At 72.5% G+C, this 55,883-nt stretch carries 50 protein-coding genes and 1 pseudogene (1 of these 51 running past the window's edge); 14 read left to right on the forward strand and 37 right to left on the reverse strand.

Annotated features, from left to right (window positions below; genetic code table 11):
- Positions 1 to 102 (forward strand): annotated as a pseudogene (locus ACZ51S_RS24470) (ATP-binding protein); the annotation flags it as partial.
- Between the two features lie 181 nt (positions 103 to 283).
- Here ACZ51S_RS24470 and ACZ51S_RS24475 read toward each other — a convergent pair.
- Both ACZ51S_RS24475 and ACZ51S_RS24480 read right to left on the reverse strand, forming a co-directional pair.
- The gene (locus ACZ51S_RS24475) at positions 284 to 484 is read right to left on the reverse strand and encodes an acyl-CoA carboxylase subunit epsilon (RefSeq protein ID WP_388939996.1); all 201 of its coding nucleotides are present in this window, start codon (positions 482 to 484) and stop codon (positions 284 to 286) included.
- Between the two features lie 23 nt (positions 485 to 507).
- Complete coding sequence (locus ACZ51S_RS24480; protein WP_468475891.1) at positions 508 to 2,091, reverse strand: acyl-CoA carboxylase subunit beta; 1,584 nt, start codon at positions 2,089 to 2,091, stop codon at positions 508 to 510.
- A 247-nt stretch (positions 2,092 to 2,338) separates the two neighbouring features.
- Between ACZ51S_RS24480 and ACZ51S_RS24485 the strand changes: the two genes are divergently transcribed.
- Entirely contained in the window at positions 2,339 to 2,959 is a 621-nt protein-coding gene (locus ACZ51S_RS24485; protein ID WP_468475890.1) for a YceI family protein, read from the forward strand.
- Between the two features lie 28 nt (positions 2,960 to 2,987).
- On the opposite strand, the gene ACZ51S_RS24490 is transcribed toward ACZ51S_RS24485, so the two are convergent.
- The 6 genes from ACZ51S_RS24490 to ureA form a co-directional block, all read right to left on the reverse strand.
- A complete protein-coding gene (locus ACZ51S_RS24490; RefSeq protein WP_468961983.1) occupies positions 2,988 to 4,370 on the reverse strand; it encodes a hypothetical protein in 1,383 nt (460 codons plus the stop codon).
- A 110-nt stretch (positions 4,371 to 4,480) separates the two neighbouring features.
- Positions 4,481 to 6,103, reverse strand: a complete 1,623-nt coding sequence (gene cimA / locus ACZ51S_RS24495; RefSeq protein ID WP_468475888.1) for a citramalate synthase — start codon at positions 6,101 to 6,103, stop codon at positions 4,481 to 4,483.
- 334 nt (positions 6,104 to 6,437) lie between these two features.
- On the reverse strand, positions 6,438 to 7,052 hold the full coding sequence (locus ACZ51S_RS24500) for a TetR/AcrR family transcriptional regulator (protein WP_388939987.1): 615 nt from the start codon (positions 7,050 to 7,052) through the stop codon (positions 6,438 to 6,440).
- Between the two features lie 30 nt (positions 7,053 to 7,082).
- On the reverse strand, positions 7,083 to 8,129 hold the full coding sequence (locus tag ACZ51S_RS24505; RefSeq protein WP_388939985.1) for an agmatine deiminase family protein: 1,047 nt from the start codon (positions 8,127 to 8,129) through the stop codon (positions 7,083 to 7,085).
- A gap of 51 nt (positions 8,130 to 8,180) precedes the next feature.
- A complete protein-coding gene (locus tag ACZ51S_RS24510; protein ID WP_468962066.1) occupies positions 8,181 to 9,863 on the reverse strand; it encodes an urease subunit alpha in 1,683 nt (560 codons plus the stop codon).
- Positions 9,864 to 9,919: 56 nt separating this feature from the next.
- Positions 9,920 to 10,636, reverse strand: coding sequence for an urease subunit gamma (ureA, locus tag ACZ51S_RS24515; RefSeq protein ID WP_468887762.1), 717 nt, complete (start codon positions 10,634 to 10,636; stop codon positions 9,920 to 9,922).
- A 156-nt stretch (positions 10,637 to 10,792) separates the two neighbouring features.
- On the opposite strand from ureA, the gene ACZ51S_RS24520 reads away from it, so the two are divergent.
- Both ACZ51S_RS24520 and ACZ51S_RS24525 read left to right on the forward strand, forming a co-directional pair.
- Positions 10,793 to 12,223 (forward strand): cytosine permease, encoded by a 1,431-nt coding sequence (locus ACZ51S_RS24520; protein ID WP_468800552.1) that lies wholly within the window; start codon positions 10,793 to 10,795, stop codon positions 12,221 to 12,223.
- 34 nt (positions 12,224 to 12,257) lie between these two features.
- Positions 12,258 to 12,413: a hypothetical protein gene (locus tag ACZ51S_RS24525; RefSeq protein ID WP_468475885.1), complete on the forward strand. Its 156-nt coding sequence runs from the start codon at positions 12,258 to 12,260 to the stop codon at positions 12,411 to 12,413.
- 80 nt (positions 12,414 to 12,493) lie between these two features.
- On the opposite strand, the gene ACZ51S_RS24530 is transcribed toward ACZ51S_RS24525, so the two are convergent.
- From ACZ51S_RS24530 to ACZ51S_RS24545, 4 genes are all read right to left on the reverse strand, one after another.
- Positions 12,494 to 13,579: a branched-chain amino acid aminotransferase gene (locus tag ACZ51S_RS24530; RefSeq protein ID WP_468475884.1), complete on the reverse strand. Its 1,086-nt coding sequence runs from the start codon at positions 13,577 to 13,579 to the stop codon at positions 12,494 to 12,496.
- 222 nt (positions 13,580 to 13,801) lie between these two features.
- Positions 13,802 to 14,842, reverse strand: coding sequence for a 3-isopropylmalate dehydrogenase (locus ACZ51S_RS24535; protein ID WP_468475883.1), 1,041 nt, complete (start codon positions 14,840 to 14,842; stop codon positions 13,802 to 13,804).
- A 148-nt stretch (positions 14,843 to 14,990) separates the two neighbouring features.
- Positions 14,991 to 15,122 carry a hypothetical protein gene (locus ACZ51S_RS24540; protein ID WP_388939975.1) on the reverse strand — a complete coding sequence of 44 codons (132 nt, stop codon included), beginning with the start codon at positions 15,120 to 15,122 and terminating at the stop codon, positions 14,991 to 14,993.
- A 263-nt stretch (positions 15,123 to 15,385) separates the two neighbouring features.
- A complete protein-coding gene (locus ACZ51S_RS24545; protein ID WP_468961986.1) occupies positions 15,386 to 16,270 on the reverse strand; it encodes a LysR family transcriptional regulator in 885 nt (294 codons plus the stop codon).
- 99 nt (positions 16,271 to 16,369) lie between these two features.
- On the opposite strand from ACZ51S_RS24545, the gene ACZ51S_RS24550 reads away from it, so the two are divergent.
- A complete protein-coding gene (locus ACZ51S_RS24550) occupies positions 16,370 to 17,383 on the forward strand; it encodes an NADP-dependent oxidoreductase (protein WP_468961988.1) in 1,014 nt (337 codons plus the stop codon).
- A 12-nt stretch (positions 17,384 to 17,395) separates the two neighbouring features.
- Here the strand turns inward: ACZ51S_RS24550 and ACZ51S_RS24555 are convergent, their stop codons facing one another.
- Both ACZ51S_RS24555 and ACZ51S_RS24560 read right to left on the reverse strand, forming a co-directional pair.
- Complete coding sequence (locus tag ACZ51S_RS24555) at positions 17,396 to 17,944, reverse strand: GNAT family N-acetyltransferase (RefSeq protein WP_468475880.1); 549 nt, start codon at positions 17,942 to 17,944, stop codon at positions 17,396 to 17,398.
- On the reverse strand, positions 17,941 to 18,654 hold the full coding sequence (locus ACZ51S_RS24560; RefSeq protein ID WP_468961990.1) for a tyrosine-protein phosphatase: 714 nt from the start codon (positions 18,652 to 18,654) through the stop codon (positions 17,941 to 17,943). Before ACZ51S_RS24560 ends, ACZ51S_RS24555 begins: the two co-directional genes overlap by 4 nt.
- A gap of 81 nt (positions 18,655 to 18,735) precedes the next feature.
- Here ACZ51S_RS24560 and ACZ51S_RS24565 point away from each other — a divergent pair, with 81 nt between their 5' ends.
- Positions 18,736 to 19,437, forward strand: a complete 702-nt coding sequence (locus ACZ51S_RS24565) for a nitroreductase family protein (protein WP_467887991.1) — start codon at positions 18,736 to 18,738, stop codon at positions 19,435 to 19,437.
- An 88-nt stretch (positions 19,438 to 19,525) separates the two neighbouring features.
- On the opposite strand, the gene pruA is transcribed toward ACZ51S_RS24565, so the two are convergent.
- Positions 19,526 to 21,157: an L-glutamate gamma-semialdehyde dehydrogenase gene (pruA, locus tag ACZ51S_RS24570; RefSeq protein WP_468475877.1), complete on the reverse strand. Its 1,632-nt coding sequence runs from the start codon at positions 21,155 to 21,157 to the stop codon at positions 19,526 to 19,528.
- A 20-nt stretch (positions 21,158 to 21,177) separates the two neighbouring features.
- Complete coding sequence (locus ACZ51S_RS24575; RefSeq protein ID WP_468475876.1) at positions 21,178 to 22,104, reverse strand: proline dehydrogenase family protein; 927 nt, start codon at positions 22,102 to 22,104, stop codon at positions 21,178 to 21,180.
- Positions 22,105 to 22,304: 200 nt separating this feature from the next.
- Here ACZ51S_RS24575 and ACZ51S_RS24580 point away from each other — a divergent pair, with 200 nt between their 5' ends.
- Positions 22,305 to 23,519, forward strand: coding sequence for a PucR family transcriptional regulator (locus tag ACZ51S_RS24580; RefSeq protein ID WP_468961992.1), 1,215 nt, complete (start codon positions 22,305 to 22,307; stop codon positions 23,517 to 23,519).
- A gap of 7 nt (positions 23,520 to 23,526) precedes the next feature.
- Here the strand turns inward: ACZ51S_RS24580 and ACZ51S_RS24585 are convergent, their stop codons facing one another.
- The 8 genes from ACZ51S_RS24585 to ACZ51S_RS24620 form a co-directional block, all read right to left on the reverse strand.
- Positions 23,527 to 24,057: an RDD family protein gene (locus ACZ51S_RS24585; protein ID WP_468475874.1), complete on the reverse strand. Its 531-nt coding sequence runs from the start codon at positions 24,055 to 24,057 to the stop codon at positions 23,527 to 23,529.
- Entirely contained in the window at positions 24,054 to 24,668 is a 615-nt protein-coding gene (locus ACZ51S_RS24590; RefSeq protein ID WP_468475873.1) for a TetR/AcrR family transcriptional regulator, read from the reverse strand. Before ACZ51S_RS24590 ends, ACZ51S_RS24585 begins: the two co-directional genes overlap by 4 nt.
- Before the next feature lie 164 nt (positions 24,669 to 24,832).
- Positions 24,833 to 26,422 (reverse strand): phosphoglycerate dehydrogenase, encoded by a 1,590-nt coding sequence (gene serA, locus ACZ51S_RS24595; RefSeq protein WP_388939954.1) that lies wholly within the window; start codon positions 26,420 to 26,422, stop codon positions 24,833 to 24,835.
- 290 nt (positions 26,423 to 26,712) lie between these two features.
- Positions 26,713 to 27,714: a ketol-acid reductoisomerase gene (ilvC, locus tag ACZ51S_RS24600; protein WP_468800570.1), complete on the reverse strand. Its 1,002-nt coding sequence runs from the start codon at positions 27,712 to 27,714 to the stop codon at positions 26,713 to 26,715.
- Positions 27,715 to 27,838: 124 nt separating this feature from the next.
- The gene (gene ilvN / locus ACZ51S_RS24605; protein WP_388939950.1) at positions 27,839 to 28,363 is read right to left on the reverse strand and encodes an acetolactate synthase small subunit; all 525 of its coding nucleotides are present in this window, start codon (positions 28,361 to 28,363) and stop codon (positions 27,839 to 27,841) included.
- 32 nt (positions 28,364 to 28,395) lie between these two features.
- Positions 28,396 to 30,282, reverse strand: a complete 1,887-nt coding sequence (locus ACZ51S_RS24610) for an acetolactate synthase large subunit (RefSeq protein WP_468475871.1) — start codon at positions 30,280 to 30,282, stop codon at positions 28,396 to 28,398.
- A 227-nt stretch (positions 30,283 to 30,509) separates the two neighbouring features.
- On the reverse strand, positions 30,510 to 33,383 hold the full coding sequence (locus tag ACZ51S_RS24615; RefSeq protein WP_468475870.1) for a putative bifunctional diguanylate cyclase/phosphodiesterase: 2,874 nt from the start codon (positions 33,381 to 33,383) through the stop codon (positions 30,510 to 30,512).
- 318 nt (positions 33,384 to 33,701) lie between these two features.
- Positions 33,702 to 34,649: a 2-hydroxyacid dehydrogenase gene (locus ACZ51S_RS24620; protein WP_468800575.1), complete on the reverse strand. Its 948-nt coding sequence runs from the start codon at positions 34,647 to 34,649 to the stop codon at positions 33,702 to 33,704.
- A gap of 84 nt (positions 34,650 to 34,733) precedes the next feature.
- Here ACZ51S_RS24620 and ACZ51S_RS24625 point away from each other — a divergent pair, with 84 nt between their 5' ends.
- The 3 genes from ACZ51S_RS24625 (at position 34,734) to ACZ51S_RS24635 (ending at position 37,413) form a co-directional block, all read left to right on the forward strand.
- Complete coding sequence (locus ACZ51S_RS24625) at positions 34,734 to 35,741, forward strand: aldo/keto reductase (protein WP_468961995.1); 1,008 nt, start codon at positions 34,734 to 34,736, stop codon at positions 35,739 to 35,741.
- Positions 35,742 to 35,903: 162 nt separating this feature from the next.
- A complete protein-coding gene (locus ACZ51S_RS24630; protein ID WP_468961997.1) occupies positions 35,904 to 37,151 on the forward strand; it encodes a PQQ-dependent sugar dehydrogenase in 1,248 nt (415 codons plus the stop codon).
- A 49-nt stretch (positions 37,152 to 37,200) separates the two neighbouring features.
- Positions 37,201 to 37,413, forward strand: a complete 213-nt coding sequence (locus ACZ51S_RS24635; RefSeq protein ID WP_468801111.1) for a DUF6191 domain-containing protein — start codon at positions 37,201 to 37,203, stop codon at positions 37,411 to 37,413.
- Here ACZ51S_RS24635 and ACZ51S_RS24640 read toward each other — a convergent pair.
- The 6 genes from ACZ51S_RS24640 to ACZ51S_RS24665 form a co-directional block, all read right to left on the reverse strand.
- Positions 37,410 to 40,466, reverse strand: a complete 3,057-nt coding sequence (locus ACZ51S_RS24640) for a helix-turn-helix transcriptional regulator (RefSeq protein WP_468962068.1) — start codon at positions 40,464 to 40,466, stop codon at positions 37,410 to 37,412. The two genes, ACZ51S_RS24635 and ACZ51S_RS24640, sit on opposite strands and share 4 nt — an antisense overlap.
- Before the next feature lie 81 nt (positions 40,467 to 40,547).
- Complete coding sequence (locus ACZ51S_RS24645; protein WP_388939938.1) at positions 40,548 to 40,745, reverse strand: hypothetical protein; 198 nt, start codon at positions 40,743 to 40,745, stop codon at positions 40,548 to 40,550.
- Between the two features lie 157 nt (positions 40,746 to 40,902).
- The gene (locus ACZ51S_RS24650) at positions 40,903 to 41,502 is read right to left on the reverse strand and encodes a hypothetical protein (protein WP_468475866.1); all 600 of its coding nucleotides are present in this window, start codon (positions 41,500 to 41,502) and stop codon (positions 40,903 to 40,905) included.
- An 88-nt stretch (positions 41,503 to 41,590) separates the two neighbouring features.
- Entirely contained in the window at positions 41,591 to 42,145 is a 555-nt protein-coding gene (locus tag ACZ51S_RS24655) for a GNAT family N-acetyltransferase (protein ID WP_468475865.1), read from the reverse strand.
- Between the two features lie 27 nt (positions 42,146 to 42,172).
- Positions 42,173 to 44,407 (reverse strand): MMPL family transporter, encoded by a 2,235-nt coding sequence (locus ACZ51S_RS24660; RefSeq protein ID WP_468961999.1) that lies wholly within the window; start codon positions 44,405 to 44,407, stop codon positions 42,173 to 42,175.
- A gap of 209 nt (positions 44,408 to 44,616) precedes the next feature.
- Positions 44,617 to 45,009 carry a cupin domain-containing protein gene (locus tag ACZ51S_RS24665; protein WP_388939932.1) on the reverse strand — a complete coding sequence of 131 codons (393 nt, stop codon included), beginning with the start codon at positions 45,007 to 45,009 and terminating at the stop codon, positions 44,617 to 44,619.
- Positions 45,010 to 45,068: 59 nt separating this feature from the next.
- On the opposite strand from ACZ51S_RS24665, the gene ACZ51S_RS24670 reads away from it, so the two are divergent.
- On the forward strand, positions 45,069 to 45,881 hold the full coding sequence (locus ACZ51S_RS24670; protein ID WP_468962070.1) for a GNAT family N-acetyltransferase: 813 nt from the start codon (positions 45,069 to 45,071) through the stop codon (positions 45,879 to 45,881).
- Between the two features lie 103 nt (positions 45,882 to 45,984).
- The gene (locus ACZ51S_RS24675; RefSeq protein ID WP_468475863.1) at positions 45,985 to 46,494 is read left to right on the forward strand and encodes a DinB family protein; all 510 of its coding nucleotides are present in this window, start codon (positions 45,985 to 45,987) and stop codon (positions 46,492 to 46,494) included.
- Positions 46,495 to 46,528: 34 nt separating this feature from the next.
- Here ACZ51S_RS24675 and ACZ51S_RS24680 read toward each other — a convergent pair whose 3' ends face one another.
- Positions 46,529 to 47,263 carry a siderophore-interacting protein gene (locus ACZ51S_RS24680; RefSeq protein WP_468962001.1) on the reverse strand — a complete coding sequence of 245 codons (735 nt, stop codon included), beginning with the start codon at positions 47,261 to 47,263 and terminating at the stop codon, positions 46,529 to 46,531.
- Positions 47,264 to 47,336: 73 nt separating this feature from the next.
- On the opposite strand from ACZ51S_RS24680, the gene ACZ51S_RS24685 reads away from it, so the two are divergent.
- Entirely contained in the window at positions 47,337 to 49,406 is a 2,070-nt protein-coding gene (locus ACZ51S_RS24685; protein WP_468962002.1) for a penicillin acylase family protein, read from the forward strand.
- The gene (locus ACZ51S_RS24690) at positions 49,403 to 50,011 is read left to right on the forward strand and encodes a GNAT family N-acetyltransferase (RefSeq protein ID WP_468475860.1); all 609 of its coding nucleotides are present in this window, start codon (positions 49,403 to 49,405) and stop codon (positions 50,009 to 50,011) included. The genes ACZ51S_RS24685 and ACZ51S_RS24690 overlap by 4 nt, the downstream gene beginning before the upstream one ends.
- Here ACZ51S_RS24690 and ACZ51S_RS24695 read toward each other — a convergent pair.
- The 6 genes from ACZ51S_RS24695 to gatA form a co-directional block, all read right to left on the reverse strand.
- The gene (locus tag ACZ51S_RS24695; RefSeq protein ID WP_468800594.1) at positions 49,989 to 50,807 is read right to left on the reverse strand and encodes an alpha/beta fold hydrolase; all 819 of its coding nucleotides are present in this window, start codon (positions 50,805 to 50,807) and stop codon (positions 49,989 to 49,991) included. The two genes, ACZ51S_RS24690 and ACZ51S_RS24695, sit on opposite strands and share 23 nt — an antisense overlap.
- Before the next feature lie 69 nt (positions 50,808 to 50,876).
- On the reverse strand, positions 50,877 to 51,509 hold the full coding sequence (locus ACZ51S_RS24700) for a cysteine hydrolase family protein (protein WP_468475858.1): 633 nt from the start codon (positions 51,507 to 51,509) through the stop codon (positions 50,877 to 50,879).
- A gap of 121 nt (positions 51,510 to 51,630) precedes the next feature.
- Entirely contained in the window at positions 51,631 to 52,623 is a 993-nt protein-coding gene (locus ACZ51S_RS24705) for a GlxA family transcriptional regulator (RefSeq protein ID WP_468475857.1), read from the reverse strand.
- A 170-nt stretch (positions 52,624 to 52,793) separates the two neighbouring features.
- Complete coding sequence (gene gatB / locus ACZ51S_RS24710; RefSeq protein WP_388939918.1) at positions 52,794 to 54,305, reverse strand: Asp-tRNA(Asn)/Glu-tRNA(Gln) amidotransferase subunit GatB; 1,512 nt, start codon at positions 54,303 to 54,305, stop codon at positions 52,794 to 52,796.
- A gap of 16 nt (positions 54,306 to 54,321) precedes the next feature.
- The gene (locus ACZ51S_RS24715; protein WP_030295076.1) at positions 54,322 to 54,567 is read right to left on the reverse strand and encodes a hypothetical protein; all 246 of its coding nucleotides are present in this window, start codon (positions 54,565 to 54,567) and stop codon (positions 54,322 to 54,324) included.
- Positions 54,564 to 55,883, reverse strand: partial view of an Asp-tRNA(Asn)/Glu-tRNA(Gln) amidotransferase subunit GatA gene (gene gatA / locus ACZ51S_RS24720; RefSeq protein WP_468475856.1) — the 3' portion only. It continues 180 nt past the right edge of the window; the window shows 1,320 of its 1,500 coding nt (coding positions 181-1,500); its start codon lies beyond the right edge, outside the window; the stop codon is at positions 54,564 to 54,566. Before gatA ends, ACZ51S_RS24715 begins: the two co-directional genes overlap by 4 nt.

Here is a 55,883-nt window from a genome sequence, read left to right on the forward strand (position 1 = left end):
CCCGACGCCCCCATCATCACCACCGACGCCCGCCACCGCGCGGACGCCAAGAGCGCACTCATCACGCTCGTCGAGCACGCCCTCATGGCACGGCTGCGGTAGGAGAGTCCGGGCAGGCGCGCGCAGGCGCCGCAAGGACGTAGGAAGGCCCCCGTGTCCCGGACACGGGGGCCTTCTCCTTGCCCGCTCCTTCCCCTTCGCGTCGCCCGCTCCCCCCGGGCAAGCCGAAGGCCCCGCACCCCTTCAGGGGGTGCGGGGCCTTCCGGCGTTGGTGCGCCGCTGCTCAGCCGCGCCAGCTGTGGGGGGCCTGGAAGCCCCGGCTGCGCTCCAGGCGGCGCCAGCCCGCGGTGGAACGGCGGGTGACGGCGGCCTCTTCCGGGGTGGCGGCGGCGCGGGCGAGGAGGATCGCGGTGATCGCGGCCAGTTCCTCGGGCTCGGCGTTGCCCTTCTCGACCTTCAGCAGGGTGTCGGTGGCGGTGCTCATCGTTGGCAGGTCTCCTTCGCTCGTTACTGCGGCGGGTTGCCGTGCTTGCGGGACGGCAGGTCGGCGTGCTTGGTGCGGAGCATCGCCAGGGCGCTGACGAGCACCCCCCGGGTCTCGGCCGGGTCGATGACGTCGTCCACTAGGCCGCGCTCGGCCGCGTAGTACGGGTGCATCAGTTCGGCCTTGTATTCCTTGACCATCCGGGCCCGCATCGCCTCGGGGTCCTCGGCGTCCGCGATCTGCTTGCGGAAGATCACGTTTGCGGCGCCTTCGGCGCCCATGACGGCGATCTCGTTGGTGGGCCAGGCGTAGGTGAGGTCGGCGCCGATGGACTGGGAGTCCATGACGATGTACGCACCGCCGTAGGCCTTGCGCAGGATGAGCGAGATCCGCGGCACGGTCGCGTTGCAGTAGGCGTACAGCAGCTTGGCGCCGTGGCGGATGATGCCGCCGTGCTCCTGGTCGACGCCCGGCAGGAAGCCGGGGACGTCCAGCAGCGTGACGATCGGGATGTTGAAGGCGTCGCACATCTGGACGAAGCGCGCGGCCTTCTCGGACGCGTGGATGTCCAGGACGCCGGCGAGGTGGCCGGGCTGGTTGGCGACGATGCCGACGACCTGGCCGTCCAGGCGGGCGAGGGCGCAGATGATGTTGCGCGCCCAGCGCTCGTGGATCTCCAGGACGTCCCCGTCGTCGACGAGCTCCTCGATGACCTTGAGCATGTCGTACGGGCGGTTGCCGTCGGCGGGGACCAGGTCCAGCAGGACGTCCGAGCGCCGGTCGGCGGGGTCGGAGCACTCGTGGACCGGGGGGTTCTCGCGGTTGTTGGAGGGCAGCATCGTGATGAGGTACCGGACCTCGGCGATGCAGGTCTCCTCGTCGTCGTACGCGAAGTGCGCGACGCCCGAGGTCTCGGCGTGCACGTCCGCGCCGCCGAGGCCGTTCTGGGTGATCTCCTCGCCGGTCACCGCGCGGACCACGTCCGGGCCGGTGATGAACATTTGCGAGGTCTCGCGGACCATGAAGACGAAGTCCGTGAGGGCCGGGGAGTACGCGGCTCCGCCGGCGCAGGGGCCGAGCATCACCGAGATCTGCGGGATGACCCCGGAGGCCTTGGTGTTGCGCTGGAAGATGCCGCCGTAGCCGGCGAGGGCGGAGACGCCCTCCTGGATACGGGCGCCGGCGCCGTCGTTGAGGGAGACCAGCGGGGCACCGGCCGCGATGGCCATGTCCATGATCTTGTGGATCTTCGTGGCGTGGGCCTCGCCCAGGGCGCCGCCGAAGATGCGGAAGTCGTGCGCGTAGACGAAGACCGTGCGGCCCTCGACCGTGCCCCAGCCGGTGATCACACCGTCCGTGTAGGGCTTCTTCGCCTCCAGGCCGAAACCGGTCGCCCGGTGCCGGCGCAGCTGCTCGACCTCCCTGAAGGAACCTTCGTCGAGCAGGAGCGCGATGCGCTCGCGCGCGGTCAGCTTGCCCTTGGCGTGCTGGGCTTCGGTCGCGCGGTCGCTGGGGCCGCGCCGGGCCTCCTCACGGAGGGAGTGCAGCTCGGCCACGCGCCCACGGGCGTCCGTCGGCTCGCTCGAAGTCTGGTCCACAACGGTCATGTACCGACCTTACGGAGCGTGGCCATCAAAACCCTCCGTCGGTTCTACACAGTCTCCGGCCCCGTCCGCTGTCCGGCCCGGACAGAACCTCCGAAGCATGCATGGACTCCCCCAGCGGGGACCTCCGCCCTTTGTGGGGTTCCTATAAAAACGCCGACACGGGCCCAAGAAGTTGAAATTTGAACAGAATGGGTCTAGCGTCGGTCTTGTTGAAAGTTTAATGAAACAGTCTCCTCAGGAGGAAGTCATGGGTCTCTTCTCCCGCCGCGGCACCCGCAGCGAGTCCGTTCCGCAGGCTCCGGTCGCCACGCTCGACGTCGACCCGGCGCTCGCCGCGCTCACCGGCGACTACGTCATCGACCCCGCCCACAGCAGCATCGGCTTCACCGTGCGCCACGCCATGGTGACCAACGTCCGCGGCGGTTTCGCCCGGCACGAGGGCACCCTGCACCTGGACGGCGGCGACCCGTCGCGCTCCACCGCCTCCATCGACGTCGAGATCGCCTCGGTCAGCACCGGCATCGCCGACCGCGACGCCCACCTGCTGGGCAGCGACTTCTTCGACGCCGAGCTCTTCCCGCGGATGACCTTCCGCTCCACCTCCGCGGCGCACCTCGGCGGTGACGCGTATCGGATCACCGGCGAGCTGACGATCAAGGACGTGACGCGTCCGCTCTCCATCGACCTGGAGTTCTCCGGTTCCGCCACGGACGTCTACGGCAGCGAGCGCGTCGGCTTCGAGGGCTCCGCGGAGATCCTCCGCTCCGACTGGGGCCTCACCTGGAACGCGGCCCTGGAGGCCGGCGGCGTGATGGTCAGCGACAAGGTGAAGCTGACCTTCGACATCTCGGCGGTCAAGCAGGCCTGATACCGGCCGCGCGGAACCCCGGGGGCGGCTACCAGCCGCCCCCGCCGTCGAAGCCGCCGCCACCGTCGAAGCCGCCACCGCCGCCGAAGTCCCCGCCGCCGAAGTCCCCGCCGCCGAAGTCGGACGGGTCGTAGTCGGATCCGGAGACCTCCCCGCCCTCGAATCCCCCGCCGCCGTACCCGCCGCCGAAGTCCGAGGCGTAGGCGGGAGTGGCCATCATCGAGCCGAGCATCGTGCCCATCAGCAGGCCGGGCAGGATGCCGCCGCCGAAGTACCCGCCGGCCCACGGTCCGTACGCCGGGCCGGCGTCGTAGTACGGGCGCGGGCCGTGCTCCGTGTCCACGGTGCGCACCGCCGGGTCCACGCCGTCGCGCAGCCGTACGGCGTCCGCCGTGCAGACCGGCACGGTACGGGCCGCCCCGCCGGCCGGCGCCCAGGCCGCGTCCTGCGTACTCGGACCGTGCCGGGGATCGAAGAAGCAGGGCGGGCGGCGCTCGGGCGGCGGCTTGCCCTGGCGGCGGGCGTCCAGGCGGGCCAGCGCGTACCGGCCGTCCTCCAGCGCCTGGGTCACGCCCTGCACCTCGTGCGGTTCCCGCACCGAGGCCATGATCCGCTTGGCCTTCTCGTAGGAGTCCAGCGCGTGCTCGTAGTCCTCGCGCATGGCGTCGTCGGCGCCGGGCTCACCGGGGTGGAAGTCGAGGCGGTCGAGTTCCTCGCCGAAGGCGGTGATGTCCTCGTCCACCACCACCGCGAGCCGGGCGACCGCTTCGCGCCGGGTCTCTTCCTTCTTCTTCCGGTTCCGCTTGACCAGCAGGTACGTGCCTCCGCCGCCGGCCAGGGCCACCGCGCCGAGGGCGATCAGCGCCCCGGCGGAGGATCCGCCCCCGCCGGACCCCTCGCTCCAGGAGGCGGGGGCCCGGCCCTTGAGCTGCGGGAGGGCCTGGTCGGCGAAGTCGTTCAGCTGGGTGGCGGCGTCCGCCGCCCCGCCGGCCTTCACCGCGTCGGTGAGGTTGCGGACCGCGTTGCCCGGCATGACGGCCCGGTCGGCCCCGGCGTTGAATCCGTCGCCGAGCCGGACGGCGTAGAGCCCGGTGATCCCGGTCTGCGTGCGCACCGTGCGCAGCACGCTGTCGGCGGGGAAGGCGGCGGTGGCGGGCAGCACGGCGACGAAGAGCGGCTTGCCGGCCGCCTTGATCTTCGCGGCCAGGGCGTCCGCCTGGGCGGGCGACAGCTGTGCGGCGGCCCCGGGATCGACGTAGACCGGGCCCTTCTTGAGCGCCTCCGCCACCGCGGCGGTCCCCCCGTCGGCGGCGACGGCCCGGGGGGCGGCGCCGAGCGCCCCGGCGGACAGGGCCAGCAGCAGACCGGACAGCATCGATCCCACGCGTATGGATATCAGCCTGGTCCTCATACTGACGACGCTACCCGAACCGGCAATTCCCTGTGTAAGCCGGACATAAGCGACATGCTCGGGGGTCGAGGACCTCGCCGGTCCGGAGCCCGGCGAGGTGTGCGCCGGAGCTACTCGGCCGGCTCGACGCCCGCGTGGAGGAGGCCGAAGGTGTAGGCGTCCTCCAGGGCCTGCCAGGAGGCCGCGATGACGTTGGGGGCGACGCCCACCGTGTTCCACTCGCGGGTGCCGTCCGTCGTGGAGATCAGGACGCGGGTCGTGGACTCCGTGCCGTGCTTGCCCTCCAGGATGCGGACCTTGTAGTCCACGAGCTCGAACTTGGCCAGCTGCGGGTAGAAGCGCTCCAGGGCGACCCGCAGGGCGCGGTCGAGGGCGTTGACGGGGCCGTTGCCCTCCGCCGTGGCGACGATCCGCTCGCCCTTGGCCCACAGCTTGACGGTCGCCTCGTTGGCGTGGGTCCCGTCGGGGCGGTCCTCGACGATGGCCCGCCAGGACTCGGTACGGAAGTACTTGCGCGCCCGGCCCTCGGCCTCGGCGCGGAGCAGCAGCTCGAAGGAGGCGTCGGCGGCCTCGTACGTGTAGCCGGCCAGCTCGCGCTCCTTGACCCGCTCCACCACGCGGGCGATCAGTGCCCGGTCCCCGCCGAGGTCGACGCCGAGCTCCTTGCCCTTGAGCTCGATGGAGGCGCGGCCGGCCATGTCGGAGACCAGCATGCGCATGGTGTTGCCGACGCGCTCGGGGTCGATGTGCTGGTACAGGTCCGGGTCGACCTTGATCGCCGAGGCGTGCAGGCCCGCCTTGTGCGCGAAGGCGGAGACGCCGACGTACGGCTGGTGCGTGGAGGGGGTGAGGTTGACGACCTCGGCGATGGCGTGGGAGATGCGGGTCATCTCGGCGAGCGCGCCCTCGGGGAGGACCTTGCGGCCGTACTTGATCTCCAGCGCGGCGACGACGGGGAAGAGGTTGGCGTTGCCGACGCGCTCCCCGTATCCGTTTGCGGTGCACTGGACGTGCGTGGCGCCGGCGTCGACGGCGGCCAGGGTGTTGGCGACGGCGCAGCCGGTGTCGTCCTGGGCGTGGATGCCCAGGCGGGCGCCGGTGTCGGCCAGTACGGTCGAGACGACCGCGCTGATCTGGGCGGGGAGCATGCCGCCGTTGGTGTCGCAGAGGATGACGACGTCGGCGCCGGCCTCGTGGGCGGTGCGGACGACGGCCTTGGCGTACTCGGCGTTGGCGCGGTAACCGTCGAAGAAGTGCTCGCAGTCGACGAAAACGCGGCGGCCCTGGGCGACGAGGTGGGAGACGGTGTCGCGGACCATCTCCAGGTTCTCTTCGAGGGTGGTGCGCAGCGCGAGTTCGACGTGGCGGTCGTGGGACTTGGCGACGAGGGTGATGACCGGCGCGCCGGACTCCAGGAGGGCGCGTACCTGCGGGTCCGAGGCGGCGTCGCCGCCTGCCCGGCGGGTGGCGCCGAAGGCGACCAGCTGGGCGTTCCTGAAGTGGATCTCGGCCCGGGCGCGGGCGAAGAACTCGGTGTCGCGGGGGTTGGCGCCGGGCCAGCCGCCCTCGATGAAGCCGACTCCGAACTCGTCGAGGTACCGCGCGATCGTCAGCTTGTCCGCGACCGTGAGGTTGATGCCCTCACGCTGGGCGCCGTCGCGCAGGGTGGTGTCGAAGACGTGGAAGCCGTCGTCGAGTGCCTCTGTCGGCTGGCTCGCCTCTGTCGTCGTCATGCTGATCTGACTCCTGTCGGATGAGTGGTTCCGGAGACCGGGGATCCACTGCCCCCATCATCGCGCGCTGTCCGGTTCCGGCATGTTTCTGCCCTGGAAACGAAAAGACCCCTCGCGGGTGCGAGAGGTCTGCGCGCGGGTCTGAGGCACGGTGGCCGCTGCCGCGGAGGTCGTCCACGGTTTCAGCGGTCACAGAGGACCGGCGCGCTGCTGTCCATAATCATGAGCCGAGCAGACACGCCCGCAGTGTGACACAAGGCCCTCGGTCCGTGGACGCCGGTCTCAGCATGCGGGCACCCGCCGTCCGGCGGGCGGCCCGCGGCCCGGGGACGGCCTACCCGGCCAGGGTCTCGGCGAGGAATTCCCCGACGTGCGCCAGGATGTCCTCCCGCTCGATGCCGGGCAGTCCGACGGCGACCTGGATGCTGAAGCCGTCGAGCAGGGCCCGCAGCCTGGCCGCGAAGCGGTCGGGGTCGACCGCGCGGAACTCGCCGCGCGAGATGCCCTCGGCGAGCAGGGCGACCAGGTCGCGGTGCCAGGCGCCCTCGATGGCGGCCTGCCGTTCGCGTTCCTGGGGGCCGGCGTTCTGGGACCGGTTCCAGACCTCCAGCCACAGGGTCCAGTGCGGGTCCCGGGCGCCGTCGGGCACGTACAGGTCCACGTACGCCTGTACGCGCTCGCGCGCCGGGCCGCGGCGGGCCAGCAGGGCCCTGCGCTGGTCGCCGAGGGCCGCCTCGCTCCACTCCAGGGTCTGCAGCAGGAGCTCGTCCTTGCTGCCGAAGTAGTAGAGGAGGTGGCCGCTGCTCATGCCGACCTGCCGGCCCAGGCCGGCCATGGTCAGGCCCTCCAGTCCGCGCTCGGCGATCGTGGCCATGGCGGCGACGAGTACGTCCTCGCGCGGGGGCGCGTTCTTGCGCGCCGCCCGTACCGGTACTCCACCCGCCGCCATGGTCCGCTCCTTCACGAGGTCCGCCTCGGGTCAGACCTTCGGCTGCTGCTGGGTGATGCAGTGGATACCGCCACCCCCGGCGAAAATCGTACGTGCGTCAACGAGCGTCACGGTCCGCTCGGGGAAGAGTCCGCGGAAGATCTCAGCGGCCTCCTCGTCGCGCGGGTCGTCGAAGGCGCACAGCACCACGCCCCCGTTGCAGAGGTAGTGGTTGATGTACGAGTAGTCCACCCACTCGCCGTCCTCCTCGAGAACGGTCGGCGCGGGGACCTCCACGACCTCCAGCAGCCGGCCCCGCGCGTCGGTGGAGGCGCGCAGGATGGCGGCGATGGTCTTGCAGCGCTCGTGGTCCGGGTGGGCCGGGTCGGGCTGGGTGTGGACCATGACCACGCCGGGGCGGGCGAAGGCGGCGACGATGTCCACGTGGCCCTGGGTCCCGTAGGTGCCGTAGTCGCCGGCCAGGCCGTACGGCAGCCAGATGGCCTTGGTGGTGCCGAGGTGGGCGTGGATCTCCTCCTCGACCTGCTTGCGGGTCCAGCCGGGGTTGCGTCCCTCGCCGAGCTGCACGGTGTCGGTGAGGAGCACGGTGCCCTCGCCGTCGACGTGGATGGCGCCGCCCTCGTTCACCAGGCGGGTGCTGTAGGTGCGGGTGCCGACGAGGTCGGAGACGTGCCGGGCGATCTTCGCGTCGTGGTCCCATCGGGCCCACTCCTGGGCGCCCCAGCCGTTGAAGGTCCAGTCGACGGCCGCCAGTTCACCGGCGTCGTTGGTGACGAAGGTCGGGCCGATGTCGCGCATCCAGGCGTCGTCGAGCTCCCGCTCGACGAGCTCGACGTCGTCCCCGACGACCGCCCGGGCGCTCTCGGCGTCGCCCGGGGAGACGACGAGGGTCACCGGTTCGTACGCGCGCACGGCGCGGGCGACCGCGCCCCAGGCCTCACGGGCCTCGGCCAGCTCCTGGGCGTTGGTGAAGGTGGGGTTGGGGCTGGGCCAGGCCATCCAGGTGCGCTCGTGGGGGGTCCACTCGGCGGGCATCCGGAAGCCGTCGGCCGAGGGCTTGGCGGGCTGTGCAGTCATGGCGGGGGTCCTTACGGGCTTGCGGGCTGTGCCGTTCACAGGGTGTGCCGTTTACAAGAAGTAGAGGCGGTTGAGGGAGACCGAGTCGGCCGCTTCGGAGCGCAGGGGTTCCCCGTCGAGGGAGACGAGTCCGCTGCGCGCGTCGACGTCGACCGCGCCCACCCGGGAGTTGAGGAGCATGTCCTTGGGGCCGATGCCCCGGGTGCCGCGTACGGCGACCCGGCGGCGGCGGGTCGGCAACGCGTCGCCGCCCAGCGCCGCCGCGGCGGCGGAGACGAAGGCGACGGAGATGTCGGCGGCGGTGGCCCCGTACGAGCCGAACTGCGGTCCGAGGACGAGTGGTTCGCAGGTGTCGGTGGCGGCGTTGGGGTCGCCGGTGACTCCGTAGGCCGGGAAGCCCGACTTGAGGACCAGCTGCGGCTTGGCGCCGAAGAACTGCGGGCGCCAGAGCACGATGTCGGCGAGCTTGCCGGTCTCGATGGAGCCGATCTCGTGGGCCAGGCCGTGGGCGACGGCCGGGTTGATGGTCAGCTTGGCCATGTAGCGCAGGACGCGGGCGTTGTCGTCGCCCTCGCCGTCGCCGTCCAGGGGGCCGAGCTCGCCCTTCATCTTGGCGGCCATCGCGAAGGTGCGGCGGATGGTCTCGCCGGCCCGGCCCATGCCCTGGGCGTCGGAGGAGGTGATGCCGATGGCCCCGAGGTCGTGCAGGACGTCCTCGGCGCCCATCGTCCCGGCGCGGATCCGGTCGCGGGCCATGGCCGCGTCGCCGGGGAGGTCCGGCTTGAGGTCGTGGACGGAGACGATCATGCCGTAGTGCTCGGCGACGGCGTCGCGGCCGAAGGGGAGGGTGGGGTTGGTGGAGGAGCCGATGACGTTCGGCACGCCCGCCATCTTCAGCACGTTGGGGACGTGCCCGCCGCCGCAGCCCTCGATGTGGAAGGCGTGGATGGTCCGGCCGTCCAGGACGCGCAGGGTGTCCTCGACGGAGAGGCACTCGTTCAGGCCGTCGCTGTGCAGGGCGACCTGTACGTCGTGCTCCTCGGCCACGCGCAGGGCGGTGTCCAGGGCGCGGGTGTGCGCGCCCATGTCCTCGTGGACCTTGAAGCCCGAGGCGCCGCCCTCGGCGAGGGCCTCCACCAGGGGCGCGGCGTCCGAGGAGGAGCCGCGGGCGAGGAATCCGATGTTGACGGGCCAGGCGTCGAAGGCGTTGAAGGCGTGCTTCAGCGCCCAGGGGGAGTTGACGCCGACACCCCAGACGGGGCCGAACTCCTGGCCGATGACGGTGGTGACACCGGCGGCCAGGGAGGCCTCCATGATCCGCGGGGAGAGCAGGTGGACGTGGGTGTCCACGGCTCCGGCGGTGGCGATCAGACCCTCCCCGGAGACGATGCTCGTGCCGGTGCCGACGACGACGTCGACCCCGTCGAGGGTGTCCGGGTTGCCGGCGCGGCCGATCGCGTGGATGCGGCCCTCGCGGATGCCGATGGAGACCTTCTTGATGCCGAGCACGGCGTCGATCACCAGGACGTTGCTGATCACGACGTCGCAGGTGTCGCGGACGGCGGCGCCCTTCAGGTGCAGGCCGTCGCGGGCGGTCTTGCCGAAGCCGGCCAGGAACTCGTCTCCGGGCTTCTGGGCGTCGTACTCCACCCGGACGGTCAGCCCCGAGTCGCCGAGCCGGACCCGGTCGCCGGCGCGGGGGCCGAAGACGGAGGCGTACTCGTGCGGGTCGATGTGGCGGCTGCCCGGGGCGCAGTGCGCGCTGTGGTCGCTGTGGGGGGTCTGACGGCTCACGCCTGGTTTCCTTCCGGGGCGTCGTCGGTCGGGGCGGCGCCGAGGTAGCCGCAGGCGGCGGCGCGGGCCAGGGCCTGCTCCTTGGCTCCGGGGGCGTCCAGCGGGCCGTCGACCAGCCCGGCGAAGCCGATCGCGATGCGCTCGCCGCCGATCGGGACGAGGCCCACCTCCCCCTCGCCGTGCGGGTCGAAGCGCACCGAGGAGCCCGCCGGTACGCACAGCCGCATGCCGTAGGCGGCGGCGCGGTCGAAGTCGAGCCGGGGGTTCGCCTCGAAGAAGTGGAAGTGGGAGGTGACGCTGACCGGCACGGACGCGGTGTTGCGCACGCGCAGGAGCAGCCGCGGTTCGGGCTGGGGGGCGCCGGGGCCGGGCACGACGGCGCCGGGGGCGTCGTCACCGAGCGACACGGCGCCCTCGATGGGCGCGGAGACCACCGCGAGGCGGGACCCGTCGTCGAAGACGGCCTCCACGTGGACCTCGGTGACCACGTCGGCCACGCCGGGCAGCACGTCGTCGGGGCCGAGCACGCCGCGGGCCTCCTCGATGGCCTCCGCCAGGCGCTTGCCGTCGCGCGCGGCCTCGCAGACCGTGTCCGCGATCAACGCGGTGGCCTCGGGGACGTTGAGCCTCAGGCCCCGGGCCCTTCGGGCCCGGGCCAGTTCCGCGGCGCTGCGCAGCAGCAGCCGGTCGCGCTCCGTAGGGGTCAGCCGCACGCCGATCCACCACCTTTTGAGTCAATGGGTTAGAGCATCACTCTAACTCTTCATTTCCTCGTGGTGAAGGATTGACCTGCGCCACGGGCTCAGGTCACATTGAATGACGCTCAAACCACTGTGCAACCACCCCCCGCCCTGCCAAGGGAGTCCCCCATGCCCATCGAACAGCGCGGAGTCGACACCATCCCCGAGGAGGAGCGGACCAGCGGTCCCCGCGACCTGGTCTCGATCCTCCTCGGCTCCAACCTCTGCCTCGGCGTGATCGTCTTCGGCTGGCTGCCCCCGTCCTTCGGGCTCGGGCTGGTGCCCTCCGTCACCGCCATCGTGACCGGCACCCTGGCCGGCATCGCCTTCACCGCGCCGCTCGCCCTGGTGTCCCTGCGGACCGCGACCAACCTGTCGACCTCCAGCGGCGCCCAGTTCGGCGTACGGGGACGGCTGGTCGGCTCCGTCGTCGGACTGCTGCTCTCCCTCGGCTACACCGCCCTCACCCTGTGGATAGGCGGCGACGTGATGGCCGCGGCCCTGTCCCGCCTCACCGGGCTGCCGGACACCGGTGCCACCCGGGCCGTGATGTACGGCGCACTCGCCGCGTGCACCGTCGTCGCGGCCGTCTTCGGCTACCGGCTGCTGCTGCGCATGAGCAAGGTGCTGTCGGTGGCCATGGTCGTCCTGCTGGCCGTCGGCGTCGTGGCCTACGCCCCGGACTTCACCACCGCCGCCCCGCCGGACACCGCGTACCTGCTCGGCTCGTTCTGGCCGACCTGGCTGCTGGCCGCCGTCGCGGCCGGGCTCAGCGGACCCGTCGCCTTCATCACCCTGCTGGGCGACTACACCCGCTACGTCTCCCCCCGGCGCCACGGCTCCCGCAAGGTCTTCCGGGCCACCTGCCTGGGACTGCTGGTCGGCCTGCTGGTCCCGCAGCTGTTCGGCACCTACACCGCCCTCGCCGCCCGCGCCGGCGCCGACTACGCCGGGCCGCTCGTGGAGGCCGCGCCCTTCTGGTACCTCGTGCCGCTGCTCGCCGCCGCGGCGGCCGGCTCGGTGGGCAACGCCGGGCTGATGCTCTACTCCATGGGCCTGGACCTGGACGCCATCGTGCCGAGGACGACCCGCACCAAGGCCACCGTGATCGCCGCGGTGGCGGCCACCGCGTTCGTCTTCTTCGGCTCCTTCGAGTGGGACGTGCAGTCCGCGATGACCTCCTTCGTCCTGCTGCTCACCGCGATCGGCACCCCCTGGGCCGTGGTCACCCTGATCGGCTTCGTGCGCTGCCGCGGGATCTACGACGCCGATGCCCTCCAGGTGTTCAACCGTCGGGCCCGCGGCGGCGTCTACTGGTACAGCGGCGGCTGGAACGTCCGCGCCACGGCCTCCTGGGCGGCGGGCGCGGCCGTGGGACTGGCCGCCGTGTCGACCCCGGTGTACGAGGGCCCGCTGCTGGCCCTCACCGGCGGGGTGGACTGTAGTTTCATCCTGTCGGGGCTGGTCGGCGGGGCGGTGTACACCGCCCTGACGGTCCGGCCGCAGGCGGCACCGGCCGCCGGACCGGCGGGGAACGCAGTGGTGGCGGCGGCCGAATAGGACGGGGCCGGCGCCCACGACACGGGGAGGCATCGTGGAAGAAGTCGCGTACGTGGCGGGGAAGATCGTCAAGGGAATCGCCGGCCTGGCCTACGCGTTCGGCGACGCCGTCGTGGGGCTCGGCCCGGAGGGGAAGGGCAAGGAGCGCGAGGAGAAGAAGGACGACGGCGAGACGGAGGACGAGCGCTGACCCGCGCTCCCTCCCGGAACGCCGGAAGGCCCCCCGCGCGGTGCGCGGGGGGCCTTCCTTGCGCCCGGGGCGCGGAACGCCTAGCCGAGCGGGTGCATCCAGCCGTGGGTGTCGGGGGTGCGGCCGGTCTGGAGGTCGAGGAGCGCCTTGCGGAGCTTCATGGTGACCTCGCCGGGCTGCCCGTCGCCCTGGGTCCAGCCGGCGCGCTCCGACTTGACCGAGCCGACCGGGGTGATGACGGCGGCGGTGCCGCAGGCGAACACCTCGGTCAGGGTGCCGTTCTCGTTGTCGCGCTTCCAGTCCTCGGTGGAGATCCGGCCCTCCTCGGCGGTGTAGCCGAGGTCGCGGGCGATGGTGAGGAGGGAGTCACGGGTGATGCCGGGCAGGAGCGAGCCGGTGAGCTCGGGGGTGACGATGCGGTCGCCGTACACGAAGTACAGGTTCATGCCGCCCATCTCCTCGATCCAGCGGTGTTCGACGGCGTCGAGCCAGACGACCTGGTCGCAGCCGTGCGAGGCGGCCTGGGCCTGGGCGACGAGGGAGGCCGCGTAGTTGCCGCCGGTCTTGGCGGCGCCGGTGCCGCCCTTGACGGCGCGGACGTACTCCTCGGAGAGCCAGACGGAGACGGGCTTGACGCCACCGGGGAAGTAGGCGCCGGCGGGCGAGGCGATGACCATGAAGAGGAACTCGTTGGCCGGGCGGACGCCCAGCCCGACCTCGGACGCGAACATGAACGGACGCAGGTACAGGGAGGCCTCGCCGGAGTCCGGCACCCAGGCGCGGTCCTGCTTGATCAGGGCGTCACAGGCCTCGATGAAGAGATCGGCCGGCAGCTCGGGCATCGCCATGCGGCGGGCGGAGGCCTGGAACCGCTCGGCGTTGGCGCGCGGGCGGAAGGTGGCGACGGTGCCGTCGGGCTGGCGGTAGGCCTTGAGGCCCTCGAAGATCGTCTGCGCGTAGTGCAGGGTCATGTTCGCCGGGTCGATCGACAGCGGAGCGTACGGGACGAGCTCGGCGTCGTGCCAGCCGCGGCCCTCGGTCCACTTGATCGTCACCATGTGATCGGTGAAGTGGCGGCCGAAGCCCGGGTTGGCCAGGATCGCTTCGCGCTCCGCGTCGGACAGCGGGTTCGAGGAGGGCTTGAGCTCGATCGTGGGCGTCGTCATGAGTGCTTGTCCTTCACCGGTTGGGTAGGGCGGACCGCGCTCATGCGTACCAGGACGTCCGAGCTTCCCCGTATTCCGCGGCCTCGCGTTCGATTATCGCTCGTGGGCACGCTTCGGAGAAACGGGGCTTAGCGGCCCAGGGAGATGGTGGCACCGGGGGCCGCACAGGAGAAGCCGCCAGGTCCCTTTGTGACCTGGCGGCTTCCTGGAGGAACGGCCGGGTCAGCCGGCTACTCGCGCGGCGAGGGCGTCGCCGATCGCGTCGGTGGAGCGGAAGGTGCCGTCGCGCCCGGCCAGGTCGGCGGAGACGGCGTCCTCGATGCGGACGGCCTGCTCCTCGTAGCCGAGGTGGCGCAGGAGCAGGGCCACCGAGAGGATCGTCGCGGTCGGGTCGGCCTTGCCGGTGCCAGCGATGTCGGGGGCCGAGCCGTGGACGGGCTCGAACATGGACGGGAAGGCGCCGGTCGGGTTGATGTTCCCGGAGGCGGCCAGGCCGATGCCGCCGGTCACGGCCGCGGCCAGGTCGGTGAGGATGTCACCGAACAGGTTGTCCGTGACGATGACGTCGAAGCGCTCGGGCTGGGTGACGAAGAAGATCGTCGCGGCGTCGACGTGCAGGTAGTCGGTGGTGACCTCGGGGTACTCCTGGCCGACCTTGTCGAAGATGTTCTTCCACAGGTGGCCCGCGTACACGAGGACGTTGTTCTTGTGGACGAGCGTCAGCTTCTTGCGGGGGCGCGCGTTGGCCCGCTCGTACGCGTCGCGCACGACCCGCTCGACGCCGTAGGCGGTGTTCACGCTGACCTCGGTGGCCACCTCGGCGGGGGTGCCGGTGCGCAGGCTGCCGCCGTTGCCGGTGTACGGGCCCTCGGTGCCCTCGCGGACCACGACGAAGTCGATCTCCGGACGGCCGGCCAGCGGGGTGGCCGTGTTCGGGAACAGCTTCGAGGGGCGCAGGTTGATGAAGTGGTCGAAGGCGAAGCGGAGCTTCAGCAGCAGACCGCGCTCCAGGACGCCCGACGGGACCGAGGGATCACCGATGGCGCCCAGCAGGATCGCGTCGTGGTGCTTGAGGGCCTCGAGCTCCGCGTCCGGGAGGGTCTCACCGGTGCGGTGCCAGCGCTGGGCGCCGAGGTCGTACTCCTTGGTCTCCAGCTTCACATCCTGGGGCAGGACCGCGGTAAGGACCTTGAGGCCCTGAGCCACGACTTCCTGGCCGATGCCATCACCGGGGATCACTGCGAGATTGATGCTGGTCGACATGTCGGAACCGTACTCCGTGTCCCAGCCCTCAGACATATCGCGTCCACCATTCGGACCGCAGGAGGGCCGCGGGAGGGCCGCGGGACCGGCGGGGACGCGATGTGCCCGGTGCGGACGGGCTGTTCGGCGGCCCCCGCCGGGAGCCCGGTCAGTGGCCGGTCGAGCCGCCGTTGTCACGGCGGTCCAGGGCGCGCTGGAGGGCGGCGGCGGCGTTCTTGCGGTCGGCGTCGGCCGGGGAGGAGTGGCGGACGCGGCGCGTTGCGGCGGTGGTGGGGGTCATGGTGATCGACTCCTTGGGATCACGGCGTGGCGGGGCCACGGATGAGGGGTGTTCCTTCAAGGCGCCGGAAGAGGCGGGGAGCCGTGCGCCGCAGGGGTTGCCTGCCAGGGGCGCGCGCTCTCGACCGCCATTCGCAGGATCAGCGAGACGTTCGGCTCCTACAAAGCTAGGGCAGGTCCGGCTGTCTGTCTCCGCAATTACTCGGACTTCCTAGTATCTGAGACGGGAGACCCCCCAAAGGGAGCCCTCCGGTGGTTCCGTTTTTAGACCTTCTCAGCCCGGAGTTCCCTGATCAGAGCCCTGACGACGCGGGTCGATGCCAATTCCGGTGTGGTGACGTATCCCACCTGCCTCACCGGCCTCCGTGGCCCCAGGCCGGTGATCTCGACGGTGTCCGGCGCCTCGCGCAGCGACAGCTCCGGCATGATCGCCATCCCCAGCCCCCGCCCGACCATGGTCAGCACCATGGCGTCGTCCTCGGCCTTCACGGTGGCCCCGGGGATCCAGTCCTGGGCACGCCACCACTCCCGGGTGTAGGAGCCGCAGTTCTCGTCCCAGTCCAGCAGGGGCAGCGCCCTCGGGTCCGGGTGCCCGGCCGGGTGCACCAGCGCGTACGCCTCCTCCACGAGCACCCCGGTCAGCAGCCCCGGCGGTACGTCCTCCCGCGCGCCCAGCGTCGCGATGCCCAGGTCCGCCCGGCCCGCGGCCACCTCCCCCGCCGTGCCGGCACCCAGTTCGCGCACCACCCTGACCTCGGGGCGGATCCCCGGGTACAGCACGGCCAGCCGCTCCAGCGCGGGTGGCAGCAGGTGCAGGGCCGCGCTGCGGAAGGCCGCGACGCGCAGCACCCCCTCCCCGGCGTCCCGCCCGGCGGGGGCCCGGGCCGCGCCGCGCGCCTCCGCGCCCAGCACCTCGTACAGCCGCAGGATGCGCCGGCCCAGCGCCACGGCCCGCTCCCCGGCCGGGGTGGGCGAGGCCCCGCCGCGCCCGCGCTCGAAGAGCACCGCGCCGACCTTGCCCTCGCTGCCGCGCACCGAGTGCGAGACGGCGGACTGGCTGATGCCCAGCACGGCGGCCGCGGCGGAGAAGCCGCCCGTCTCCGCGACGGCGACCAGCACCCGGATTTCCTGCGGGGCGAGCTCGGCCATGGGTTCCCACCTCGGTGTATGAGCAGCGTTCATGGATGTGCGGCTTCCATGAGCGCAACCCCCTGCCCGGCTCCGGGATTCCTTCCTACGGTCGGGGCCATGAGCACCGAAACGGCCCACTCCGTCCACCAGATCGCCCGTCCGACCGGTTTCCCGGCCGCCTCCGACTTCGCGTACGTCTCCTCGCCCGTCCCCGAACCCGCCCCCGGCACCGCCCTGGTGGAGAACCTGCTGCTGTCGGTGGACCCGTACCACCGCGGGATGATGGACGGCGGCGAGGGCGGCTTCGAGCTGCACGCCCCGCTGGAGGGCCGCACGGTGGGCCGGGTGACCGCCTCCCGCGACCCGGGCCTGGCGGAGGGCGACCTGGTCTTCCACCGCGCGGGCTGGCGCACCCACTCCCTGGTCACCCTGGGCGTGGACGGCACCCGCAAGCTGCCCGGCCACGCGGGCGTCCCGCTGGAGGCCTACCTGTCGATCCTCGGCGGCACCGGCCTGACGGCCTACGCCGCCCTCACCCGGACGGCGGCCCTGCGCGAGGGCGAGGACCTCTTCGTCTCCGCCGCCGCCGGCGGGGTCGGCACCGCCACCGGGCACATCGCCCGGCTGCTCGGAGCCCGCCGGATCATCGGCAGCGCCGGATCGGCGGCGAAGACCTCCCACCTCACCGGGACCCTCGGGTTCGACGCCGCCTTCGACTACCACGACGGGCCCGTCGCCGAGCAGCTGGCGCAGGCCGCGCCGGACGGCGTCGACGTCTACGTGGACAACGTGGGCGGGGAGCACCTGGAGGGCGCGATCGCATCCCTGCGCGAGTACGGGCGGATCGCCTGGGTCGGCGCCATCTCGATGTACAACGGGGACCGTTCCCCCGCCGCGCCGCGCAACCTCTTCGAGGTGGTCCACAAGTCCCTGCGCCTGGAGGGGGTGTTGGTCCGCAATCACACCGGTCTCCAGGACGAGCTGGAGGATCTCCTGGTCCCCCACCTGCGCAGCGGCCGGATCGGCACCGACACCACCGTCGCCGAGGGCTTCGACCGCTCCGTGGAGGCCTTCCTGGGCATGCTCCGCGGGGAGAACCTGGGCAAGATGCTCGTACGGGCCGGCAGCTGATTCCGGCCCCGGCTACAGGACGTCCCCGTTGCGCCAGTCGAAGTCGAGCCGCCCGGCGGCGTCCGGCACGGCCCCGCCGGGCGGCGTCCACAGGTAGGTCGAGCCCTCCTCCCCGGCCAGCCGCTCGGGCCCGGCCGGGCCGAGGACGCCGATCTGCCCGGCGTACGGCTTCCAGCCCCGGCTCCCGTACAGGGCCGCGCCCTCGTCGGAGGCGGACAGGGCGCCGAGGACGTACGCCGCGGCGATGACGCCCTCCAGCCCGGCCATCACCGCCGCTCCGAGCCCGCGCCGGCGCCGGTCGGCGCGTACGGCGACGGCCTCGACGTACCCGGTCCGCAGGGCCCGCCCCTGGTGCAGCACCCGCCGCTGGACGACGCTGCCGTGCGCCGCGAGCACGCCGCCCTCGTACACCAGGGCGTGCATCCCGCCGAGGGCGTGCTCGAAGTCCTCGTCGCCGAAGTCCCCGTCGAAGGCCGCGTCGAGCAGGTCCCGGATCACGGCGAGGTCGTCCGCGCCGAGCTGCGAGGTGTGCGCGAGACGGGTGTGCGTGGCGTCGCTCATGCCCCCAGTCTGCCCCGGAGCCGGTCCAGTTCGGCGGCCGTCAGCCCCGCCCCGCTCAGGTAGGCGCCCGCGTCCAGCCACCGCGCGGTGTCCGCGGCCAGGGCGTGCACGGTGGTGCCGAGACCGGCGACGTAGTCCTGGATCTCGGCGGCGTCGTAGGGCCGGCCCAGGGCCGCGCACCGGGCCCGGACCCGCAGCTCGCTCAGAGCGTGGTCGTCGGCCGTCTGCTCCGGGGTCGCCCCGGCCAGCCTCAGCAGGACGAGCGCGATGATCCCCGTCCGGTCGCGGCCCAGACCGCAGTGGAAGACGACCCCGCCCGGCGGGGCGGTGGCGACGGCCCGGGCGACGGAGGCCACGCGGTCGGGGAACCGTTCCAGGAAAGGCCGGAAATACGCGGGGGTGCCGAAGCCCGGAGTGCCCCACCACACGTCCCAGAAGTCCCGGTGCTCGATGCCGTCGAGCGGGATCCGCAGGGTGGTCAGCCCGGGCGGACGCGGGGCGTGGTCCGGCTCGGCTTCGCCGTCGTTGCGCAGGTCGATGACGGTGCGCACCCCGTGGCGGGCCAGTGTGGTCCAGCCGCGGGCGGTGAGCCCGTCGAGGCTGTCGGCCCGTACCAGCGTCCCGGGCCGGAGCGCTCCCGGGCCGCCGAGGTCACGGGCGTTGAAGCAGCCCTCCCACTCCACGAATCGACCGACGTTCGACACGGTCATAGCCCCCCTGTCAGTACACAACGGACATTGGCTGATGACGCTCCCCTGGCCTCGGGGGTTCCCTCGCTGGAAGATCTGCGCATGTCGCCTGAGACCCAGCAGTGGACCCCCACCCATGGCCGGCCCTACCGGCCCGTCCCCTACCGTCCCGCGCGCATGCCGGGCCCCGAATCGCTCGCGCGCGCGGCGGAGTTGCGGGCCCGGATGGACGAGCGGCGGACGGTGCGCCACTTCTCCCCCGATCCCGTCCCCGAGCAGGCCGTCCGCGACGCGATCGCCTGCGCCGCCACCGCGCCCTCCGGGGCGCACCAGCAGCCGTGGACCTTCGTCCTGGTCAAGGACCCGGGCATCCGGCAGCAGATCCGCGCCGCGGCCGAGCAGGAGGAGCAGATCTCCTACGACGGCCGCCTCGGCGACGAGTGGCTCGCCGCGCTGCGCCCCATCGGCACGGACGCCGTGAAGACCCACCTCACGGACGCGCCGGCGCTGATCGTGGTCTTCCAGCAGCGCTACTGGCTCGGCCCCAACGGCACGAAGCGCAAGCACTACTACGTCGACGAGTCGGTCGGCATCGCGGTCGGCATGCTGCTGTCGGCCCTGCACCTGTCGGGCCTGGCGGCGCTCATCCACACCCCGAGCCCGATGCGCTTCCTGGGGCACGTCCTGAACCGCCCGGAGAACGAGAAGGCCTTCGCGGTGATCCCGGTCGGCTACCCCGCGGACGACTGCGAGGTCCCGGACCTGGTCCGCAAGTCCCTGGACCAGGTCCTGGTGGAGGTCTGAACCCGCGGTCCGCCCCCGCGACCTGGACCGCCCCCGCTCCGGGCTTGGGGGTACCGGAGCGGGGGCGGGATTCAGGGGTCGGGCGGGGTCAGCCCATGTGGGGGTAGCCGTACTCGGTCGGCGGGACCAGCGTCTCCTTGATGGAGCGGGTCGAGGTCCAGCGGAGCAGGTTGGACGCCGCGCCGGCCTTGTCGTTCGTACCCGAGGCACGGCCGCCACCGAAGGGCTGCTGGCCGACGACGGCGCCGGTCGACTTGTCGTTGATGTAGAAGTTGCCCGCCGCGAAGCGGAGCTTCTCCATCGTGTCGGCGGCCGCGTAGCGGTCCTGGGCGATGACGGAGCCGGTCAGGGCGTAGGCCGAGACGTTCTCCATCTGCGCCAGCATCTCGTCGTACTTGTCGTCCTCGTAGACGTGGATCGCGAGGATCGGGCCGAAGTACTCGGTCGTGAAGACCTCGTTCTCCGGGTCGGTGCACTCGATGACGGTCGGGCGGACGAAGTAGCCCTCCGAGTCGTCGTACGTGCCGCCCGCGACGATCGTGCAGGTCGGGTCGGCCTTCGCACGGTCGATAGCGGCCTTGTTCTTCGCGAAGGAGCGCTCGTCGATGACCGCGCCGATGAAGTTGGACAGGTCGCGGACGTCACCCATGGCGATGCCGTCGACCTCGGCCGCGAACTGCTCCTTGAAGCCGTCGTTCCAGATGGAGGCCGGGACGTAGGCGCGCGAGGAGGCGGAGCACTTCTGGCCCTGGAACTCGAAGGAGCCGCGGGTCAGGGCGGTCTTCAGGATCGCGCGGTCCGCGGACGGGTGCGCGACGACGAAGTCCTTGCCGCCCGTCTCGCCGACCAGGCGGGGGTAGGAGCGGTACTTCTCGATGTTGTTGCCGACCGTCTTCCACAGGTACTGGAAGGTCTTGGTCGAGCCGGTGAAGTGGATGCCGGCGAGCTCGGGGTGGTTCAGGGCCACCTCGGAGACGGCGATGCCGTCGCCCGTCACCAGGTTGATGACGCCCTTGGGCAGACCGGCCGCCTCCAGGAGCTCCATGAGGAGGACCGCGGAGTGGGTCTGCGTCGGGGACGGCTTCCACACGACCACGTTCCCCATGAGCGCGGGGGCGGTGGGCAGGTTGCCGGCGATGGCCGTGAAGTTGAACGGGGTGATCGCGTAGACGAAGCCCTCGAGCGGGCGGTGGTCGCTGCGGTTCCACACGCCGGCGCTGTTCGCGGCCGGCTGCTCGGCCAGGATCTGGCGGGCGAAGTGGACGTTGAAGCGCCAGAAGTCGACGAGCTCGCAGGGGGTGTCGATCTCCGCCTGCTGCACGGTCTTGGACTGGCCCAGCATGGTGGAGGCGGCCAGCTTCTCGCGCCACGGGCCGGCCAGCAGCTCGGCGGCGCGCAGGATGATCGCGGCGCGGTCGTCGAAGGACATCGCGCGCCAGGCCGGGGCGGCGGCCAGGGCGGCGTCGACGGCCTCCTGGGCGTCGGCCTCGGTGGCGTTGGCGTACGTACCGATGACCGACTTGTGGTCGTGGGGCTGCACGACGTCGAAGCGCTCGCCGCCGCCCATCCGCTTGACGCCGTTGATCGTCATCGGGAGGTCGATCGGGTTCTCGGACAGCTGCTTCAGCTGGATCTCGAGGCGCGCGCGCTCCGGGCTGCCGGGGGCGTACGAGTGGACCGGCTCGTTGACCGGCGCGGGGACCTGGGTCACAGCATCCATGGGGCTGGTAACTCCTTGACCTAGTTCTTGGTGATCATCGAGCGGAGGAAGAAGAGCAGGTTGGCCGGCTTCTCGGCGAGGCGGCGCATGAAGTAGCCGTACCAGTCGGTGCCGTAGGCCGTGTAGACGCGCATCCGGTGGCCCTCGGCGGCGAGCCGCAGGTGCTCCTCGCTGCGGATGCCGTACAGCATCTGGAACTCGTACTCGTCCAGTTTGCGCCCGGCCTGCCGGGCGAGCTCCTGGGCGATGGCGATGAGGCGCGGGTCGTGCGACCCGATCATCGGGTAGCCCTCGCCCTCCATCAGGATCTTCATGATCCGGACGTACGCCTTGTCGATCTCGGCCTTGTCCTGGTACGCGACCTCGGCGGGCTCCTTGTACGCGCCCTTCACGATCCGGACGCGGCTGCCGGCGGCGGCCAGCCGGCGGGCGTCGGCCTCGGTGCGGAAGAGGTAGGCCTGGATCACGCAGCCGGTCTGCGGGAAGTCCCGGCGCAGCTCCTCGTGGATGGCGAACATCGAGTCGAGGGTGGTGTGGTCCTCGGCGTCCAGCGTGACGGTGGTGCCGATGGCGGCGGCGGCCTCGACAACCGGCCGGACGTTGGCGAGGGCCAGCTCGTGGCCGCCCTCCAGCGCCTGGCCGAACATGGACAGCTTGACCGACATCTCGACCGTCTCGCCGAGCTGAAGCTCCTTGAGGCGCTGGATCAGCTCCAGGTAGGCGTCCCGGGCCGCGTAGGACTGCTCGACGGCGGTGATGTCCTCGCCGACGACGTCGAGGGTGACCTCGAGGCCCTTGCGCGTCAGCTCCTCGACGATCGGGATGACCTGGTCGACCGTCTCACCGGGGATGAACCGGTTGACCACCGGCTTGGTCACCGGGGCGGCGGAAACGATACGGCGCATCTTGTCGCTGCGCGAGGCGGCGAGGATCGCGGGACCCAGCACGGGGCACCTCCAACGGGTGGCAGAAGCGGACGAACGGACGCCGCGGGGGTGGTGCTGCGGCCGTAGGGAAAACGCGAGTGAAACCACCGTGAAACCTAAGGATCTCCACGATCCTCTGCCATCGACAGCTGTCACGCATCCGTGGCCCGGATCTCATACATCTGTCTGAAGGGGCGGCCGCGGAGTGGGAGAATGGCCGCGTGAAAGGCGATTACCAGGACCTGGTGGACGAGATCTCGGCGCTGCTCGGCGCCCCGGCGACGCTGGAGAACCGGGACTTCCGCCTCATCGCCTTCGGCGCCCACGACAGCGAGGACGACCTCGTGATGGACCCGGTGCGCACCCGCTCGATCCTGACCCGGCAGTCGACGGCGGCCGTCCGGGCCTGGTTCGAGGGCTTCGGCATCGCGCGCGCCACCGGCCCGGTGCGCATCCCGGCGGCCCCGGACGCGGGCGTCTTCCGGGGACGGATCTGCCTGCCGGTGCGGTACCGGGGCATCGTGCAGGGCTACGTGTGGCTCCTCGACCAGGATCCGGGCCCGGGTCCGGCCACCCTGGAGGCCGCCATGGACGTGGCCCGGCGGATCGGGGTGCTGCTCGCCGAGGAGGCCAGGGCGGGCGCCGGCCTCTCCCGGGAGTTCCTGGCGGTGCTGACCGCCGGCCCGGGCTGGCAGCAGGACATGGCGGTGGCCGCGCTGCGGGTGGCGCTGGGGCCCGGGGCCGAGGGACCGCACGCCGCCGTGTGCGTGGCCCCGTGGTCCGGGGAGGCTCCGGGGTCGGTGCCCGGGGCGGCGGCGGTGTGCGTGGTCCCGGCGGGGGGCGAGGGCCCGGACGGCGGGGATGCCGGTCCCGCGCCGGCGGCGCTCGCGGTGCTGCTGCGGTTGCGGTCGGGGGACGCGACGGCTCCGGCCCTGGCGGCGGCCGGGCGGCTGCTGCCGTCGGCGGCGGCTCCGGCGGCCGGGCCGGGCGGCGGTGCGCGGGGCCCGTCCGGGGGCGGCGCCGTCACCGCCGGGCTGTCCGACCCGGTCCGCGCGCTCACGGAGCTGCCCGCCGCCTGGGCCCAGGCCACCGCCGCCGCCCGGGCGGCGGCCGCGCAGCCGGGGCTGGGGCCGGTGGCGCGGTGGGCGGGGATCGGGCCGTACCGGATGCTGGCCGCCGTGGCCGCGGGCCCGGCGGACGACCCGGCGACCCGGGCCCTGCTGGCGCCGGCCCACCGGGAACTGGCCCGCAGCGCCGAGGTGTTCCTCGACTGCGCGGGGCAGGCGGGCCGCGCGGCGGCGGAGCTGGGCATCCACCGCCAGACCCTGTACTACCGGCTGGGCCGGGTCGAGCAGCTGACGGGGCTCGACCTGGACGCCGGCGAGGACAGGCTGCTGCTCCACATGGCGCTCAAGGCCGCCCGCCTGCGGGCCTGAGCGCCGTTCAGGCGGAGGTCGGGCGGCGGTGGATGACCGCGCTGCCGACGGCCTTGTCGTGGATGCCGAGGGCGTCGGGGCTGAGCGTCATGGAGGACGCGTTGGCCACGGCCAGCAAGGGGATGCCGGTGACCACCAGGTTGGTGAGGTGGCGGACCACCGCCTGCCCGTAGGAGAGGCGCCCGCCCCCGCGGGCGACGACCTCCATGCCCATCAGCCGCTTGCCGGGCGTCGCCCCCCGGCGCGAGACGGACAGCGGCGAGTAGAGCAGCACGAAGGCCGCCGTCCAGGCCGCCGCGGCCGACTGCCAGGCGGTACTGGATTCCCGGTCGGGCAGGGCGAGGACTCCGAGCACCCGGTCGAACCCGAGGAGCGGTACGAGGATCACCACGACGGCGATGGTCAGGTCCACGGCCGTGGCGGCGCAGCGCCGCATGATCCCGGCCGGGGAGCCGGGCAGCGGCCGGGCGTCCGGGATGCGGCCCACGGGCGGCAGCGGGCCGAGGTCGTCCCCGGCGGACAGGAACCCGGATCTCATCGGGTCTGCTCCAGCGGGCGTCCGGCGGATCCGCCCGCGGCGGCCGTCAGCCCCTCCGCGATGCGGCGGAGCCCCTCGGTGAACTCCTCGGCGGAGGCGGCGGTGCCGGGGTCGAGCAGCCACTGGATCATCAGGCCGTTGAGCAGCGCCTGGCAGACGGAGCCGAGGGTGCGCTCGTCGCGTTCGGTGAGCTCCTCCTCGGGGGTGCCGGTGAGGAGCGAGATCAGGCCGCGACGGCCCTCGGCCTGGGAGGCGGCGAGCATCCCCCGCAGCTGCGGCAGCCGTTCGCCGCTCAGCGCGACCTCCATGCTGGCCGCCCAGACGGGGGCGGAGGTGTCGTGCTGGGCGAGGACCCCTTCCCACAGGGCGCGCAGGCGCTCCAGGGAGCCGTCCTCACCGGGCATGCCGTCCTGGAAGGCCGTTTCGCCCCACTGCTGCATCAGGGCGATGAACGCCTGGGTGAGCAGGGCGTCCTTGGAACCGTAGTGGTAGCCGATGGAGGCCAGGTTCGTGCCGGAGGCGCCGACGATGTCGCGCGCGGTGGTGCGTACGAAACCTTTCTCGACCAGGCACTTCTTGGCGCCTTCGAGGAGATCCTCTTTGTGTCCCATGGCCGTCACCGTAGCAAGGCGGCCGTCCTGGACGAAGGTCTCGCACGCAGTGTTTATACATCCGTCATATACGGGCGTCCCACCCGTACGCGCCCCCTCGGGCAGGGGGTGACACGAAGGGGCCCGGGGTTGACGCCCCGGGCCCCTTCGACGGCGTGCGACGGTCAGCCGAGGTTGACCGTACGGGCCGAGGCGGCGCCGATCTCCGCCGAGATGGCCGCGAGGACGTCCGCCGGGACCGCCGCGTCGACGGTGAGGACGACGAGCGCCTCGCCGCCCTCCTCGGCGCGGGCGACCTGCATGCCCGCGATGTTCAGACCGGCCTCGCCGAGGAGCTGGCCGACCTTGCCGACGACGCCCGGGCGGTCGGTGTAGCGCAGGACGATCATGTGGTCGGCCAGGGCCAGGTCCACGTCGTACTCACCGACGCCCACGATCTTCTGAAGGTGCTTCGGGCCGGCGAGCGTGCCGGAGACGGACACCTCCTGGCCGTCCGACAGGGTGCCGCGGACGGTCACCACGTTGCGGTGGTCCGGGGACTCCGAGCTGGTGGTCAGTCGGACCTCGACGCCGCGCTCCTGCGCGAACAGCGGGGCGTTGACGTAGGAGACCGTCTCGTCGACGACGTCCTCGAAGACACCCTTGAGGGCGGAGAGTTCCAGCACCTTGACGTCGTGCTGGGTGATCTCGCCGCAGACCTCGACGTCGAGGCGGACCGCGACCTCGCCCGCGAGGGCGGTGAAGATGCGGCCGAGCTTCTCGGCGAGCGGCAGGCCCGGACGGACGTCCTCGGCGATGACACCGCCCTGGACGTTGACCGCGTCCGGCACGAGCTCGCCGGCGAGGGCGAGCCGCACCGACTTGGCCACCGCGATGCCGGCCTTCTCCTGGGCCTCGTCCGTGGACGCTCCGAGGTGCGGGGTGCAGACGACCTGGTCGAGCTCGAAGAGCGGGGAGTCCGTGCAGGGCTCCTTCGCGTACACGTCGAGGCCGGCGCCGGCGACGCGGCCCTCCTTGATGGCCGAGTACAGCGCGGCCTCGTCCACGATCCCGCCGCGCGCGGCGTTGACGATGCGGACGGACGGCTTCACCTTGTGCAGGGCCTCGTCCCCGATGAGACCGACGGTCTCGGGGGTCTTCGGCAGGTGCACGGTGATGAAGTCGGCGACCTCGAGCAGCTCGTCCAGCGTCAGCATCTTGACGCCCATCTGGGCGGCGCGCGCGGGCTGTACGTACGGGTCGTACGCGACGACCTTCATGCCGAAGGCCGACATGCGCTGGGCGACCAGGACACCGATGCGGCCGAGGCCGACGACGCCGAGGGTCTTCTCGCTGAGCTCGACGCCCGTGTACTTGTTCCGCTTCCACTCGCCGTTCTTCAGGGCGGTGTTGGCCTGCGGAATGTTGCGGGCGGTGGCCACGAGCAGGCCGCAGGCCAGCTCGGCGGCGGTGACGATGTTGGAGGTCGGGGCGTTCACGACCATGACGCCCGCCTTGGTGGCGGCGGAGACGTCGACGTTGTCGAGGCCGACACCGGCGCGGGCGACGACCTTCAGCTTCTTGGCCGCGGCGATGGCCTCGGCGTCCACCTTGGTGGCGGAGCGGACGAGGATCGCGTCGACGTCCGTGATCGCGGGGAGCAGCTCGGCGCGGTCGGCGCCGTTGACGTGCCGGATCTCGAAGTCCGGACCGAGCGCGTCCACCGTGGCGGGCGACAGCTCTTCGGCGATGAGTACGACAGGTTTCGAGCTCACGTGGGTCCTCACAAGTCCAGTGCGGACGGCCGTCCCGACGGCCGCAGGCGGTGGAGGGGGTAGCCGCGTGGAAGACGCACGACACTGTGGGCCTGACGCGTTGTGTTCAGCAGTGTAGTAGCGGTTCGGGCGCGGATTTCCTCCTGTACGGAAGGATCACCCGTCCGGGATTGGCCGGGGTGGACAATCCGCGCTATCCGAGGGCTACATTCCGGTGAACCTCGACCGGTGGAGCCGGCGGATGCGCGGCGGGGCCGGGACGCACCGTCCCGGCCCCGCCGTTCACGAGATCAGCTCTCGTCGTTGTCGACCCAGCTCATCAGCTTGCGCAGCTTCTTGCCGGTGGTCTCCAGCAGGTGCTCGGAGTCCGCCTTCTTGTACTCGTTGTACTTCGGCAGACCGGCCTTGTACTCGGCCATCCACTCCTCGGCGAACTTGCCGCTCTGGATCTCCTCCAGGACCTTCTTCATCTCGGCCTTGGTGGCGTCGGTGATGACGCGCGGGCCGGTGATGTAGTCGCCCCACTCGGCGGTCTCGGAGACCGACCAGCGCATCTTCTCCAGGCCGCCCTCGTACATGAGGTCGACGATGAGCTTCAGCTCGTGCAGGCACTCGAAGTACGCGATCTCCGGCTGGTAGCCGGCCTCGGTCAGGGTCTCGAAACCGGCCTTGACCAGAGCGGAGGCGCCACCGCACAGGACGGCCTGCTCACCGAACAGGTCGGTCTCGGTCTCCTCGGTGAAGGTGGTCTTGATGACGCCGGCGCGGGTGCCGCCGATGCCGGCCGCGTACGACAGGGCCAGGGCGAAGGCGTTGCCCGAGAAGTCCTGCTCGACGGCGGCGATGCACGGAACGCCGCGGCCCTCCTCGTACTGACGGCGGACCAGGTGGCCCGGGCCCTTCGGGGCGACCAGGGCGACGTCCACGTTGGCCGGGGGCTTGATGAAGCCGTAGCGGACGTTGAAGCCGTGGCCGAAGAAGAGCGCGTCGCCCTCCTGCAGGTGGTCCTTGATGGACGCCTCGTAGATCTCGGCCTGGAGCGGGTCCGGGGTCAGGATCATGATGACGTTCGCCCACTCGGCGGCCTCGGCCACGGAGACGACCTTCAGGCCCTGCTCCTCGGCCTTGGCCTTGGAGCTGGAGCCCTCCTTGAGGCCGACGACGACGTCGACGCCGGAGTCACGGAGCGACAGCGCGTGGGCGTGGCCCTGGCTGCCGTAACCGATGACCGCGACCTTGCGGCCCTGGATGATGGACAGGTCGGCGTCGTTCTCGTAGAACAGCTCGGCCACTGGGATATCTCCTTGGTGCGCTGGTGTTGCTCCCACCGTACGGCGGGGAACGGAATAAGAGTTTCTCGGTCTCGCTATGCGGGCCGGCGTGTCAGCCCCGCGTCCTGAACCGGACGCGCGGGGCTCAGGCGCTGCGCTCGAGGGAGCGCAGGCTGCGGTCCGTGATGGACCGTCCGCCACGCCCTATGGCGATGGTGCCGGACTGCACGAGCTCCTTGATGCCGAAGGGCTCCAGCATCTTGAGCATGGCGCCGAGCTTGTCGCTGCCGCCGGTGGCCTCGATGGTGACGGCCTCCGGGGAGACGTCGACGGTCTTGGCGCGGAACAGCTGGACGATCTCGACGATCTGCGAGCGGGTCTCGTTGTCGGCGCGGACCTTCACGAGGACGAGCTCGCGCTCGATGGCGTTCGACGGCTCCAGCTCGACGATCTTGAGCACGTTGACCAGCTTGTTGAGCTGCTTGGTCACCTGCTCCAGCGGAAGGTCCTCGACGTTGACCACGATGGTGATGCGGGAGATGTCGGGGTGCTCGGTGACGCCGACCGCGAGGGAGTCGATGTTGAACCCGCGGCGGGAGAACAGCGCGGCGATCCGGGCGAGGATGCCGGGCGTGTTCTCGACCAGGACGGAGAGCGTGTGCTTGGACATGTGAGTCGTTCTCTCTCTCGGGCTCTCTCGGCTCAGTCGTCTTCGTTGTCGCCGAAGTCGGGGCGGACGCCCCGGGCTGCCATGACCTCGTCGTTGGAGGTGCCGGCGGCGACCATCGGCCACACCATGGCGTCCTCGTGGACGATGAAGTCGATCACGACCGGGCGGTCGTTGATCGCGTTGGCCTCGGCGATGACCTTGTCCAGGTCCGCCGGGTCCTCGCAGCGCAGCGCGACGCAGCCCATGGCCTCGGACAGCTTGACGAAGTCCGGGACGCGGGTGCCCTTGCGGGGCGCGTTGGACTCGCCGAGCTGCGAGCCCACGGTGTCGTGGCCCGTCTCGTCCGCGTGCAGCACGGTGTTGGAGTACCGCTGGTTGTAGAACAGGGTCTGCCACTGGCGGACCATGCCCAGCGCACCGTTGTTGATGATCGCGACCTTGATCGGGATGTTGTTCAGCGCGCAGGTGACCAGTTCCTGATTGGTCATCTGGAAGCAGCCGTCGCCGTCGATCGCCCAGACGGTGCGCTCCGGCATCCCGACCTTGGCGCCCATCGCGGCGGGGACCGCGTAGCCCATGGTTCCGGCGCCGCCGGAGTTCAGCCAGGTGCGCGGCTCCTCGTACTTGACGAAGTGCGAGGCCCACATCTGGTGCTGGCCGACGCCCGCCGCGAAGATCGTGCTCTTGGGTGCGAGCGCGCCGATCCGCTCGATGACCTGCTGCGGGGAGAGCATGCCGTCCTCGGGCAGGTCGTAGCCCAGCGGGTAGGTCTCGCGCCAGCGGTTGAGGTCCTTCCACCAGGCGGTGTAGTCGCCCGCGTGGCCCTCCGTGTGCTCGGCCTGGACGGCCTGGATCAGGTCGGCGATCACCTCGCGGGCGTCGCCCACGATCGGGACGTCGACCTCCCGGTTCTTGCCGATCTCGGCCGGGTCGATGTCCGCGTGGATGACCTTGGCGAAGGGGGCGAAGCTGTCCAGCTTGCCGGTGACGCGGTCGTCGAAGCGGGTGCCGAGCGCGATCAGCAGGTCCGACTTCTGCAGCGCGGTGACACCGGTGACGGAGCCGTGCATGCCCGGCATGCCGACGTGCAGCGGGTGGCTGTCGGGGAAGGAGCCCAGGGCCATCAGCGTGGTGGCGACCGGGACGCCGGTCAGCTCGGCGAGGACCTTGAGCTCGGCCGTGGCACCGGACTTCATGACGCCGCCGCCGACGTACAGGACGGGGCGCTTGGCCTGGCAGATGAGCTTGGCGGCCTCGCGGATCTGCTTGGCGTGGGGCTTGGTGACGGGCCGGTAGCCGGGCAGGTCCGTGGCGGGCGGCCAGGAGAACGTGGTCTTCGCCTGGAGGGCGTCCTTGGCGATGTCGACCAGGACCGGGCCGGGGCGGCCGGTGGAGGCGATGTGGAAGGCCTCGGCGATCGTCCTCGGGATGTCCTCGGCCTTGGTGACCAGGAAGTTGTGCTTGGTGATCGGCATGGTGATGCCGACGATGTCCGCCTCCTGGAAGGCGTCGGTGCCGATCGCCTTGGAGGAGACCTGGCCCGTGATGGCGACGAGCGGGACGGAGTCCATGTGCGCGTCGGCGATCGGGGTGACCAGGTTGGTGGCGCCCGGGCCGGACGTGGCCATGCAGACGCCGACCTTGCCGGTGGCCTGGGCGTAGCCGGTGGCGGCGTGGCCGGCCCCCTGCTCGTGGCGGACCAGGATGTGACGGACCCTCTTGCTGTCCATCATCGGGTCGTAGGCCGGGAGGATGGCGCCGCCCGGGATACCGAAGACGGTGTCGCACCCCACCTCTTCGAGAGAGCGGATGAGGGACTGCGCACCCGTCACGTGCTCAACTGCGGCGGACTGCTGTCCGCCCGTACGGGGCCGCGGCTGCGGATGGTGGGCCCCGGAGGCCTGCTCGGTCATCGGCATTCTCTTCTCGAAGCTGAGGGTTTTACGAGGAGCGGGGGTGCTCCGGATCAGGTCCGGAGACGTGTGCCAGTGCAACAAAAAACCCCTCGTGCCGGGTGGCAAGCGAGGGGAGCGCGTCGGTGGTGTCGAGCGGGGACATGCAGGCCCCAGCTTCAGCCGACGCGCTTTCCAAGTACGAGAATTCGGGTGCGCATGGCATTGACCCTCCCTCCGGCGGGAGGTGGATGTCAAGCGGGTGGGACGGGCGTCTCATTATGTGAGCCCCCATGGATGACCATCGAGCCACCGGACGAGCCTCCGGCCAAGGCCGGCTGGGCCGTACCGCCCGGTACTGGGAACGTACCTCTCACGAGCGAGCGGCGCAGCCTGTATTCGTCGAGTGGTCCGGAGAAGGCCGCGCCCTGGCCGTGGGTGCACCCCATCGCCCGCAGGGCCAGCACCTGCTCGGGGTGGTCCACCCCGTCGGCCACGGACTGCATGCCGAGGTCGTTTGCGATGCGCAACAATCCAGCCGTGATCTTGTGCAGCCTGGCCGATTCGACCACGCCTTCGACCAGCCCCCGGTCCAGTTTGAGCAGGTCCACCGGGAGGCGGCGCAGGGCGCTGATGGCCGCGTAGCCGCTGCCGAAGCCATCGAGGGCGATCCGTACGCCGAGCCGGTGCAGGGCCGTCAGGCGGCGCTCCAGCTCGTCGAAGGGCACCCTGGGGTCGGAGGCGGCCAGTTCCAGCACGAGGGCGCCGGAGGGCAGCCCGTGGCGGTTCAGGAGGGCCTCCACGCTCCCCCCGGGCACGGAGAGGTCCAGCAGCCGCTGGGCGGTCATCCGGACGGCCACTGGTACGCCGTGCCCCGCCCGGTGCCGCTCGGCGGCCTGCTCCACCGCCTGTTCGAGGAGCCATCGGCCCAGTTCGGCCGTGCGGGAGGCGTCCGGCCCGGCGGCCGGGCCGCCCTCGCTGTGCTCGGCCACCCGGAGGAATTCGGCGGGGGTGAAGAGGATCCCCTGGGCCGAACGCCAGCGGGCCTGCGCGGCGACCGCCGTGACCTCGCCGGTGGCCAGGCAGACCACGGGCTGGTGCAGCAGGGCGAAGTCACCGTCGTGCAGGGCGGTGCGCAGCCGCCCGGCCAGCTCGGCCTTGCGGACGATCTCGGCCTGCATCTGCGGCGCGTACAGCTCGACCCGGTCCTTGCCGCCCGCCTTGGCCCGGTACATCGCGAGGTCCGCGTTGCGCATGAGGTCCGCGGGGGTGATGCCGGGGTCGGCGAAGGCGACGCCGATGCTGGCGGCCACCCGGACCTCGCTCCCGGCGATGCGGTAGGGCTGGGAGAGGGTGGCGCGCAGCCGGTCGGCGATGTCGTGGACCTGGCACTCGCGGGCACTGCGGTCGCGGCTGCCGTCGCCGAGGATGAGCGCGGCGAACTCGTCGCCGCCGAGCCGGGCGGCGGTGTCCCCGGCCCGGACGGCGTCCTGGAGGCGGCGGGCGGCCTCGATGAGCAGCTCGTCGCCGGCCTGGTGGCCGATGGTGTCGTTGACGGCCTTGAAGCCGTCGAGGTCGATGAAGAGCACGGCGGTGCTGTGGTCGCCGGCCCGGCGGCCGGTGAGGGCCTGGCGGACCCGGCGGGTGAACAGGGCCCGGTTGGGCAGGTCGGTCAGCGGGTCGTGCTCGGCGCTGTGCTGGAGCTGGGCCTGGAGGCGGACCCGCTCGGTGACGTCGCGGCTGTTGAGGATGAGCCCGCCTTGGTGGCGGTTGACCGTGGACTCCACGTTCAGCCACTCGCCGCCGCCCGACCTGAAGCGGCACTCGATGCGGGTGGTGGGCTCCTCGGCGGGCGGGGCGGCCAGGAAGCGGCGCACCTCGTGGACCACCCGGCCGAGGTCCTCGGGGTGGATCAGGGCGGCGAGCTCCGTGCCGACCAGCTCCTCCGCCTCGCGGCCGTAGACCCCGGCGGCGGCGGGGCTGACGTAGCGCAGGGTCCCGGTGGGCGCGGCGATCATGATGACGTCGCTGGAGCCCTGGACCAGGGATCGGAAGTGGTTCTCCTTCTGGGCCAGTTCCTGGGTGAGCGCGATGTTGTCGAGGAGCATGATGCCCTGCCGGATGACGAGGGCGAGGACGACGGTGCAGCCGGTGAAGACCACCATCCGGTCGACCTTCCGGCCGTCCACGACGTTGGCCAGGATGCCGAGGGTGCAGACGGCGGCCGCGAGGTACGGGGTGAGGGCGGGCAGCGAGCCGGTGATGGGACGGCTGTGCGGCCGGTCGTGGCGCGGCGGCGAGGGGCGGGGCGCCGGTTCGGGCCGGCGGGCGCCCCAGGGGGCGTACGCGAGCAGCAGCGAGCCCGCGAACCAGCCGGCGTCGAGGATCTCCCCGGAGCTGTACGTGGTGTTGAGCAGCGGCGAGGTGAACAGCGCGTCGCTCAGGACGGTCAGGGCGAGGGCCGCGATCGCCGTGTTGACCGCCGAGCGGTTGTTCGCCGAGCGCCGGAAGTGCAGCACCAGGACCATCGAGACCAGCGCGATGTCGAGGAGCGGGTACGCGAGCGAGAGCGCGGCGCGCAGCACGTTGCCGGGGGCGCCCGACTGGGCGGTGCGGGCGGCGTTGGCGAGGGCCAGGCTCCAGGAGAGGGTCAGCAGGGAGCCGCCGATGAGCCAGGAGTCGAGGCCGAGGCAGACCCAACCGGCGCGGGTGACCGGGCGTTTGGCCAGGACGAGCAGGCCCACGATGGCGGGCGGTGCGAAGCAGAGGAAGGCGAAGTCGGCGATCGAGGGCTCGGGGAGCTTCTGGTCGAGGACCACCTCGTACCAGCCCCAGACCGCGTTCCCCAGGCCGCCCATGAGCGAGGAGAAGGCGAACATCAGCCAGGCGGGGCGCTCACGCCGGTCGATCGTGCGGGCGTAGTGGTAGCAGGAGAACGCGGCCAGTAATCCGGCGGCGCTGAGCCCGAAGTCGCCCATGATCTTGGCGAGTTCGTCCGACCCCCAGCCGAGGGCGGCCCCGACGGCGTAGCCGCCGCTCACGAGTGCGAGGAGGACTTGCGCCGCGATGCTCCGGCCGCCGCCCGTGACCGGCGACCGGGTCAGGAGCGCCGCCCCCTGGGCGCTCACCGGTGCCCCTCGCCGGACGGTTCTGGCGCAACCCAGTGTCGGCGGCGCCGCCTCCGGCGGCTCTGCCGCATCGGATCCTTCGTCCATTGGCCGTGCATCGCCCGTCGCCCCCCAAAGTGTCCGATCACTCCCCAGCGCCAGACGTACGTGGCGCAGCCCCTTGTTCCGGACGATACACCACTTTCGTCACTCAGCGACATAGCTTCTCTACGCTCAGTTACCATGAGGGGGGTCGTGGCCACCGTTCGCGTCGGGATGGCCGCCGCCCTGCCGCCGGACCTGCGCGCGCGCTGCTTCCGGGGCGGGGGCGCGCCCGCCTCAGTCCTTGATCAGCACGGTGTTGCCGACTTCCTGCCCGGCGGCGAACCGGGTGAGCTGGCGGGCCACGAGCCGCTTCGCCCTGGGCTCGAACGCCGAGCTGCTGCCGCCCACATGGGGGGTGATCAGCACGTTGGGAGCGTGCCAGAGGGGGTGGCCCGCGGGCAGCGGCTCGGGGTCCGTGACGTCGAGGGCGGCGCGCAGCCGGCCGGCCTCCAGCTCCGCCAGCAGGGCGGCGGTGTCGACGACCGGCCCCCGCGAGACGTTCACCAGGAGGGCGCCGTCCTTCATCCGCCCGAGGAAGGCGGCGCCGGCGAGGCCCCGGGTGTCCTCGGTCAGCGGGGTGGTCAGCACCACCACGTCCGCCTCGGGCAGGAGGGCGGGGAGATCGGCGAGGGCGTGGACCGGGCCGTGCGGGGCGGTGCGGGCCGAGCGGGCGACGCGCGTGATCCGGCCGCACTCGAAGGGGACGAGCCGGTCCTCGACGGCCTCGCCGATCGCCCCGTAGCCGACGATCAGGACGGACCGGTCCGCGAGGGCCGCGTAGAAGCCGCCGCGCCACTCCTCCCGGTCCTGGCCGCGCACCATGCCGGGGATGCCGCGCAGGGAGGCGAGGGTGAGGGTGAGGGCGAGCTCGGCGGTGCTGGCCTCGTGGACGCCGCGGGCGTTGCACAGCCGGACGCCCGGGCGGAGGTCGCCGAGGCCGGGCAGGACGTGGTCGATGCCGGCGGTGAGGGTCTGCACCACGCGCAGGGCGGGCATCGCCGCGAGCGGACGCAGGGTCACCTCCTGGGACTTCATGTACGGGGTGACGTAGAAGACGCAGTCGGCCGGATCGGCCGGAAAGGTGTCCTCTCCGTCCCACTGGCGGTAGCGGAAGCAGTCGGGGAGGCCGTCGATCTGTCCGGGCGGGAAGGGGAGCCAGACGTCCCCGGTCGTCGCAGTCATGATCGCGAGGCTATGCGAAGGGAACTGGATCAAGCCGTTAGTTTGAAGGCCGGACCGGGACCGGGCCGGAAGGGGGACGCAGGGGTGGAGCGCAGGTCGATCGGGTCGGGACCGCTGACGGTGGGAGCCATAGGGCTCGGCTGCATGCCGATGAGCTGGGCCTACGCGCCTTCGCGCCGGCGGGGCGAGGAATCGCTGCGCACCTTGCACACGGCGCTGGACCTGGGGGCGAACCTGCTGGACACGGCCGATCTGTACGGGCCGTTCACCAACGAGCTGGTGCTGGGCCGGGTGCTGCGGGAGCGGCGGGCCGAGGCCTTCGTCTCCGCCAAGGTGGGGCTGCGGGCGGGTGAGGGGCACGTGGTGGCCGACGGGCGGCCGGGGTACGTGCGGCGGGCGTGCGACGCCTCGTTGAGGCGGCTGCGGACCGACGTCATAGACCTCTACCAGCTGCACCGGGTGGATCCGGAGGTGCCCGTGGAGGAGACCTGGGGAGCCATGGCGGAGCTGGTGGGCGCCGGGAAGGTACGGGCGCTGGGGTTCTGCGCACTGGGTGCGGGGGCCGGGCCGGGTGCGGGGCGCCGGGGGGACCGGGGGTACCGCACGACCGTGCGGCAGCTGGAGCGGGTGCAGCAGGTGTTCCCGGTGACGGCGGTGCAGGCGGAGCTGTCCGTGTGGTCGCCGGAGGCGGCGTGGCAGCTGCTGCCGTGGTGTGCGGCGCGGGGGGTGGGGCTGCTGGCGGCGATGCCGCTGGGCAGCGGGTTCCTGACCGGGACGCTGACGCCGGGGCAGGGTTTCGAGGACGCGGACGTGCGTGCGCGGCACCCTCGGTTCACGGCGCACGCGATGGCCTCCAACCAGGTACTGGTGGCGGGGCTGCGGCGGGTGGCCCGGCGGCGGGGGCCCGGGGTCACGGCGGCGCAGGTGGCGCTGGCCTGGGTGCTGGCGCAGGGACCGCACGTGGTGCCGGTGCCGGGGGCGGAGCGGGCGCAGTGGGCGGCGGAGAACGCCGCGGCGGCCGAGGTACGCCTCACGGCCGGGGAGCTGGCCGAGATAGCGGGGCTGCCGGCGGCGGTGGGAGCCTGGGACTAGCGGGCGCCTCCGGATCTCTCCGGCTTCCCCACATCCACTCGATCGGGTGTACGAGGGATGGAACTTCGGGAGCGGCCGGGTCTGTTGAGTCATGTGAAGGGCAGGACTGGAGGGCACGAGGCTGGGACGGACGGCTGAGGACGGCCGGAGGGGAGCGGGACCATGCGGTACGGGCGGTTTCAGGAGGACGGGGCGCGGGGCCCGGGGGCGGCGCCGGGGTACGGGGGCGGGCCCGCGCGGCGCCGGGGCGTGCTGGCGGCGCTCGCGCTGGCGGGGTGCGGTGCCCTGCTGGCGGCGGGCTGCTCCCCGCCGGACGGCGAACGGGCCGGGCCTGGCGGTTCGCCACCGGGCTCGCCGCCGACGGGAGCGGCGTCCCCTGGGGCCTCGGGCCGTCCGGAGGCGTCGGGGCCGCCGGCGAAGGGGTCGGTGACGGTGTCGGGAGAGGTGGCCAAGGGCCTGGACACCCCCTGGGGCGTGGCCCCGCTGCCCGGCGGGGACCTGCTGGTCGCCTCCCGGGACAAGGGCACCATCAGCCGGGTGCGGACGGACACGGGTGCGGTGACGCGGATCGGGGAGGTCCCCGGGGTCGCCCCGGGCGGGGAGGGCGGACTCCTGGGTCTGGCCGTGTCCCCGACCTTCGCCTCGGACCGGATGGTCTACGCGTACTTCACGACCGAGTCCGACAACCGCATCGCCCGGATGCGGTACGACGAGCAGAGACCGGCCGGGCAGCAACTGGGCGCGCCGGACACGGTGTTCCGGGGCATCCCCAAGGGGCTGATCCACAACGGCGGCCGGATCGCCTTCGGCCCGGACCGGATGCTCTACGCCGGCACGGGGGAGACCGGGGACACGTCGCTGGCGCAGGACCGGAAATCGCCCGGCGGGAAGATCCTGCGGATGACCCCGGACGGGCAGCCGGCGCACGGCAATCCGGAAGCCGGCTCCGTCGTCTACTCGTACGGGCACCGCAATGTGCAGGGCCTCGCCTGGGACGAGGACAAGCGGCTGTGGGCGTCCGAGTTCGGCCAGCGGACCTGGGACGAGCTGAACCTCATCGAGCCGGGTGGCAACTACGGCTGGCCGGAGGCGGAGGGGAAGGCGGGCAAGGCCGGGTTCCGTGATCCGGTGGCGGTGTGGAAACCGGACGAGGCGTCGCCGAGCGGGATCGCCTGGGCGGAGGGCTCGATCTGGATGGCCGGACTGAAGGGCGAGCGGCTATGGCGGATCCCGCTGAAGGGGGCTGCCCCGGCGGCGGAGCCTGAGGCCTTCCTCCAGGGGAAGTACGGCCGGCTGCGCACGGTGGTACCCCTCGGCGGGGACGGCTTGCTGCTGGTGACGAGCGAGACGGACGGGCGCGGTTCGCCGGAAGCGGGCGACGACAGGATCCTGACACTGACGGTGCGGTGACCTGAACGGCTCCGGAAGGGGCGGAAGGCAGGGTGGACGCGTGTTCAACATGATCGAGGAGCTGTTCAACCCGGGACGCAAGCACACGGACGAGGAGAAGAAGCGGCTGGAGCTGTCCCGGACCGACGTCGGTGACGGCGATCCGGGACGGGGGCCCATAGACCTCGACTCCGGCAAGGTGCTCATACGCCCCGCCGCCGAGGCGGTCCGGGACCCTGGCGCCGACGGGACCGACGGAGCCGACGAGGCCGACCAGGTCTAGAGGCGCGCGGCCGGGGCCGCCGGGGCGAGGGGGGTGGCGAAGAGGCGCAGCCGGTGGGCGAGTGCCGCGGCCTCGCCCCGGCTCGCGACGCCGAGCTTGGCCAGGATGTTCGAGACGTGCACGCTGGCCGTCTTCGGGGAGATGAAGAGCTCCTCCGCGATCCGGCGGTTGGTGCCGCCCGCCGCTACGAGGCGCAGGACGTCCCGCTCGCGGCTGGTCAGGCCCAGGGCCTCGATGGGATCGGCGTCCGGGGCCGGTGCGGCCGGCCGGGACTCCTCGGCGGTCAGCGGGAGCCGGGCGCGCTGTGCGAGCAGGGCCAGGTCCTCGCGGAGCCGTCGGGCACCGAGCCCGTCGGCGGCGGCGTGGGCGTCGCGCAGCAGGTCGGCGGCCGTCTCCCGGTCCCCGCCGGAGACCAGCAGGGCCTCGGCGAGCCGGTGGCGGGCCCGGGCGAGCAGGTACGGGCGCTGGAGCGGGCGTACGGCCGCCTCGACCGCGGTCCAGTCGGCGACGGTGTCGCGGGCCTCGGCGCGGAGCAGCTCGGCCCGCAGGTACTCGGCGTGCGCGGTCCACAGGGGCACCGGGGTGGCCAGGGTCCGCGCGGCGGTGCGCAGCACCTCCAGGGCGGCGCCCCTGCCGGCGTCGGCCGCCGACAGGCCCCGGGCGTCGGCCTCGGCGGAGGCGGAGGCCAGCAGCAGGGGCCAGGCGTAGCGGTGGTGGCCCAGCGGGAAGCCGTGGGCGACGGCGTCCGCGGTCTCGGCGCGGACGCCGTCTATCCGGCCCTCTCCGTCGGCCAGACCGATGGCGAGCCGGTAGAGCGGGAGCCGGTGCTGGGGCTGGCTGTCGTGGGTGCCGAAGTGGGTCTGCGCGGCGGCGAGTTGCTGGGCGGCCTCGGCGAGTTCTCCGCGGGCCAGGGCCAGGTAGGCCAGGCGCGCGGAGGCGGAGCCGCGGGGGGCGGCGCTCTGTCCGACGCGCAGGGTGCGGCGGGCGGCCTCGGCGGCTTCGTCCCAGCGGCCGAGGCTGTACAGGCTCTCCGCCATGTTCCCGCAGACCCAGGCCTCGGTGTCCAGGAGCCGGGACCTGCTGACGAGTTCGACCCCTTGTTCGGCCAGTTCCACCGCTTCGCGGGACCGGCCCATGGCTTCGAGTTGAGAGGTGATGTTGACGTGTGCGCGACCCGCGACCACGGTGAACCCGAGTTCGGTGGCGCGGTCCTTGACCGCGTGGAGTTCGGCGAGGCCGGTGGCACCGTCACCGGAGTCGGTGAGCAGGCAGCCGTAGGTGATCCGGGCGTTGAGCTCGGTCTCCTCGGCGCCGATCATGCGGGCGTATTCCACGGCCCGTTCGGCCGCGGCGAGATTGCCGGGGCCGGGGTTGTGGAGCATGCCCCAGCCCGCGGCTCGGACGAGGACGTCGGCGTGCACCTGGGACGGGGGCAGCCCCTTGACCAGTTCCTGGGCCTTGGCTATCTCCTGCCAGCCGTCGCCCCGGCCGAGGTTGGCGACGAGGCGGGAGCGCTCGGTCCAGAACCAGGCGGCGCGCAGCGGGTCGTCGCGGTCCTCCTCGAGGGTGCGCAGGGCCAGCTTGGTGAGCTTCAGGGCCCGTTCGCGGTCACCGCCGAAGCGGGCGGCGACGGTGGCCTCGGCGAGCAGGTCGAGCCGCTGGAGCGGGGTGGTGGCCGGGTCGCAGCCGCAGGGCGGGTACACCTCGGTGTAGTCCGCGGGGCGCAGGTCGGCGCGTACTTCGTCGGGGACGCTGTCCCACAGGTCCATGGCCCGCTCCAGCAGGCTGAGCTGCTCGGAGTAGGCGTGCCGGCGGCGGGCGGTGACGGAGGCGGCGAGGACGGCGGGCAGCGCCTTGGCGGGGTCGTTGGCGGCGTACCAGTAGTTGGCCAGGCGGATGACCCGCTCCTCGGCACGGACCAGCGACCCGTCGGCCTCCATGGCCTCGGCGTAGCGGCGGTTGACGCGGGCGCGCTCGCCGGGCAGCAGGTCGTCGCTGACGGCCTCGCGGACCAGCGAGTGGCGGAAGCGGTAGCCGTCGCCGTCGGTGGTGGCGAGGAGGATGTTGGCGCCGACGGCGGCCCGCAGGGCCTCGATCAGTTCGTCCTCGCCGAGCCGGACCACGGCGCGCAGCAGGGCGTACTCGACGGTGGAGCCGCCCTCGGCGACGATGCGCACCACGCGCTGGGCGGCGTCGGGCAGTACCTCGACGCGGACGAGCAGGAGGTCGCGCAGGGATTCGGTGAGCCCGGTGCGGCAGCCGCTCTCCCGGGAGGCGACGAGTTCCTCGACGAAGAAGGCGTTGCCGTCGGAGCGGTCGAAGACGGAGTCGACGAAGGTCTCCTCCGGCTGCGAGGCGAGGATCCCGGCGAGCTGGCGGCGCACCTCGGCCCGGTTGAAGCGGGGCAGTTCGATGCGGTGGACGGTGCGGAGCCGGTCGAGTTCGGCGAGGAGCGGGCGCAGCGGGTGGCGGCGGTGGATGTCGTCGGCGCGGTAGGTCGCGACGAGGACGAGCCGGCCCCGGCCGAGGGTGCGGAAGAGGTAGGCGAGGAGGTGCCGGGTGGAGGTGTCCGCCCAGTGCAGGTCTTCCAGGACGAGGACGACGGTGCGGTCGGCCGCGAGCCGTTCCAGCATCCTGGCGGTCAGTTCGAAGAGCCGGGCGGTGCTCTCCTCGTCGTGGGGGCCCCGGGGGGTCTCGCCGAGTTCGGGGAGGATGCGGGCGAGTTCGTCCTCCTGTCCGGCGGCCGCTTCCGCCAGTTCGTCGGGGAGCAGCCGCAGGAGGGTGCGCAGGGCGGTGGAGAAAGGGGCGAAGGGAAGTCCCTCCGCCCCGATCTCCACACAGCCGCCGACTGCCACCACGGCTCCGCGGCGGGCGGCCTCCGTGAGGAACTCCTCGGTCAGGCGGGTCTTGCCGACCCCGGCCTCTCCCCCGATGAGCAGGGCCTGCGGCTCCTGGCCGGCGGCACGCGCCAGGGCGTCGACGAGTACGGCCAGTTCGTCGGCTCGGCCGACGAACACCGGGCTGACAGATCTGGTCTCCACGCCGCCGAGCATCGCACACGGGTCCGGTCCGGCGGCAGTCGTTATCGGTGCGCTCGTCATCTCGGGTCACTCCGGGCGGGCCCGCGGCGCGGGTCAGGCGGCGCGGGTGAAGAGACTGCGGTGCCTACTCACCGGCCTTTCGGATTCCTGGCTCCGAGAGGAGGCGCGGGAGGCCTTCTTGGCCTCCTGGGCGATCCGGTACCGGTCGGCCTCGCGGATGAGGTCGGCGCGGCGGGCGGTGGCGATCTCGTACTCGAACATCTCGTCTCCCTGGTTGCTCTTCTCGGGCACCTCGTTCGGTGTGATCCGAGAATCGCGTCCCAGAGGGGTGCGGCACATGGGGCTCATGCCGCATCTCCTGGGTGCCGGGGTCCTTAGACCGGGGCCCGGTGCCCCTGAGGAGGCCTGGGGCGGCCTAAGACCGGGGGGAGATCCCGTAAGGCGGTGCCTACTGGGCGGCCGTGGGGAGCGGGAAGAGCAGGTCGAAGTACATGAGGCCGAAGAGCAGGACCCCGATGAGCCCCAGGGCGACGGCGGCCCAGGAGACGGAGCGGACCCAGGCGGGGTGGACCCGGCCGGGGGCGCCGAAGGCCGGGCCGGCGAGGACGAGGACGGCGAGGAGGAGGGCGAGGGTGGAAAGGACACCGTTGACGACGGCGGTCATGTGCCAGGCGTCGCCGTACAGGGCGGCGATCTTCTCCTTGGCGGTGGTCGCGCTGACCGATTCGATCTGGCCGATGAGCGTCTGGCGCTCGGCCGCGACGCGGGACACCCAGCTGCCGCTGAGGGCGACGAGGCCCAGACCGGCGGCGACGACGGCGGATGCGGCGGCCCCTACGCCGGTGCTCCGCTCGGGGGCGTCCTCCCAGGTGTCGTCGGCGTCCGCGTCCTCGGCGTCTTCGGCGTCTTCGGCGGTGTCGGCCGGGGCGCCGTCGAGGCCGGCGGCCGCCGTCCCGGCTGTGGCGGCCTCGTCCGGGGTACCGGGGGCCTTGTCCTCGGCGGCGTCCGCGTCGGGGGCGGCGGGGGCGGGGGTCTTGGTGGTGTCCATGCCGGGCACCGTAGGCGGCGTTTCTGAGAGGTTCCTGAGAGGGCGGCGGACGCTGCGCCGGTGGTGGCGGCGGGCCCCTGGCGGGGCCCTAGGCGGGGCGGGCGGCGGCCCACTCGTGGGCGAGGACGGCCCAGATCTCGGTGTCCTGGCGGACGCCGCGGTGGAGGTGGTTCTGCCGCATGACGCCGTCGCGGGTCAGTCCGAGGCGTTCGGCGAGGGCGATGCTCTTCTCGTTGCCGGAGGCCACGTGCCATTCCACGCGGTGCATGCCGCGCACGTCGAAGGCCCAGTCGATCAGGACCCGGCAGGCCTTGGCGACCAGGCCCCGGCCGGCCGCCGCGGGCTCCAGCCAGCAGCCGACCTCGCAGTTGCCGGCGGCGGCGTCGAATTCCCGGAAGAGGACCCCGCCGACGAGGGCGCCGCCGACGCGGATGCCGTAGAGCCGGGCGCCGTCCCTGGCGGCCTCCTCCGCCTTGGAGCCGAGCAGGTGCCGCGCCGAGGCGAGGTCGGTGACGCGGTCCGGCAGCCCGATGTACCGGCCGATGAACTCGCGGCCCCGGTCCATGTGCGCCAGGAACTCCTCGGCGTGCCACACCTCCAGCGGGAACAGCTGGGCGTCGTCGGCCAGTTCTATCGCGAACATCTGTGCTTCCTTACGGCTCGTGACCGGTCAGCGGGGCGTGCGGGCCGGTTCGGCATGGTCCGCTTCCGGCCGCTGCGACGGAAGTGTCGCACGGGGAGTGGCGCGTTCCGGCGGCTCGATGCTGATGCGGGGCAGTCGGCGGTCCAGCCATGCGGGGATCCACCAGTTGGCGCCGCCGAGCATGTGCATGAGCGCCGGAACGAGCAGGGTGCGCAGGACGAAGGCGTCGAGCGCGACGGCGGCGGCGAGCGCGATGCCGAACATCGCGATGAGCCGGTCGCCGCTGAGCACGAAGGCCAGGAAGACGGAGATCATGATGACGGCCGCCGAGTTGATCACCCGGCTGGTCTCGGCGAGGCCCACACGGACGGCCCGCCGGTTGTCGCCGGTCTCCAGCCACTCCTCGTACATCCGGCTGACCAGGAAGACCTGGTAGTCCATGGACAGGCCGAAGAGCACCGACACCATGATCACCGGCAGGAAGGGCTCGATCGGCCCGGCGCTGCCCAGGCCCAGCGGTTCGCTCCCCCAGCCCCACTGGAAGACCACGACGACGACGCCGAAGGAGGAGGCGACGGCGGCGACGTTCATGGCGGCGGCCTTGAGCGGGATGCCGATGGACCGGAAGGCGAGCAGCAGCAGGACGCACCCGAGGGCGATGACCACCCCGACGAAGAGCGGCAGCTTGCCGACGATCACCTCGGCGAAGTCGTCGTAGCCGGCGGTGACCCCGCCGACGTGGGCGTCCATGGTGCTGCCGTGCCCGGCGCGCGGGATGACGTCCCGGCGCAGGGTCTCGACCAGCTCGCTCGTGGCGCGGGCTTGCGGGGCGGAGTCCGGTATGACGGTGAGGACGGCGGTGTCCCCGCTGCGGTTGAAGACGGCCGGGCCGGCGGAGGCGACTCCTTCGGTGGTGCGCAGGGTTTCCGTCAGCCGCTCGACGGCTATGCGGTCCCCGGCGCCGTCGAGCCGGGCGACGATGCTGAGCGGGCCGTTCGTACCGGGCCCGAACCCGTCCGCGAGCAGGTCGTAGGCCTTGCGGGTGGTGGAGGCGGCCGGGTTGTTGCCCTGGTCGGAGGTGCCGAGGTGGAGCGAGAGGGTCGGCAGCGCCAGCACCACCATCACCAGGGTCGCGACCGCTCCGAGCAGTTTGGGGTGGCGCTCCACGAAGGCGGACCAGCGGGCGGCGAACCCGGTGGGCGGCTGGGGCCGGGGTCCGTCGGCGGCGAGCCGGCGCCGTTCGCGGCGCGAGAGGGCCCGCATGCCGATGTACGAGAGGAGGGCGGGCAGCAGGGTGACGGAGGCGGCCACCGTCAGGGTGACGGTGAGGGACGCGGCGATGGCGACCCCGTCGAGGAAGTTCAGCCGCAGCACCAGCATGCCGAGCAGCGCGATGCAGACGGTGGCCCCGGCGAAGACGACGGCACGGCCCGTGGTGGCGACGGCGCCGGCGGCGGCTTCCTCGACGGTGAGCCCGCGCGCCAGGCCCTTGCGGTGCCGGGTGACGATGAACAGGGCGTAGTCGATGCCGACGCCGAGGCCGACGAGGGTGCCCAGCATCGGGGCGAAGTCGGCGACGGGCATGGCGTGCCCGAGCAGGGTGATGCCGAAGTAGGCGCTGCCGACGCTGACGAGTGCGGTCGCGAGGGGCAGCAGGCTCGCGGCGAGGGAGCCGAAGGCGAGGAAGAGGACGACGGCGGCGATGCCCACGCCGATGACCTCGGCGAGGTGGGCGCTGGGCGCCTCGGTCAGGCCGATGGCGCGGCCGCCGAGTTCGACCTGGAGCCCGTCCGCCTGGGTGGTCGCGTTCTTCGCGGTGTCGACGACGGCCTTGGCCTGGGCCCGGGGTACGGAGTCGGCCTGCCGGTCGAAGGTGACCACCGCGTAGGCGGTGCGTCCGTCGCGGCTGATCTGCGCGGCGCCGGCGGGGCCCGGTGCGTAGGGGCTCGCGACCGAGGCCACTCCGGGCAGGGCGGCGACGGCGTGCAGGGCCCGGGTCATGCGCTGCTCCACGTCCGGGGTGCGTGCCGTCCGGTGGTCAGGGGCCCGCCACACGATGGTGTCGGTGTCGCCGCCCTGGTCGCGGAAGCCCTCGCGCAGCAGGGCGTGGGCCTTGGCGGACTCCGTGCCCGGGACCTCGTAGTCGCTGGAGAACGCGGTTCCGGCGGCCCCGGCCGCCGCGGCGGTCCCGCCGAGGGCGAGCAGCCAGATCAGGACGGTGACCAGTCGGTGCCGCAGGCACCACCGTGCGATTGCTGCCAACGGACGTGCTCCCTGGTGGTTCGGATCTTCAGCGGGAGGCAGCCCGGCGCAAAGAACTCATGAACTCGTGAACTTGTGAAGGTTCGGCCGCGAAATCCCGTCGCGGCCAGGGTGGTATACACCTCGATCGACACGATTCCAGCCTTTCGTGATCGTCGGCTGGTTTCGTGTGCATCGTCACAGGCTTGGGGGGAGATGCGGGACCTCGGTCACCGGCGCTCCGGGGCGGACGGCTCATCGGCCCGGTAGCCGGGGAGCGAGGGCCAGCGCACGGTGAGGACCACCGTGTCCTCCTCGGCGTACCAGGAGTGGTCGACCCCGCGGCCCCAGACCACGTAGTCCCCCTGCTCGGCGAGGACCACGGTGCGGCCGGGGAACTCCAGCCGGAACCGGCCGCTGATCAGCACCTGGAGGGCGGTGCGCCGCTCGCCGGTCACCCACCGCTCGCGTTCCTCCCCCTTGGGATGGACCCCCCACTTGATCTCGACGTCCTCGCTGTGGCGGGGATCGCCGGCGCTCTTGAAGTGGCCGAGGAGCCAGCCCCGGTCGGCGGCGGCGTCGGGGGTGGCCTTGCCGGTGTAGATGGCGGAGTCGTCGTTCACGGGCCGAGGTTAATGCAGTTGTACGCCCGCCCCGACACTGGTCAGCTCCTCCCATGAAGATGAACCCCGATGAACTTTCGGCAGTGCGCGACCGCTACGACGCGCAGATGCGGCGCGACGCGCGGCCCGACGCCGCGCACGCGCGGGTGGAGCGGGTGGGCGCGGTCGTACGCCAGACCGTGCCCGGGCTCGGCTGGAACGGCGTGCTCTGGTCGGACCTCGACGAGGACACGGCGGACGCCGAGATCGCGGCGCAGGTGGCGCACTTCGGGGCGCGCGGCGAGGACGGGGGCGGACCGGAGTTCGAGTGGAAGCTGTACTCCCACGACCGCCCGGCGGACCTCGGGGACCGGCTGCTCGCGGCGGGGTTCGTACCGGAGGCGCCGGAGACCCTGCTGGTGGGGCGGACGGCCGATCTCGCCGCCATGCCGGTGGAGCCGCCCGACGGGATCACCCTGCGGGTGGTGACGGACGAGGCCGGGGTGGACCTGATGATGGAGGTCCACCACCGGGCCTTCGGCACCGAGCGGCCCCGGATCCGTGAGCAGGTGCTCAGCCGGCTGCGGGAAGAGCCGGACACCATCGAGGCCGTCGTGGCGATGGCCGGGGACGTCCCGGTCAGCGCCGCCCGGATGGAGATGCGGCTGGGCGGCGCCTTCGCCGGCCTGTGGGGCGGCGGCACGGACCCGCGGTGGCGCGGCCGCGGCATCTACCGGCTGCTGGTGGCCCACCGCGCCCGTGTGGCGGCGGCCCGGAACATCCCCTACCTCCAGGTGGACGCCTCGGACGACAGCCGTCCGATCCTGGAACGCCTGGGCTTCGGCGTCCTCGGCGTGACGACCCCGTACGTGTGGCGGGGCGACGGAGCCTGACCCGGCCGCGCGCCGCCTCCGCCCCGAACCCGGGGCGCCTCCGGGGGCTTCCACCGCCGGGCTGCCCTTCCGTGCGGGCCCGGCAGCGGGAAAGATTCAGGGCATGCCGAACACGGAACGCGTCGGGCCGCCCCTGACCGGCGGGGAGCGCGAGACCCTGCGCGCCTACCTCGACTACCACCGGGCCACCCTCGCCCTGAAGTGCGAGGGCCTCGGCGACGAGGAGCTGCGCCGCCGGGCGTCGCCGCCCTCCACCCTGTCGCTGCTGGGCCTGGTCCGGCACATGGCCGAGGTGGAACGCCACTGGTTCCGGCGCACGATCGGGGGCGCGGACGTCCCCCACCTGTGGTCCGACGACCACGACTTCCAGGCGGCGTACGACGCCGAAGGGGCCACCCGCGCCGAGGCGTTCGCCGCCTGGGAGGCGGAGGTGGAGCACTCCCGTGCCGTCGAGGCGGCCGCCGAGTCCCTGGAGGTGACGGCGTACGTCACCAAGTGGGAGCAGGAGGCCTCGCTGCGCCTGGTGATGCTGCACATGATCCACGAGTACGCCCGCCACAACGGCCACGCCGATTTCCTCCGCGAGGCCGTCGACGGCACGGTCGGGGCGTAGCCGTCGGCACGGTCGGGGCGCAGTCCCGCGGGCTTCAGTCCGCGCGCCAGTACCCCAGGCCGTTCACGCGCTGCTTCGGCAGGCCCAGGTCCTTCCTGAGGTACGCCGTCAGGCTCCGGGTGGTCGCCGCGTCGCAGGCCAGCCAGACGTACGCGGAGGCCGGGTCCGGGCCCAGCAGCTGCGGGAGTTCGGCCCGCACCCGCTCGGCCAGCGCGGAACCGCCCCGCGCCACCCGCCGGACGTCGTGCCGGCCCGCGTCGGCGCGTACGGGCAGCTGCGCGTCGCCGGCGTGCTGGGTCTCGAACCAGATGGTGGCCGGGGTGTGCGGGTAGGCGTCCAGCAGGGAGTTGACGGCCGGGAGGGAGGCCGGGTCGCCGATCACCAGCAGCCGCTCCGGCTCGGGGTCCGGCGCCGTGAAGCCGGTGCCCTGGACGGTCGCCTCCAGGGTGTCCCCCGGTGCGGCCGAGCGCGCCCACCGGCTGGCCAGCCCTTCGTGCAGGGCGAATTCGAAGGCGAAGGTGCCGGTGGCCGGGTCGGGGTCGACCAGCGTGTAGGCCCGCTGGTGCGGACGGCTGCCGCCCTGGAACCAGACCCGTACCCACATGGTCGGGTGCAGGGAGTCGCCGACGGCCGCCAGCAGCCCGCCGTCGCTGAAGCGGACCCGGCGGAAGTGCTCGGTGACGTCTTCCGCCCCCGTCACCGTGAAGGTGAAGTCCTTGCCGCGCAGCAGTTTGAGGACCACGCCCTCCCAGCCCTTGCCGACCGCCATGCCCGTCCCCTTCTCCGCACCCTTATAGTTAGGCCAGCCTAACCTAAGGAACTCGGGGAAGAGTGTGAGCAGTGTGACTACAGAGGCCCACGAGGTCTACCGCGACAGCTGGGGCATCCCGCACCTGCGGGCCTCCGACCCGATCCGCCTCTCCTACGCACAGGGCCGCGTCACCGCCCTCGACCGTGCCTGGCAGCTCGAGGTCGAGCGCCACCGCGCACAGGGCTCCAGCGCCGCGTTCCTCGGCGCCGACTGCGTCGCCTGGGACCGCTTCGCCCGCCAGGCCCGCCTCGACGACACCGCACGGCGCTGCCACGAGGCACTCGACCCCGGGACCGCCGCCTGGCTCGGCGCCTACGTCGACGGCGTCAACTCCGGTCTCGCCGAGGGCGCCGCCCGCGACGGCCGCTTCGCCCGCACCGGCCACACCCCGGCCCCCTGGGAGCCCTGGGTCCCGCTGTCCGTCTGGATCGCCACCCACGTCCTCTTCGCGGGATTCGCCACCAAGCTCTGGCGCGAACGCGTCGCCCGCGTCCTCGGCGACGACGCCGCCACCCTCTTCGCGACCGACGGGCCCGGCACCGCCGGCAGCAACGGCTGGCTGGTACCGGGCGACCGGACCGCCACGGGCGCGGCGATCATCGCGGGCGACCCGCACCGGTTCATCGAGGACCCGGGCGTCTACCAGCAGATACGTATCTCCTGCCCCGAGTACGACGTGCTCGGCCTGGCCGTCCCCGGCGTCCCGGGCCTCGCCCACTTCGGCCACACCGGCAGCGTCGCCTGGGCCATCACCAACGCCATGGCCGACTACCAGGACCTCTACGCCGAACGACTGCGGCCCGCCGGCGACGGCCTGGAGGCGCTGGGCCCCGACGGCACCTGGGAGCCGGTCGCCCGCCACACCGAGACCATCTCCGTGGCCGGCGCCGCCGACGTCGAGGTGGAGGTCCTGGAGACCGCGCGCGGGCCGGTCGTCGTCCGCGAGGACGCCACCGGCCTCGTCCCCGAGGGCGCCGACGCCCTCTCCCTGCGCTACCCGCCCCGCGTCCGCCGCGACCTGGGCTTCGCCGCACTGCCCGCCCTGCTGCGCGCCCGCACCGTCGCCGACGTCGACCGCGCCCTCGACGGCTGGGCCGAGCCGGTCAACGTCGTCCACGCCGCCGACTCCCAGGGCGGCCTGCTGCACCGCGTCGCGGGAGCCGTGCCCTTGCGCGACGGCGCCAACCGGCTCCGGCCCGTGCCCGCCTGGGACGCCCGCCACGCCTGGCGGGGCTGGGCGCCCACCCCCGCCGAACCGGTACAGGGCTTCGCCGTGATGGCGAACGCGCGCGGGATCGCGTCCCCCCTCGGCGTGGAGTTCGCGCCGCCGCACCGCGCCGACCGCATCCGGGAGCTGCTCAGCGGCTCGGCGGACTGGTCCCCGAAGGCCATGGCCGACGTGCACGGCGACACGTACCTCGCCTCCGCCGCACCGCTGCTCGCGCTGCTGCCCGCCCTGGACGGGCTCTCCCCCGCGGCCCGCCGGCTCCGCGAACGGCTCCTCGCCTGGGACCGGCACATGGAGGCCGACAGCACCGACGCCGCCGTCTTCGCGGCCTTCCGCAGCGCGACCGTACGCCGTTTCACCGCCGACCCGGTCTTCGCCGGCCTGGCACCCGCCCCCGCCGGACCGGAGGTCTTCCACCCCTGGCTGTACCTCCTGCCCCGCGTCGGCTACGCCCTGGAGGGGCTGCTGACCACCCCCCTTCTCCCCGGGCTCGACCGCGCCGCGCACGTGCGCGCGGCCCTGGAGGAGACGGCCGCCGCCGTCCCCGGGTCCCCCTGGGGCCGGCTCCACGTCCTCGCCCCCTGGTCGGCGCTGCCGGACCCGGACGCCGAGTGGCCGGGCCTGGGCGGCGACCACGACTGCGTCAACGCCACGTCCTCCGTGCCCGGTTACACCGACCGCGCCGCCCGCGCCTCGGCCGCCCGCTACGTCTGGGACCTGGCACGCCGCGAGGACAGCCTCTGGGCGGTCCCGCTGGGCGCGGACGGCGTCCCCGGCTCCCCCCACCACCGCGACCAGCTGCCCCTCTGGGCGAGCTGCGAACTCGTACCCGTCGTCACCGACTGGGCCCGCCTCACCAAGGAATCCGCATGAACACCGGCTCCGCCCCCGCCTCCACCCGTCAGCCCGTCCACACCCAGCACGTCGAGGGCTTCGGGACGGTCACCATCACCCCCGTCGACCCCGCCGCCGACTCCGCGCTGATCCACGGCTGGGTCACCGAGGAGCGGGCGCGCTTCTGGGGCATGGGCGGCGCCAGCCGCGAACTGGTCCAGGAGATCTACGAGGACGTCGACCGCCGCACGACCCACCACGCGTTCATGGTCGCCCGCGACGGCGAGCCGGTCGCCCTCTTCCAGACGTACGAGTGCGCCGAGGACCGGGTCGGCGAGTGCTACGAGGTCCGGCCGGGAGACGTCGGCGTGCACCTGCTGATCGCCCCCAGCCAGGGCCCGGTCCGGCACGGTTTCACCGGGGCCCTGATGACGGCCTTCATCACGTACGTGTTCTCCGACCCCGCCACCCGCCGCGTCGTCGCCGAACCGGACGCCCGCAACGCCAAGGCCATCGGCCTGCTGGAGCGGACCGGCTTCGTGCTCGGGCCCGAGGTCGTACTGCCGGAGATCGACCTGCCCGAGGTCCGCCTCCCGGCGAAGCCGGCCCGCCTGGCCTTCCTCAGCGCGCCGGACGCTCGCTGAGGAACTCCGTCACCAGGGACGCCCATTGCGCCGGGCGCTCGGCGAACGGCAGGTGCCCGGTGGGCAGTTCCGCGCGCCGCGCGCCCGGCAGGGCGTCCGCCAGCTCCCGCTGGAGGGCGGGCGGTACGAGCCGGTCCCCGGTCGTCTCGACGACCAGGACCGGTACGCCGATCCCCGCGAGTTCCGCGCGCAGGTCCGCGCCCTTGATGAGCGCGGCCTGGTCCCCGCCCCCGGGCGTCACCGTGGCCGCGGTCCCCCGCACGAGGTCCTCCAGCTGCTCGGGGCTCAGCGCCTCCAGCTGCTCCTCACTGAGCACGAGCGGTACGAGGAGCCGCGCGAGCAGCTCGTTCTCCCCACGCCGGCCCAGCTCGGCCCACGTCTCCCCGACCAGGCCGAAGCCGTGGCCGGCCCGCGCGAAGCTCGCGGTGAGCACGAGCGCGGTGACCCGCTCGGGGTACCGGGTGGCGACCCTGACGGCCACGTTCCCGCCGAGGGAGTAGCCGAGTACCGCGAACCGCTCCAGCCCTTCGGCGTCGGCGGCGGCCACCAGCTGGTCGGCCAGCTCGTCGAGGCGCAGCGGCCCCTCGGCCTTCGGGGTGTCCCCGGCGCCGGGATAGTCGACGCCGACGACGCTGTGCCGGGCGGCGAGCGCGTCCAGCAGCGGCCCGAAGTTGCCCTCGACCGATCCGCCCGCCCCGTGGGCCAGCAGCAGGCCCGGGCCCCCGCTCTCGGTGCGGACGGTGCGGGCGTAGTGGGCCCGGGTGGTGGCTGTGACCGTGGCTGTGGCTGCGGACATGAGGGTCCCCCCGTTTCATTCGGTAGCGGTCGCTACAGAAAGAAACCTATCCGATTTAACTAGCGATCGCTACAGAAGGTCCTCCACCCCGGGGACCACCAGGCCGAAGAGGTCGGTGACCGTGGTCAGCGCGGCCACCTGGAGGACCTCGGCGGGCACGACGGTGCCGTCCGGCGCGGCCAGGGCACGGGTGGCGGTGGCCCCGGCGACCACCGTGGGCCGGTAGCCCAGGTTGAAGGCCCCCTCGGCGGTGAAGGTGACGCACATGTGCGTCATGAACCCGGCCAGCACCAGGTCCGTGCCGCTGCCCGCGCCGAAGCCGAGACCGCTCAGGGTCTCCTCCAGTCCGGTGGCGTGGAAGGCGTTCGGGAAGCGCTTGACCACCACCGGCTCTCCTTCGGCCGGGGCGACCTCGTCGCTGATGGCGCCGATGTGGGCCCGGATGTCGTACGGGGTGCCCTCGCCGCCGTCGTTGACGATGTGGACGACCGGGGCGCCGGCGGCGCGGGCGCGCTCCAGCAGCCGGGCTCCCGCCGCGAGCGCCTCCTCGGCGCCGTCCAGGGCCATCACGCCCGTGCGGTAGGTGTTCTGGAAGTCGATCATCACCAGGACGGAATCGGCCAGCCGGGGCGGCCGTCCGTCCAGACCGATCAGGGTGCGCAGGGTCGTGGAAGCGGTGGCCGTGTTCGTGCTCGTGCTCATGCTCGGAAAACCCTTCATAAGGGATGAATGGGACGGAAAAAGGCAGCGCGAAGCCCGGGCCCGCTCCTCGAAGCCCTCGAAGTCCTCGAAGCCTTCTCGGAGTCCGGACCGCGGGTACCGGTCAGCCGGCCTGCGTGCGGAACCGGCGGCGGTAGGCCGCCGGGGTCGTGGCGAGCTGCCGGCGGAAGGCCCGGTGCAGGGTCTCCGCCGAGCCGAGACCGGCGGCCGCCGCGACCTGGTCGAGCGGGCTGTCTGTGGTCTCCAGGACGCGCCGGGCCGCCTCGACGCGGGCGGCTTCGACGTAGGCCGCGGGACTGGTGCCGGTCTCCTGGGTGAAGACGCGGGCGAAGTGCCGCTCGCTCAGGCACATCCGGGCCGCGAGGGCCGGTGCGGACAGGTCCGCGTCGAGGTGGTCGGCGATCCACACGCGCAGGTCGTCGATGTCCCGCCGTCCGGCGGCCGGCCGGCTGAGCGGCACCGAGAACTGGCTCTGGCCGCCCTGCCGCTTCAGGTACATCACCAGCTGCCGCGCCACCGCCAGGGCGGTCTGCTCGCCCAGGTCCTCGGCGACGAGGGCCAGCGCCAGGTCCAGGCAGGCACTGATCCCCGCCCCGGTCCACAGCCGGCCGTGGTCGGCGCGTACGAAGATCGGATCGGGATCGACCACGACCTGCGGGTGTTCGGCCGCCAGCTGGGCGGCGGTCGACCAGTGGGTGGTCGCCGTCCGCCCGTCCAGCAGCCCGGCCGCCGCCAGCAGGTGCGCGCCCACGCACACGGACGCCACCCGCCGGGCGTGCGGGGCGGTCTCCCGCACCCACTCCACGACGGCTTCGTCGATCCGGGCGACGGGTCCGGCGTCGGTCACGTCGACCGCGCCCGGGACCAACAGGGTGTCCACCCGCTCGCCGACCTCGCCGAAGGCGCGGTCCGCGAGCAGCCGCACCCCGGCCGAGGTCCGTACCGGTCCTGCGTCGGGCCCCGCGAGGACGACCTCGTAACCGGCGCGCCCGCCGGTCTCGCGGTTGGCCAGGGCGAAGACCTCGGCCGGACCGGTGACGTCGAGGAGGTCGACATCGGGGAAGACCGCGATGACGACCCGGTGCGAAGTGGGCATGACCCCATCCTCACGTGGCTCCCGCATGGCGGCAATGACGATTCCCCGTCACATCCGGACACGGGCCCGCGCCCGGACGCGAGTACGAAGACCCGTACGACAACGCGTACGGGAACGGCGGAGGCCCCGCACCGGGATCCGGTGCGGGGCCTCCGTCAGGAGCCGGGGTCTCAGCCCTCGACGCCGAGGCGCTCCAGGATGAGCTCCTTGACGCGGGCCGCGTCGGCCTGGCCGCGGGTGGTCTTCATGACCGCGCCGACCAGGGCGCCGACGGCGGCGACCTTGCCGCCGCGGATCTTGTCGGCGATGGCCGCGTTGCCCGCGATGGCCTCGTCCACGGCCGCGCCGAGCGCGCCCTCGTCCGAGACGACCTTCAGGCCGCGCTTGTCGACGACCTCGTCCGGGGTGCCCTCGCCCGCGAGGACGCCCTCGATGACCTGCCGGGCCAGCTTGTCGTTCAGGTCGCCGGCCGCGACCAGGGCCGCGATGCGCGCAACCTGGGCCGGGGTGATGGGCAGCTCGTCGACCGAGACGCCCTGCTCGTTGGCGTTGCGCGCCAGTTCGCCCATCCACCACTTGCGGGCGGCGGCGGAGTCGGCGCCCTCCTCGATGGTGGCGACGATGGAGTCCACGGCGCCCGCGTTGAGGATGGACTGCATGTCGTGCTCGCTGACGCCCCACTCCTCGCGGAGCCGGTTGCGGCGCACGCGCGGCATCTCCGGCAGCCCGGCGCGCAGTTCCTCGACCCAGGCGCGGGCCGGGGCGACGGGGACCAGGTCCGGCTCGGGGAAGTAGCGGTAGTCCTCGGCGTTGTCCTTGATGCGGCCGGCCGTGGTGGAGCCGTCCTCCTCGTGGAAGTGCCGGGTCTCCTGCACGATCGAACCGCCCGACGAGAGCACCGCCGCGTGGCGCTGGATCTCGAAGCGGGCCGCGCGCTCGACGGAGCGCAGCGAGTTGACGTTCTTCGTCTCCGAGCGGGTGCCGAAGGGGGCCTCCGGGCTCGGACGCAGCGACAGGTTGACGTCGCAGCGCATCTGGCCCTTGTCCATGCGGGCCTCGGAGACGCCGAGCGCCTTGATGACCTCGCGCAGCTCGGCCACGTACGCCTTGGCGACCTCGGGGGCGCGCGCTCCCGCGCCCTCGATGGGCTTGGTGACGATCTCGATGAGCGGAATGCCGGCGCGGTTGTAGTCCAGCAGGGAGTGGGACGCGCCGTGGATACGGCCGGTGGCGCCGCCGACGTGCAGCGACTTGCCGGTGTCCTCCTCCATGTGGGCGCGCTCGATCTCCACGCGGAAGACCTCGCCGTCCTCCAGCTGGACGTCCAGGTAGCCGTTGAAGGCGATGGGCTCGTCGTACTGGGAGGTCTGGAAGTTCTTCGGCATGTCCGGATAGAAGTAGTTCTTCCGGGCGAAGCGGCACCACTCGGCGATCTCGCAGTTCAGCGCGAGGCCGATCTTGACGGCGGACTCGACGCCGATCGCGTTGACGACCGGGAGCGAGCCCGGCAGACCCAGACAGGTCGGGCAGGTCTGCGAGTTGGGCTCGGCGCCCAGCTCGGTGGAGCAGCCGCAGAACATCTTGGTCCTGGTGCCGAGCTCGACATGGACCTCGAGGCCCATGACGGGGTCGTACGACGCGAGGGCGTCCTCGTACGACAGCAGTTCGGTGAAGGTGGTCACGGTGAAACTTTCCCTCTCAGCCCAGCAGGACGTCGTCGTCGCCGAGGCGCTTCAGCTCGCGGTACAGGATCGCGAGGCCGGTGACGATGGCGGCGGCGGACACAACGGCGTCGACCAGCTTCAGCGTGTCGTTCTCGGTGCGGGCCTTGCGGGCCTGCTTGATCACGCTGATGGCACCGAAAGCGGTGGTGCCGATCGACAGGTAGGTGCCGGACTTGGACTTCTTGAAGCCCTTGGCCTTGGACAGTGCACTGGAACTCACAGCGACGGAGCCTCCTCAAGCAGCGGGTGACCCCAGCGCTCGACGAAGGCTGCCTCGACGGCGGCACCGACCTTGTACAGGCGGTCGTCCTTCATCGCCGGGGCGATGATCTGCAGTCCGACCGGGAGACCGTCCTCCGGTGCCAGGCCGCAGGGCAGCGACATGGCGGAGTTGCCGGCCAGGTTGGTCGGGATGGTGCACAGGTCGGCGAGGTACATCGCCAGCGGGTCGTCGGTGCGCTCGCCGATCGCGAAGGCGGTGGTCGGGGTCGTCGGGGAGACGATCACGTCGACCTGCTCGAAGGACTTCTCGAAGTCCTTGGTGATGAGCGTGCGGACCTTCTGGGCGGAGCCGTAGTACGCGTCGTAGTAGCCGGAGCTGAGCGCGTACGTGCCGAGGATGATGCGGCGCTTGACCTCGTCACCGAAGCCGGCCTCACGGGTCAGGGCGGTGACGTCCTCGGCGGACCTGGTGCCGTCGTCGCCGACGCGCAGGCCGTAGCGCATGGCGTCGAAGCGGGCCAGGTTGGAGGAGGCCTCGGACGGCGCGATCAGGTAGTACGCGGCCATGGCGAGGTCGAAGGACGGGCAGTCCAGCTCGACGATCTCGGCGCCGAGCTCCTTGAGGAGCTCCACCGACTCGTTGAAGCGCTGGACGACGCCGGCCTGGTAGCCCTCGCCGGCGAACTGCTTGACCACACCGACGCGCATGCCGGCGACGGAGCCGTTGCGGGCGGCCTCGACGACCGGCGGGACCGGGGCGTCGATGGAGGTGGAGTCGAGCGGGTCGTGGCCGGCGATGACCTCGTGGAGGAGGGCCGCGTCCAGGACCGTACGGGCGCACGGGCCGCCCTGGTCCAGGGAGGAGGAGAAGGCCACCATGCCGTAGCGGGACACGCCGCCGTACGTGGGCTTCACGCCGACGGTGCCGGTGACGGCGGCGGGCTGGCGGATGGAGCCGCCGGTGTCCGTGCCGATGGCCAGGGGGGCCTGGAAGGCGGCGAGCGCGGCCGCGGAGCCGCCGCCGGAGCCGCCGGGGATCCGGGTGAGGTCCCAGGGGTTGCCGGTGGGGCCGTAGGCGCTGTTCTCGGTGGAGGACCCCATGGCGAACTCGTCCATGTTGGTCTTGCCGATGATGACGACGCCGGCTTCCTTCAGCTTGCGCGTCAGGGTGGCGTCGTAGGGCGGGATCCAGCCTTCGAGGATCTTCGAACCGACGGTGGTCGGGACCCCGACGGTGGTGAAGATGTCCTTGAGGGCGAGCGGGACGCCGGCCAGCGGGCCGAGCTTCTCGCCGGCCGCCCGCTTGGCGTCCAC

The organism is Streptomyces sp. NPDC034043, assembly GCF_055575675.1.

What these genes read in the sequence shown, in the direction of transcription:
- ACZ51S_RS24475 (WP_388939996.1), bottom strand. Translation starts at nt 484, where the DNA reads ATGAGCACCGCCACCGACACCCTGCTGAAGGTCGAGAAGGGCAACGCC.
- ACZ51S_RS24480 (WP_468475891.1), bottom strand. Translation starts at nt 2,091, where the DNA reads ATGACCGTTGTGGACCAGACTTCGAGCGAGCCGACGGACGCCCGTGGG.
- ACZ51S_RS24485 (WP_468475890.1), top strand. Translation starts at nt 2,339, where the DNA reads ATGGGTCTCTTCTCCCGCCGCGGCACCCGCAGCGAGTCCGTTCCGCAG.
- ACZ51S_RS24490 (WP_468961983.1), bottom strand. Translation starts at nt 4,370, where the DNA reads ATGAGGACCAGGCTGATATCCATACGCGTGGGATCGATGCTGTCCGGT.
- cimA (WP_468475888.1), bottom strand. Translation starts at nt 6,103, where the DNA reads ATGACGACGACAGAGGCGAGCCAGCCGACAGAGGCACTCGACGACGGC.
- ACZ51S_RS24500 (WP_388939987.1), bottom strand. Translation starts at nt 7,052, where the DNA reads ATGGCGGCGGGTGGAGTACCGGTACGGGCGGCGCGCAAGAACGCGCCC.
- ACZ51S_RS24505 (WP_388939985.1), bottom strand. Translation starts at nt 8,129, where the DNA reads ATGACTGCACAGCCCGCCAAGCCCTCGGCCGACGGCTTCCGGATGCCC.
- ACZ51S_RS24520 (WP_468800552.1), top strand. Translation starts at nt 10,793, where the DNA reads ATGCCCATCGAACAGCGCGGAGTCGACACCATCCCCGAGGAGGAGCGG.
- ACZ51S_RS24530 (WP_468475884.1), bottom strand. Translation starts at nt 13,579, where the DNA reads ATGACGACGCCCACGATCGAGCTCAAGCCCTCCTCGAACCCGCTGTCC.
- ACZ51S_RS24535 (WP_468475883.1), bottom strand. Translation starts at nt 14,842, where the DNA reads ATGTCGACCAGCATCAATCTCGCAGTGATCCCCGGTGATGGCATCGGC.
- ACZ51S_RS24540 (WP_388939975.1), bottom strand. Translation starts at nt 15,122, where the DNA reads ATGACCCCCACCACCGCCGCAACGCGCCGCGTCCGCCACTCCTCCCCG.
- ACZ51S_RS24545 (WP_468961986.1), bottom strand. Translation starts at nt 16,270, where the DNA reads ATGGCCGAGCTCGCCCCGCAGGAAATCCGGGTGCTGGTCGCCGTCGCG.
- ACZ51S_RS24550 (WP_468961988.1), top strand. Translation starts at nt 16,370, where the DNA reads ATGAGCACCGAAACGGCCCACTCCGTCCACCAGATCGCCCGTCCGACC.
- ACZ51S_RS24555 (WP_468475880.1), bottom strand. Translation starts at nt 17,944, where the DNA reads ATGAGCGACGCCACGCACACCCGTCTCGCGCACACCTCGCAGCTCGGC.
- ACZ51S_RS24560 (WP_468961990.1), bottom strand. Translation starts at nt 18,654, where the DNA reads ATGACCGTGTCGAACGTCGGTCGATTCGTGGAGTGGGAGGGCTGCTTC.
- ACZ51S_RS24565 (WP_467887991.1), top strand. Translation starts at nt 18,736, where the DNA reads ATGTCGCCTGAGACCCAGCAGTGGACCCCCACCCATGGCCGGCCCTAC.
- pruA (WP_468475877.1), bottom strand. Translation starts at nt 21,157, where the DNA reads ATGGATGCTGTGACCCAGGTCCCCGCGCCGGTCAACGAGCCGGTCCAC.
- ACZ51S_RS24585 (WP_468475874.1), bottom strand. Translation starts at nt 24,057, where the DNA reads ATGAGATCCGGGTTCCTGTCCGCCGGGGACGACCTCGGCCCGCTGCCG.
- ACZ51S_RS24590 (WP_468475873.1), bottom strand. Translation starts at nt 24,668, where the DNA reads ATGGGACACAAAGAGGATCTCCTCGAAGGCGCCAAGAAGTGCCTGGTC.
- ilvN (WP_388939950.1), bottom strand. Translation starts at nt 28,363, where the DNA reads ATGTCCAAGCACACGCTCTCCGTCCTGGTCGAGAACACGCCCGGCATC.
- ACZ51S_RS24610 (WP_468475871.1), bottom strand. Translation starts at nt 30,282, where the DNA reads ATGCCGATGACCGAGCAGGCCTCCGGGGCCCACCATCCGCAGCCGCGG.
- ACZ51S_RS24620 (WP_468800575.1), bottom strand. Translation starts at nt 34,649, where the DNA reads ATGACTGCGACGACCGGGGACGTCTGGCTCCCCTTCCCGCCCGGACAG.
- ACZ51S_RS24630 (WP_468961997.1), top strand. Translation starts at nt 35,904, where the DNA reads ATGCGGTACGGGCGGTTTCAGGAGGACGGGGCGCGGGGCCCGGGGGCG.
- ACZ51S_RS24635 (WP_468801111.1), top strand. Translation starts at nt 37,201, where the DNA reads ATGATCGAGGAGCTGTTCAACCCGGGACGCAAGCACACGGACGAGGAG.
- ACZ51S_RS24640 (WP_468962068.1), bottom strand. Translation starts at nt 40,466, where the DNA reads ATGCTCGGCGGCGTGGAGACCAGATCTGTCAGCCCGGTGTTCGTCGGC.
- ACZ51S_RS24650 (WP_468475866.1), bottom strand. Translation starts at nt 41,502, where the DNA reads ATGGACACCACCAAGACCCCCGCCCCCGCCGCCCCCGACGCGGACGCC.
- ACZ51S_RS24655 (WP_468475865.1), bottom strand. Translation starts at nt 42,145, where the DNA reads ATGTTCGCGATAGAACTGGCCGACGACGCCCAGCTGTTCCCGCTGGAG.
- ACZ51S_RS24670 (WP_468962070.1), top strand. Translation starts at nt 45,069, where the DNA reads ATGAACCCCGATGAACTTTCGGCAGTGCGCGACCGCTACGACGCGCAG.
- ACZ51S_RS24675 (WP_468475863.1), top strand. Translation starts at nt 45,985, where the DNA reads ATGCCGAACACGGAACGCGTCGGGCCGCCCCTGACCGGCGGGGAGCGC.
- ACZ51S_RS24680 (WP_468962001.1), bottom strand. Translation starts at nt 47,263, where the DNA reads ATGGCGGTCGGCAAGGGCTGGGAGGGCGTGGTCCTCAAACTGCTGCGC.
- ACZ51S_RS24690 (WP_468475860.1), top strand. Translation starts at nt 49,403, where the DNA reads ATGAACACCGGCTCCGCCCCCGCCTCCACCCGTCAGCCCGTCCACACC.
- ACZ51S_RS24695 (WP_468800594.1), bottom strand. Translation starts at nt 50,807, where the DNA reads ATGTCCGCAGCCACAGCCACGGTCACAGCCACCACCCGGGCCCACTAC.
- ACZ51S_RS24700 (WP_468475858.1), bottom strand. Translation starts at nt 51,509, where the DNA reads ATGAGCACGAGCACGAACACGGCCACCGCTTCCACGACCCTGCGCACC.
- ACZ51S_RS24705 (WP_468475857.1), bottom strand. Translation starts at nt 52,623, where the DNA reads ATGCCCACTTCGCACCGGGTCGTCATCGCGGTCTTCCCCGATGTCGAC.